This window comes from Psychrobacter vallis (genome assembly GCF_904846715.1).
GTDB classification, from domain to species: Bacteria; Pseudomonadota; Gammaproteobacteria; order Pseudomonadales; family Moraxellaceae; genus Psychrobacter; species Psychrobacter vallis.
In genome coordinates, this window is record NZ_CAJHBU010000014.1 from 1 (window position 1) to 57,671 (window position 57,671).

The 57,671-nt window shown below is 44.6% G+C and carries 40 protein-coding genes (1 of these 40 running past the window's edge); 16 read left to right on the forward strand and 24 right to left on the reverse strand.

Translation table 11 applies throughout. From position 1 onward, the window contains the following. Positions 1–253: 253 nt before the first annotated feature. A complete protein-coding gene (locus JMY02_RS09485) occupies positions 254–1,525 on the reverse strand; it encodes an NRAMP family divalent metal transporter (protein ID WP_201597537.1) in 1,272 nt (423 codons plus the stop codon). A 279-nt stretch (positions 1,526–1,804) separates the two neighbouring features. Beyond that, positions 1,805–2,818, reverse strand: a complete 1,014-nt coding sequence (locus tag JMY02_RS09490; protein ID WP_201597538.1) for a LysR family transcriptional regulator — start codon at positions 2,816–2,818, stop codon at positions 1,805–1,807. Positions 2,819–3,109: 291 nt separating this feature from the next. Between JMY02_RS09490 and JMY02_RS09495 the strand changes: the two genes are divergently transcribed. Continuing rightward, positions 3,110–4,051, forward strand: a complete 942-nt coding sequence (locus JMY02_RS09495) for a hypothetical protein (protein WP_201597539.1) — start codon at positions 3,110–3,112, stop codon at positions 4,049–4,051. Between the two features lie 20 nt (positions 4,052–4,071). Here the strand turns inward: JMY02_RS09495 and JMY02_RS09500 are convergent, their stop codons facing one another. Next, the gene (locus tag JMY02_RS09500) at positions 4,072–4,947 is read right to left on the reverse strand and encodes an NAD(P)/FAD-dependent oxidoreductase (protein WP_265087966.1); all 876 of its coding nucleotides are present in this window, start codon (positions 4,945–4,947) and stop codon (positions 4,072–4,074) included. After that, the gene (locus tag JMY02_RS13715) at positions 4,895–5,332 is read right to left on the reverse strand and encodes an NAD(P)/FAD-dependent oxidoreductase (RefSeq protein ID WP_265087967.1); all 438 of its coding nucleotides are present in this window, start codon (positions 5,330–5,332) and stop codon (positions 4,895–4,897) included. Before JMY02_RS13715 ends, JMY02_RS09500 begins: the two co-directional genes overlap by 53 nt. 416 nt (positions 5,333–5,748) lie before the next feature. Here JMY02_RS13715 and JMY02_RS09505 point away from each other — a divergent pair, with 416 nt between their 5' ends. Beyond that, positions 5,749–6,537 (forward strand): DUF2071 domain-containing protein, encoded by a 789-nt coding sequence (locus tag JMY02_RS09505; RefSeq protein WP_227678467.1) that lies wholly within the window; start codon positions 5,749–5,751, stop codon positions 6,535–6,537. 95 nt (positions 6,538–6,632) lie between these two features. Here the strand turns inward: JMY02_RS09505 and JMY02_RS09510 are convergent, their stop codons facing one another. After that, positions 6,633–7,760: a zinc-binding dehydrogenase gene (locus JMY02_RS09510; protein ID WP_201597540.1), complete on the reverse strand. Its 1,128-nt coding sequence runs from the start codon at positions 7,758–7,760 to the stop codon at positions 6,633–6,635. Positions 7,761–7,837: 77 nt separating this feature from the next. Further along, the gene (locus JMY02_RS09515; protein ID WP_201597541.1) at positions 7,838–8,515 is read right to left on the reverse strand and encodes a glutathione S-transferase family protein; all 678 of its coding nucleotides are present in this window, start codon (positions 8,513–8,515) and stop codon (positions 7,838–7,840) included. 201 nt (positions 8,516–8,716) lie between these two features. Here JMY02_RS09515 and JMY02_RS09520 point away from each other — a divergent pair, with 201 nt between their 5' ends. Continuing rightward, positions 8,717–9,628, forward strand: coding sequence for a LysR family transcriptional regulator (locus JMY02_RS09520; protein WP_201597543.1), 912 nt, complete (start codon positions 8,717–8,719; stop codon positions 9,626–9,628). Positions 9,629–9,722: 94 nt separating this feature from the next. Here the strand turns inward: JMY02_RS09520 and JMY02_RS09525 are convergent, their stop codons facing one another. After that, positions 9,723–10,211 carry a hypothetical protein gene (locus JMY02_RS09525; RefSeq protein WP_227678468.1) on the reverse strand — a complete coding sequence of 163 codons (489 nt, stop codon included), beginning with the start codon at positions 10,209–10,211 and terminating at the stop codon, positions 9,723–9,725. A 160-nt stretch (positions 10,212–10,371) separates the two neighbouring features. On the opposite strand from JMY02_RS09525, the gene JMY02_RS09530 reads away from it, so the two are divergent. Continuing rightward, on the forward strand, positions 10,372–11,037 hold the full coding sequence (locus tag JMY02_RS09530) for a hypothetical protein (RefSeq protein ID WP_201597545.1): 666 nt from the start codon (positions 10,372–10,374) through the stop codon (positions 11,035–11,037). A 65-nt stretch (positions 11,038–11,102) separates the two neighbouring features. Here the strand turns inward: JMY02_RS09530 and JMY02_RS09535 are convergent, their stop codons facing one another. Together JMY02_RS09535 and rhuM are read right to left on the reverse strand one after the other, a co-directional pair. Then, on the reverse strand, positions 11,103–11,858 hold the full coding sequence (locus JMY02_RS09535) for a M90 family metallopeptidase (protein ID WP_201597547.1): 756 nt from the start codon (positions 11,856–11,858) through the stop codon (positions 11,103–11,105). A gap of 42 nt (positions 11,859–11,900) precedes the next feature. After that, the gene (gene rhuM / locus JMY02_RS09540) at positions 11,901–12,893 is read right to left on the reverse strand and encodes a RhuM family protein (protein WP_201597548.1); all 993 of its coding nucleotides are present in this window, start codon (positions 12,891–12,893) and stop codon (positions 11,901–11,903) included. Between the two features lie 693 nt (positions 12,894–13,586). Here rhuM and JMY02_RS09545 point away from each other — a divergent pair. The 4 genes from JMY02_RS09545 to JMY02_RS09560 all read left to right on the forward strand — a co-directional run bounded on the left by JMY02_RS09545 (position 13,587) and on the right by JMY02_RS09560 (position 28,453). Continuing rightward, a complete protein-coding gene (locus JMY02_RS09545) occupies positions 13,587–17,000 on the forward strand; it encodes a BRCT domain-containing protein (RefSeq protein WP_201597549.1) in 3,414 nt (1,137 codons plus the stop codon). A gap of 70 nt (positions 17,001–17,070) precedes the next feature. After that, complete coding sequence (locus JMY02_RS09550) at positions 17,071–24,831, forward strand: HEAT repeat domain-containing protein (protein ID WP_201597550.1); 7,761 nt, start codon at positions 17,071–17,073, stop codon at positions 24,829–24,831. Beyond that, positions 24,821–27,007 carry a hypothetical protein gene (locus JMY02_RS09555; protein ID WP_201597551.1) on the forward strand — a complete coding sequence of 729 codons (2,187 nt, stop codon included), beginning with the start codon at positions 24,821–24,823 and terminating at the stop codon, positions 27,005–27,007. Before JMY02_RS09550 ends, JMY02_RS09555 begins: the two co-directional genes overlap by 11 nt. 3 nt (positions 27,008–27,010) lie before the next feature. Beyond that, on the forward strand, positions 27,011–28,453 hold the full coding sequence (locus tag JMY02_RS09560; protein WP_201597552.1) for a reverse transcriptase family protein: 1,443 nt from the start codon (positions 27,011–27,013) through the stop codon (positions 28,451–28,453). Between the two features lie 69 nt (positions 28,454–28,522). On the opposite strand, the gene JMY02_RS09565 is transcribed toward JMY02_RS09560, so the two are convergent. Continuing rightward, positions 28,523–29,161 carry a GDSL-type esterase/lipase family protein gene (locus JMY02_RS09565; RefSeq protein ID WP_201597553.1) on the reverse strand — a complete coding sequence of 213 codons (639 nt, stop codon included), beginning with the start codon at positions 29,159–29,161 and terminating at the stop codon, positions 28,523–28,525. 222 nt (positions 29,162–29,383) lie between these two features. Here JMY02_RS09565 and JMY02_RS13825 point away from each other — a divergent pair, with 222 nt between their 5' ends. The 3 genes from JMY02_RS13825 (at position 29,384) to JMY02_RS09580 (ending at position 33,494) form a co-directional block, all read left to right on the forward strand. After that, positions 29,384–31,759: a circularly permuted type 2 ATP-grasp protein gene (locus tag JMY02_RS13825; RefSeq protein ID WP_201597555.1), complete on the forward strand. Its 2,376-nt coding sequence runs from the start codon at positions 29,384–29,386 to the stop codon at positions 31,757–31,759. Positions 31,760–31,926: 167 nt separating this feature from the next. Beyond that, positions 31,927–32,712, forward strand: coding sequence for a transglutaminase family protein (locus JMY02_RS09575; RefSeq protein ID WP_201597557.1), 786 nt, complete (start codon positions 31,927–31,929; stop codon positions 32,710–32,712). 41 nt (positions 32,713–32,753) lie between these two features. Beyond that, positions 32,754–33,494 (forward strand): peptidase, encoded by a 741-nt coding sequence (locus JMY02_RS09580; protein WP_201597558.1) that lies wholly within the window; start codon positions 32,754–32,756, stop codon positions 33,492–33,494. 32 nt (positions 33,495–33,526) lie between these two features. Here JMY02_RS09580 and JMY02_RS09585 read toward each other — a convergent pair whose 3' ends face one another. Continuing rightward, a complete protein-coding gene (locus tag JMY02_RS09585; protein WP_201597559.1) occupies positions 33,527–36,094 on the reverse strand; it encodes an excinuclease ABC subunit UvrA in 2,568 nt (855 codons plus the stop codon). A 198-nt stretch (positions 36,095–36,292) separates the two neighbouring features. Between JMY02_RS09585 and JMY02_RS09590 the strand changes: the two genes are divergently transcribed. Beyond that, positions 36,293–38,689, forward strand: a complete 2,397-nt coding sequence (locus JMY02_RS09590) for a WG repeat-containing protein (RefSeq protein WP_201597561.1) — start codon at positions 36,293–36,295, stop codon at positions 38,687–38,689. A gap of 67 nt (positions 38,690–38,756) precedes the next feature. Here JMY02_RS09590 and JMY02_RS09595 read toward each other — a convergent pair whose 3' ends face one another. Next, a complete protein-coding gene (locus tag JMY02_RS09595) occupies positions 38,757–40,001 on the reverse strand; it encodes a DUF819 family protein (protein WP_201597562.1) in 1,245 nt (414 codons plus the stop codon). Here JMY02_RS09595 and JMY02_RS09600 point away from each other — a divergent pair. Next, a complete protein-coding gene (locus JMY02_RS09600; RefSeq protein WP_201597563.1) occupies positions 39,976–40,164 on the forward strand; it encodes a hypothetical protein in 189 nt (62 codons plus the stop codon). The two genes, JMY02_RS09595 and JMY02_RS09600, sit on opposite strands and share 26 nt — an antisense overlap. A gap of 49 nt (positions 40,165–40,213) precedes the next feature. Here JMY02_RS09600 and JMY02_RS09605 read toward each other — a convergent pair whose 3' ends face one another. From JMY02_RS09605 to yghU, 3 genes are all read right to left on the reverse strand, one after another. After that, entirely contained in the window at positions 40,214–41,884 is a 1,671-nt protein-coding gene (locus JMY02_RS09605) for a DEAD/DEAH box helicase (RefSeq protein WP_201597564.1), read from the reverse strand. Positions 41,885–42,467: 583 nt separating this feature from the next. Next, complete coding sequence (locus tag JMY02_RS09610) at positions 42,468–43,481, reverse strand: DUF1176 domain-containing protein (protein WP_227678469.1); 1,014 nt, start codon at positions 43,479–43,481, stop codon at positions 42,468–42,470. A 509-nt stretch (positions 43,482–43,990) separates the two neighbouring features. Continuing rightward, positions 43,991–44,845, reverse strand: a complete 855-nt coding sequence (gene yghU, locus JMY02_RS09615) for a glutathione-dependent disulfide-bond oxidoreductase (protein WP_201597566.1) — start codon at positions 44,843–44,845, stop codon at positions 43,991–43,993. A 304-nt stretch (positions 44,846–45,149) separates the two neighbouring features. On the opposite strand from yghU, the gene JMY02_RS09620 reads away from it, so the two are divergent. Further along, positions 45,150–46,526, forward strand: coding sequence for a DHA2 family efflux MFS transporter permease subunit (locus JMY02_RS09620; RefSeq protein WP_201597574.1), 1,377 nt, complete (start codon positions 45,150–45,152; stop codon positions 46,524–46,526). A gap of 91 nt (positions 46,527–46,617) precedes the next feature. On the opposite strand, the gene bfr (JMY02_RS09625) is transcribed toward JMY02_RS09620, so the two are convergent. The 3 genes from bfr (JMY02_RS09625) to JMY02_RS09635 all read right to left on the reverse strand — a co-directional run bounded on the left by bfr (JMY02_RS09625) (position 46,618) and on the right by JMY02_RS09635 (position 48,193). Continuing rightward, positions 46,618–47,100 (reverse strand): bacterioferritin, encoded by a 483-nt coding sequence (bfr, locus tag JMY02_RS09625; protein WP_021815358.1) that lies wholly within the window; start codon positions 47,098–47,100, stop codon positions 46,618–46,620. 68 nt (positions 47,101–47,168) lie between these two features. After that, the gene (bfr, locus tag JMY02_RS09630) at positions 47,169–47,657 is read right to left on the reverse strand and encodes a bacterioferritin (RefSeq protein ID WP_201597583.1); all 489 of its coding nucleotides are present in this window, start codon (positions 47,655–47,657) and stop codon (positions 47,169–47,171) included. Between the two features lie 344 nt (positions 47,658–48,001). Further along, positions 48,002–48,193 (reverse strand): (2Fe-2S)-binding protein, encoded by a 192-nt coding sequence (locus JMY02_RS09635; protein ID WP_201597586.1) that lies wholly within the window; start codon positions 48,191–48,193, stop codon positions 48,002–48,004. Positions 48,194–48,550: 357 nt separating this feature from the next. Here JMY02_RS09635 and JMY02_RS09640 point away from each other — a divergent pair, with 357 nt between their 5' ends. Beyond that, entirely contained in the window at positions 48,551–48,874 is a 324-nt protein-coding gene (locus JMY02_RS09640) for an ArsR/SmtB family transcription factor (RefSeq protein ID WP_201597588.1), read from the forward strand. Between the two features lie 114 nt (positions 48,875–48,988). Here the strand turns inward: JMY02_RS09640 and JMY02_RS09645 are convergent, their stop codons facing one another. The 6 genes from JMY02_RS09645 to sat form a co-directional block, all read right to left on the reverse strand. Beyond that, a complete protein-coding gene (locus tag JMY02_RS09645; RefSeq protein ID WP_201597590.1) occupies positions 48,989–49,711 on the reverse strand; it encodes a sulfate/molybdate ABC transporter ATP-binding protein in 723 nt (240 codons plus the stop codon). A gap of 117 nt (positions 49,712–49,828) precedes the next feature. Next, complete coding sequence (gene cysW, locus JMY02_RS09650) at positions 49,829–50,761, reverse strand: sulfate ABC transporter permease subunit CysW (protein WP_201597592.1); 933 nt, start codon at positions 50,759–50,761, stop codon at positions 49,829–49,831. 1 nt (position 50,762) lies between these two features. Beyond that, positions 50,763–51,647, reverse strand: a complete 885-nt coding sequence (gene cysT, locus JMY02_RS09655) for a sulfate ABC transporter permease subunit CysT (RefSeq protein ID WP_201597594.1) — start codon at positions 51,645–51,647, stop codon at positions 50,763–50,765. Between the two features lie 218 nt (positions 51,648–51,865). Then, positions 51,866–52,951 carry a sulfate ABC transporter substrate-binding protein gene (locus tag JMY02_RS09660; RefSeq protein ID WP_201597595.1) on the reverse strand — a complete coding sequence of 362 codons (1,086 nt, stop codon included), beginning with the start codon at positions 52,949–52,951 and terminating at the stop codon, positions 51,866–51,868. Between the two features lie 109 nt (positions 52,952–53,060). Then, entirely contained in the window at positions 53,061–54,191 is a 1,131-nt protein-coding gene (locus tag JMY02_RS09665) for a sulfate ABC transporter substrate-binding protein (RefSeq protein ID WP_406947754.1), read from the reverse strand. Positions 54,192–54,676: 485 nt separating this feature from the next. After that, positions 54,677–55,930, reverse strand: a complete 1,254-nt coding sequence (gene sat / locus JMY02_RS09670) for a sulfate adenylyltransferase (RefSeq protein WP_201597597.1) — start codon at positions 55,928–55,930, stop codon at positions 54,677–54,679. A gap of 318 nt (positions 55,931–56,248) precedes the next feature. On the opposite strand from sat, the gene JMY02_RS09675 reads away from it, so the two are divergent. Beyond that, positions 56,249–57,671 carry the 5' portion of a nitrite/sulfite reductase gene (locus tag JMY02_RS09675; RefSeq protein ID WP_201597598.1) on the forward strand. The gene runs 263 nt beyond the window's last position, so the window shows 1,423 of its 1,686 coding nt (coding positions 1–1,423); it begins with the start codon at positions 56,249–56,251; its stop codon lies off the right edge, out of view.

The window sequence follows — 57,671 nt, forward strand, 5'->3', positions numbered from 1 at the left end:
TTATAATAATATTCATTTATTAAATAGTATTATCCAATTTACAATGCTCCGTAAACACTGTTATTCAGATTGGTGAAAATATAATATTTTTTCACTGGTGATTTTTACATTTACTTACAAATATAGAGGGTAAGTAGTTGGCCATTGGTACTATTTTTTAGACAGAAAAAAACCCTCATAGCGAGGCTAAAAGGGCTTTTTTGTTTGAATGAGAAATATTTCACTCAGTCGCTTACCGTTAAAACAAACACATTTAACCAAATAAACCCGCCAGATTGGCTAGGAATAATAATGCAAAACCTGTCAAGAAGATTAAACCTGCGATAGACAATGCATTCATACCAACGGACAGTTTTTTATGGCTTTTGACCAATGTGTAGTTTAACCAACCAAAAATAGGGGCCGAGACGAACGCTGATATCATGGCAAACTTGAGCATAGCACCCAGTTGTCCGGTAAAGAAAGTGATAATGACCAAACCGCCGCCGATGGCATAGGTCGTCCAAAAGGCGATTTGTTTTTTGTTAATATCGCTTTCACCTTTGAGCAAACGCCAGCATTCCGCATTGGCGCGACCGTAACCGTCCGCACAGGTAATCGTGGTGCCAAACATACACATAAAGGCGACGAAGGCGACCAGCAATCTCGACCATTCACCGATGGTGGCGGTGTACATATTAATCAGCTGATTGATATAAGCGCCACCCACCAGTTCGATCTCTTGACCTGAGCCATACTGAACAAACACGCCTAATGACAAGAAGAACAATGCCAAAATCGCGGAGACCAAGTAACCCACGTTGAAGTCAAGTAAGCCCTGACGGTGCGTGGTGTGATCGGCTTTGACCTTGGCAGATGTCCACATAGAGGTAATTGCAGCAAACTCAAGTGGTGCTGGCATCCAGCCCATCAGTGCCACGATGAATCCTAACGTGGCAAGATTCCAAGGCGAGGCCGCAACAAAGTCCACCGCCATCACCGTTGGCTTACCAGCGGCAATAACCACTGCGGCCACCGTGGCTGCCGTCAGGGCGATCATAATCCACTTGGTCACGCCATCGAGCAGTTTATAATGTCCCGCAATCAGAAAAAACCACGACACAACCACGATGATTAAGGACAAAGTTATCGTCGATAGGGCAAGGGAGGCAGGTAACATAAAGCCCAATATCACCGCAGCAAGCAGCGATACGGCACCCGTACTGATGACGGCTGATAGTATAGACAGAATGAAGTATACCCACAGATAGACCTTTGAGCGTTTGGCATAGCCTGCAATCAAACTCTCGCCTGTATCGTAGACATAATCGGTGGCAAAACGAAAAAACGGATACTTAAAAACGTTGGCCAAAATAATCATAATGGCCAACTGCCAACCATATATGGCACCGGCCTGTGTGGATGAAATCAAGTGAGAGCCACCGATAGCAGCGGTGGCCATCAAAATACCTGGACCAAAGATGCGCCAACTAAAGCCTTCCTGGCTGGCAGCGCTATCAAGGTTCTGTGTTCGTTGTGTGGTCATAAATACCTCAAATTATATCAAGCGACAACCTATCACTGGTCAGTGATAGGTTGACTGCAACTAGAATAATAGGTTAAGAAATAAGAGAATAAAAAAACAAAACAGAAACGTTTAGCAGCGACTTTAGCACACCTATAATGAGACAAGATAATCATTATTTTGCGTACTTAAGCCAATAAATCATTATAAATCGAATTATTGTTTATGAATTATTAACAATTACTATCTATTAGCACTATTTATTTGATAATAGTTAGCAATATTTAGATATGCTAACTGTTAAGTAAATTGCTGACGCCGATAGGTAATCCCGCGCTGTTCATACACATGATAGATAGCAGTGAGCAGATCGGGTATTTTTGGATGGACAAAGTCTTTTAAGGTATGCAAATAAATAGGGGAGGTGACGTTTTCATGCACCAAGCGTTGATAGCTAATTTGTTCGGTACGCACGGTTTGGAGGCTGGCAGGGACCAGCGTAATCCCTTCGCCCGCTGCCACCAAGCCGAGCGCTACTTGTAAGTCACTTACGGTCGTGGTCATAAATGGTGAAATACCGTATTGTGCAAACAAATGCAATAAGGGTTCAGTGATAGGTGCGCTAAACGATACAGGCTCGTTGGTTACATGGCGGACATTTGTATGCGTGGCCAGTTTATCGCTTGTTGGTTGTGCTTGTGTCACAGCAGCCGATATAGGCAAATGGGTTTGGTGGTATAGAATCAAGCGATTGTTCGCCAAGTCTATCAAGCGCTGCTCACGTACGTGAGCCAGCGGATGTGCTTTTGGCAGTGCCACCACATAACGCTCATGGCGAAGCAATATTTGCTGAATCCATGGATCTTGGTGGGCGAAACGCCCGAACCCAATATCTATCTCACCAGATTTTAGCGCGTCCATTTGTTGATAGGAGCTGATGTCTTTGAGATTGACGTCTATATCAGGGCTGGCTTGCTTTAACATGGCAATAATTTCAGGCAGCAAGCCATAAAGCACTGACGGTACAAAGCCTATATTTAGCGCGCTGCTTGGCGCTGATAATCGCTGAGTCATGCTGGTGACGGTGTCAATCTCTGTCAATATAGTACTAATTTTGTCGTAAAAAAACGCGCCAGCCTCGGTCAGATGCAGCGGTCTGTGATAACGGTCAATCAATTCTACCCCCATCTCTGTCTCAAGCTGCTTAAGCAAACGACTCAGACTGGGCTGTGATAACCCTGTTTTTGTTGCAGCCGCGCTAAAACTGCGCAGATCTGCAATGGCAATAAACGCATTGAGCTGTTTTAAATCCATGTTTTTTGCCTATATTTTACAAATACTGATACGATAAAATAAATTGTGCTTGAAGATAATGAGACGAGCAATTATATTGTTTGCCAACAGCATGGTTACAATGGTTACATTTTAGCAAGAAATATCATCATACCATTGCCAAAATTTTGAGTCGTCAAAGAATCCTATACCAGTACTATTTTTGATAGGTTAAATGAATTTGACACTGCAAATCATATTTTTTGGGGTAGGTATCACGTCATTTTGGCAATCATTTAAGGCCAGTCCCACACACTGGTTTGGTATCATCCTATGAGCGACAAAAAAAACGACTTTGAAACGGATTTTGAGGAAAGATGGGCTGAAATTTCCAGTAAAAAATCACGCAATCGTACCAATAATAACATTTATGAACGCTTTATCAGCCGCGTTCAAAATGATGATGGTAGCGATAATAGTGAAACTGACGATGTCGAACCGTTAGAAGCTGCTGAACAGTCGTCTGCCTTAAATGCCTCTGCTTTTGAGCCTTTGAGTGTGAGTGAGCTTGGGCTTTTTTATGGCCATGATGAGAAAGCCGGGGTTGTAGCAACAGATGCGACCGTTGATTTTTTGGCTCAAGAAACACAAGTAAATACAGACTTATCAGATGCAAACCTATCATGGCAAGACAATTATTTAAATGAATCTTCACTTGATACTGAATCTAATGACAGTGATGCCGCTCCCACCAATACAGCCACTGGCCTAGCTGATACTAAAGAAACCTCTTCTCAAGAATCACCAATACCGACAGCCGTCAAAAAATCAACACCATCACAAGATAAGCTCGCGAGTAGCAAAAAACCGCTGATTATCGGTATGATTTTTGGCTCATTATTAATTGCTATTATCGTAGTAACGCTTATTTTTACGGATGTTTTATCAACTTCAACGAATAAAGCGGTTCCTGCGCCGCCTGAACCAGACAGTCCGGTAGTCACTAGTACAGCACCGCCAACGAGTACGATAGATAGTCCGAGTTCTACTGATGCCAGCGCTACCGATAATTTGGCAGTAGAGGCGCAACAGGCAAACATTAGCTCAACCAATCAGGCTCAAAATGCTGTCACTAACACTAATAACGTGGTAGTAGCAGAAATGCCTAAAACTACGCCTGCCAGCGCTGACGACTCGAATACAGAGACTGCGATCACTTATGAGGATTTTAGACAAGAGTCACAGAACACTTTGTACCGAGAAACCGATGACTAGGCAGGCAAGTTTCAGTCTGATTAAACCTCACCTTTTGCCATATGCTCTTCAAAAGAGAGTCGCATATGCGCGCCAACGCTACGCAGTGGATCGGGTGGTATCCAGCTTGGTGCTGCGTGTTTGAGGATAAAATCCAGCTCTGGACTTTGTTTACCGCAGATAAATTCCGCCATATAGTGACCCAGATAAGTGCCTTTTGCCACACCAACGCCATTCATGGCAGCAACCACGTACACACCAGAAGCATGCTCTTTAAAGACAGGTTCGTGATTCATCGTCACGCAAATCATACCGCCCCACGTATATTCAAATGGCACATCTGGCAGCTGTGGAAAACGCGCCAGATAAGATTTACGGTGTTTGACTTTTGCCTTATCGAGCACCGCCTTGCTACTGGACAGATTTGGCTGGTAATTCAGTGTATTACGAATAAAAATTCGATTATCCGATGTCAGGCGTACGGTGGTGCCGGCAGGATGGGCAGAAGTAAGCCCCCAAGGTTCTATTCCTTCAAAACATTTAATCTCACTATCATCAAGCTGGCGAGTCAAACTGGCATAGGTAAATATCGGTGTGATTCTGTTGGAGGATACGCCAAATTTTTCAGTAAAGGCGTTTGTTGCGAGTACGATAGTGTCGGCACTGAGCCGCGCTTTTGGGGTTTGAATCACCTTACTGGCTAAGTCTATTTCACGTATTGGGGTATTTTCTAGCAAAGTGACATTGCTAGGTAACGCACTCGCTACGGAGATCGCCAACGCTGCTGGATTTACCAGTATATTACCGGACGTATAAACAGCGCGCTTATAGTAATGAGTGCCCAGTCTCTTTGCTAACGCGTCATCACTCAATACCTCGTACGATTCTCCGATGGCCTCCAACGTATTCACACTCATGCCAAGATACATCAAGTCCTTGCTGCTCTTGAATACGTTTAAGACGCTGAATGGCAAAATTATTTAAATCTCGAACCTTGTTATTTACCGCTACGTCGGGTTTTGTTGGATCTAGATTGTGAGGCAAATCAATGATAAATCCTGCATTGCGACCAGAGGAGCCTTGACCAACTTCCATTGCATCAATAAGGGCAATGCGCGCTTCTGGACGCAGTTCAGCCAATCGACCAGCGGTGGCTAAACCTGAAAACCCTGCACCGATGATAATGATATCAAAATGCTCGTCTTTTTCCGCTTGTTGTACGGGCATGGGTCGCTGAAAAGCCACAGACTCAAACCAGCCAAGCTGACCATCTATGGCGGGCAATCTTTTGATCTGTTGCATGTAAAGCTCTCTATCATCTACAAGGATTTTTCGTTATTTGGCATATAAGGAAGGGATAATCTATCACAAAGTATTGATAAAGTAGGGCGCTGATTTCGACATTTTTTATTTAACTTTTGCTGGTAAGAGTCAAATACATGGCTATTTATAATCAATTGTTTACAAATTGGTTGTTTAGTGGAATTATGAGATGGCGTCATACATGGAATTTTAAGACGTTGTAGAAGACGAAAACGCGGCAGGATAATAGGTGAGACATTAAGAGGATTGATCAAAGGTTATCGGTTTTGAATATAGGTTTCTGTAGTACCACGTTTGAAATACCAAGGACAAACTGTCTTTATTATTTTTATTGATTATTTTATCTAAAAACTTAACTGCCTCTCAACGAAGCGTTAAAATTTTAAGGAGATATTGTGCAAGAAGCGCGTAAGTTAGAAAATCACATAACAGAGAGACCTAAGCCAAAAGGTATAGACGTTCTTTGCGGTCTGAAGCATTTTGCGATCATAACCTATGCCGTGCCAGCGGATAGATTCAAAGGAATATTTCCTACTCGATTCAAAATAGATGTCGTAGAAATAGACGGCCAAGAGATGGGGCTGATATCAGTAGTGCCTTTTCTTGATGTCGATTTTACATCAGCTGTTTTCCCTTTCCCAAAATTTACAATGGGGCAGACGAACTACCGTATTTATATAATCGATACGAAAACTGGTGAGCGCTGTGTATGGTTTCTTGGTACAACGCTCGATTCGTGGACGCTAGCAGTTCCTCGATATTTATGGAATTTGCCGTGGCATGATGGAGAAGTAAAATTCGATTGCGCATTCAACGAATCAACGGGACTGTATGAAAAGTACCATATGGAAACGTCATCCAGTTGGGCTAAAGCGTCTGTTGACATCGTGCAATCAGAATCCGACGAGATAGTGTTTTCTGGTTTTCCTGATGCTGAGTCAGCATTGGTGTATCTGACGCATCCTCTTGCTGGGTTTTATTACCGAAGGGATAATAAAGTCGGTACATATCGGGTCTGGCACAAGGAACTCAAAGTCAAGCCAGCAAAAATAAAATCAGCTAATTTTAAGCTTTTGTCTGATCTGGGCATCGTCAAGGAAGCTGAGCAACATACTCCTTATAGCGTGTTAGTAGAGCCAATAAATGAATTCACGATCTACTTACCGCCTACCATTGTAGAATAAGAGTCTAAAAAAATATTTCTATAACAAGCAAATAAAAAGCAGACATCATAATCGATATCTGCTTTTTTGTTTCAAAATGACTATTCAAGCAATCATTAGCCCTGAGGCGTGATTAAGTACTTCTCGCCAGTGGCCTGTTTGCCATAAGCAGCGATTGATTTTAATTGCAGCGCTTCCTCTAGTGTGACTTCATGTGTATAGCTGCTCGCAAAAGTGGTGGTGATTTCTTCTGCCACGCGCTTGCGCATTGACTTGACCGTTTCACTACCCAGCTTGCCAAGTGCATTGAATAATAAGAATCCGTTAACGCCCCACGCAAAACCAAAGTTGCGATTTAGCGTGATCGGGCCACGGTCTAAGGCACCATAAATATAGGCTTGTTTAAACGTGTCTGAGCCATAAACGCTATATTCTTCCACATCACGAGTGATGGCTGCTTCCATACAGTTCAGAATATCACTGGTCAATTGACCACCGCCAATAGGGTCGAATGAAATCGTTGCACCTGTTTCGATAATCGCTGCGGTTAAGTCCTTGGTAAAGGTCTCACTGCTTGAGTTCACCACGTATTTTGCGCCCATATCGCGCAGTAGCTTTTCTTGCGATTCTTTACGTACGATATTAATCAAATCAATCCCATCCGCCATACAGATGCGATTGAGCATTTGCCCGAGGCTAGATGCCGCTGCCGCATGAATAATAGCTTTGTGACCTTCAGCGCGCATGGTTTCTACCATGGCCAGTGAAGTGAGCGGATTGACAAAAGATGACGCCGCCTCTGTAGCTGTGGTGCCGTCTTTCATCTCTATACAGCTTCTCACATTGACACAGTGATAGTGACGGTACGTACCACCGCCAATCACCGCCACGACTTTACCCATGAGTGCTTGCGCGGCTTCTGATGAGCCTGCGGCGATGACTGTACCGGCGCCTTCATTACCGACAGGCGTGTCTTTATTCATCCGCGTTTTGAGCGCTGGCATGACTTTCTCGGGTACATCAGCGGTAATCACAGGGCTGTCATCCGTGCCTGACTGGGTGGCAGTTGACATGTCCGCAGCGCTAAACATCACACCAAAGTCAGACGGGTTCAATGGCATGGCCTCCATGCGCACGACAATTTCGTCAGCACCGGGCTGCGGCATCTCGATGTCTTTTAAAGACAGGGTTAATGTGTTGTCATCACTGATGGTGGATACCAGTTGTTTATTTTTATCGGTCATAATGTTTTCTCCTATGAATGATGCGCGGCATCACTCACTATTGTTATCGTATGGGTGTTATTTTATGCCAAAAGCCATTATTTAGGCTGTGCTGCTTGTATTTGAGCTTTTATATGGGTCATAAATTCAGGCATATTGGCGACGCGATCGGCCTCTATTTTTTGGGCAATGTCAGATTGACTCATGGTCTTGTTCCATTCTTTCATACCGGGTATTTCTGCTAGCACGTCCCAGTCAAGCTGGGTTGAGGCGCAGGCTTTGACGACGACATTTACATAGTGCATATAGATGTCAGCCATCGTAAGCTCTTTACCCGCAATCCAAGGTGAAAATTGGCACAACTGGTTTAAGGCAGTAATGCCGCGGGTTAATACTTGGCGTACTTCTTCTTTAACGGCATCAGGTGCGTTGGTACCTGAAAACACATAAGGAATCAGGCGGCGGCTTGGCAATTCAAAATAAAGCTCTGCTATTTTCATGATTTGACGGACAAGCGCACGCTCTGTCGCAGATTCAGGATATAGCGGTATAGCAGGGTAGGCCTCTTCAAGAAAGTCACAAATAACACTCGATTCTGAAAGATTGAAGCCTTCAGCCGTTGTGATAGCAGGTACTTTCCCCACTGGACTGACGCGCAGTAACTCATCGCTACCAGCGAAAATAAGCTTTTCTTGAAATGGCAGCTCTTTATACAAAAGAGCATGTTTGACCATGTTGTAATAGTTGCTCGCAGCAAAACCGTGCAAAGTAATCATAAGTTATTACTCCATTAGGGATGTAAGTATTGTTTTTAGTTGTCATGTTCAAGCTACACCCATTATTACTGTTTTTAATGAGGTGATATATAGGGCAAAACGCGAATCACTATTGCCTTTAAGACAATAATAAGGTCAAATTACGTAGTAATTGATACAGATATGTTGGAAAATTGACTGTTTATTGAATGGAGATAGGTTTTGGATCAGCTACGAGCGATACGATATTTTAGTAAAGTGGTCGAGACGGGCAGTTTTAGCAAAGCAGCTAAGGTGTTTGGTGTGCCTCCATCCTCATTATCAAGACGAGTTTCTGATTTAGAAAAGAGTTTGGGCGCGACACTACTAAAGCGTTCCACTCGGATTGTGAAGCTGACGGAGGTAGGGCAGGTTTATTATAATGATATGCAGCACATATTAAACCAGCTAGAGCAAAGCAAAGAAACGGTACGCAGTTATCAAACCACACCGATCGGACGTCTACGCATTAGCTCGATGGTGGGTTTTGGTGAAAAAATACTGCTGCCGTTATTGGATGAGTTTAGTGCGTTGTATCCGCAAATCGTGCTCGATGTCAGTTTGAGTGATGAGCTTTCAACACTAGGACGTGATGATGTCGATATTGCGATTCGTGGTGGCTACGCACCGAACGAGCGAGTGCTTGCAATAAGGCTTATGGATAATGAATTTATTCCAGTAGCGTCCCTCAGCTATTTGGAAAAACATGGCGTACCTGACCATGTCATGGCGTTAAAGGAACATCGGGGACTTTATTTTAAAGCGCCATCAGGGCGAACCCCTTGGTTATGTTATGTGGATGAGCAATGGCATGATGTCTCAGGGTCCGTGGTCGCGATCTCAAACAACGGGCCGTGGTTGGCACAAAGAGCCTGTGCGGGCGACGGTATTTTAATGTCTACGCGCTGGGCGTTGGCATCCTACCTTGCGTCAGGCGCGCTGCAAGAGCTGACGTTTGAGCATGAGTTGTCCGTCACTCAGCATGCGGATATGGCGATTTATCTGCTGTATCAAAAACAGCGTTACTTGGTACCTAAAGTAAAGGCAGCGGTGGATTTTTTGGTTGGAAAGATAAAAGTAGAAAGCACTCAGTGAATGTTAAATGATAAAGTTTCCAAATAGACTTCATTTAACATAATATACATTATGCGAAAACAAACCAACGGGTTTAGAGAGTGAGTCATATCTGCTAACGACACGTTTCTAGCAAATGCTTTCGTAAAGATCTGCCAGTCTCATCTAAAATTACATCTGCTATTTGGCAGTCAGCTTTGCCATCTGAGCCACCACACGATAATTCATAATAGATCTTGCTACCTTTTGCCAAGCTGACTTGAACCAATCCTTGCTTGGTTACTGCAAACTGTTTGTCTTGTGCGTAATCAGGATCTTGCGAGTTCCATAACACATCGTAACCCACATGACAGGACATTTGCGTTTTGTCAAAATAGTCTTGCTCAAGCTGTATGGCTGACTGTAGATCTTGATTGGCATATTGCTGCAATACGGTAGGATTATCCATACCTTCATTATCGACATCTTGCTGATACATTTTAGCAATGGTAGCGATTTTCATCGCAGTCAGTGTTTGTGACGGCTCTATACTATCCGCCATAACCGGATAATTAACGGTCAATCCCATTATTAATAGCAATGTCAGCGAATGATATATGGTCATGATGTTCTCTACTTGCTTGAATCATATGAAGATAATTGACTATTACATCATACCCATATGCTGACTCTGCTGTATTATCGTATCATTCAGGTTTATCAATTAAAAACCCTATATATTCACAATAACGACTATATCGCTAACCATTGTGATAAGGACACTTATGACAGCATTATCTAGATTTAAAACCCATTCCTTTAAATTGGCTACTGGCGGCATTTTGGCTTTTTCATTGGTGGTAACAGGTTGCCAATCTTTTGGTCAGTCTAATGCCATAGTAGCCAATCAAACAAAATCTGGCACATCAACGCCCGCAGTCCCTGATGTCAGTCAGCAAACCCTTAGACAACAAGCAATGCGTATTCAGCAGGCGCTTGCCAATAAAAACTACGCCAGTATCACCAATGACATTCATCCAACGCGTGGTGTTCGTCTGTCAATGTATGCTTATGTGCAGCCTGAAACAGACAAAGTCTTCAGTCGTGAGCAGTATGCACAGTACTTGCAACAGTCAAAAATCCGCTTCACGTGGGGCGAAAAAGACGGTACTGGCGATCTTTTAATCGAGCCATTACCTACCTATTTGGACACTTGGGTAAACGCTGAAAAGTTCAGTAACGCGAGTATTAATATCAATAAATTTAAAAACAATGGCAACTCTATCAATAACTTAAAGAAAATATACCAAAATTCAGAGGTGGTTGAATTTTATTATGCAGGAACTGAGCAATATTCGGGTATGGATTGGCGTGTACTGCGCTTGGTGTTTGATGAGTATCAAGGCAAGCGCTATCTAGTCGCCATTATCAATGACCAGTGGACAGTTTGATGGTACACCGCCCTTTTCTATTATTCTTTACTACCATATATTTAATAATTGATATGTTTTAAAGTTTACGATTTTGGCTCAAGGGGTTCTTGCCGAAAAAACTTGACCATAATGTCATAAATATCAGGATATGCGTCCACCAGTTTTTGCGGTGTCTCAAAAAACACCTCGCTGAGCACAGCAAAAAACTCTGCTGGATTGGTTGCACCATAACGATCGAGTCCTGACTTTCGATGGGTTTGGAAATCTTCAAAGTCGCGGCTCATTACCTCCGTCCACCGAGCGGGATCCATGTCAGGTTGTAGTGGCGGAAAACCATTGGCGCGACCATTAAGCATATCAAGTTTGTGCACAAACTCATGAATCACGACATTATGGCCATCGCGTTCACCTGAGTGCTTTGCGTCCTTCCATGACAGAATAACGGGACCGCGCTGCCACGCTTCACCGCTACGGTGTTGACTGCCTTCATGCACGATACCGAACTCATCGACGGTGGTGCTGTCGCTTTTATATGAACCGTTATAAATGATGACTGATGACCAGCCAGCATACCACTCAAGACTTAGATTTAAGATGGGCAGACAAGCTTGCAAGGCAATGGACTGCCTGACAGCGTCAGTAATCTCAAAACCTTGCGCCCCTGTGATGGATTTATCCGCCAAAAATAGCGTTGCTAGCTCAAATAAATGCGACATCTCATCAGCACTTAATCGATCTAATATCACAATACGCTCAGCCGCTTGCATCCAGTCTGCATTGGTAAATTCACTGTTGTCCAATATACGCTGTTCACGCCAGTCTTTTATGATGTTGAACATTTTTTGCCGCTCCTCTTATTATGGGTTCTCAAAGCTGATTTATTAGACTTCCAAAGATAGCATATTCATAATAAGTTTAATCAACGTCTCTTTTTGATTCGGGTCAGATTCAGCGACCAATAAGGTCAAAGCAGCAAGGCCTGTATTATTGATCACCATCTCACCCTGATCATTGAGTAAACGCCCATTGCGATGTAAAAAGTCCACAAACAAAAAAGCCCCACTGCGTTTATTACCATCAATGAAAGGGTGGTTTTTCACCATAAAGTACAATAAATGCGCCGCTTTGCTCTCAATAGTCGAATAAGCAGGTTCCCCAAACACTGTTTGCTCTAAATTACCAAGTACGCTACTCAAACCGTCCCCACGAGGCTTGGCAAATAGCGCGGTCGCCTCGCCTCTATCGATTAGCTGAGATTTTAAATCATTGAGCGCCGCCATCGCTTCAGTCGGACTCGGTAATACGCCTCCTTCTTGTCCTGCTGGGTCATCTAATAATCCTTCATCGTAGCGCTGTAGCCATAAAAACGTCTGTGTATAGCGACTGATGATTTCAACCAAACCGCGCCCTTCATCTGTGTTCAGCTCAGGGCTTTGTGCTGTCTTTTTAATTAAGTTTAACGCTTGCTGCAATTCGGCAGAGTTTTTATCAAAGCGCTGTTGGTTAAGCGTATATCCTTGCACCAAGTATTCACGTAAGCGTTGGGTTGCCCACCGTCTAAACTGTACACCTTGCGGTGATTTGATTCTATAACCCACTGAGATGACCACATCCAAGTCATAAAAAGTCACGGGTCGATCCGCATTTGCAATATGCATTTTTTGCATATTGCTTTTTTCGAAAACTTCTCCATCACTGAGCGCATTGGCAATATGACGCGAAATCACGGATTGATCACGACCGAATAGTTTAGTCATTTGTGCTTGTGACAGCCAAACCGTCTCTTGCTCAAAACGTACGTCGACTTGCGCCTTTCCATCCGCGTTTTCATATATCTCAATAGTCGAGATGTCATTTTTTTCAGTCGCTTTCATTTTGGTGGCCTTTACTCGTACATTAAATATATGAATCAATGATTACTAATAACATGAATCACTCAGCAATGGGTACTCAATGACATATGAATATTTCCCGTCTTTTAAGTACGTTCACAATAATCAAGGCAACAAAAAACCCAAGCCAGCACATACTCACTGACTTGGGTTTAATGTTTTTGAATGTCATCAGAACGATGTCTCATTCGGTGTTGTGTAATCTACCTCATAACCTGGTACATGGAAGACTCACTGGACTGCACCTAGATAACACCTCTAGTGCATTAGCTCAACCACGATTGCGTGGTTGCGCCAGCGAGCTAATGACACTAGAGGTGTTATCTAGGTATTAGCAGGACTGAAACAGTCTTCCTTGGGTAAAATGTAATGGCTTAACTCGTGGACGACGCAGCATCGTCCTTCACCAATAATGGTGAAACGCTAAATCTCACAACGTCCCTATTCTGCCTGAATTTCGATTATGCTGTCAATCAATCTTTGTTTAATAGTTACAGTTTTTGATACGTATGCGTCATTTGGTGTCGCACGGTTGTGTTTGTTTACTTGCACGTCATTCAGTGTCGTGTTTCTATTTTTTGATTGACAAAAGTTCTTGATATTTATTCTCAAATAGGCTTTTATATGCTTACAAAACATCATTCGCTGACCACATTATTATTAAGGCAAACCACTATGAGTCTGTCGTTCGAACAAATTCAGCATGCTTGGCAGGTACAAGACCCAAGCTTGGTCGAAAAGCTTTGTTTACTCGCTCAGCAACCTGATCCGTTGCCTACGTCGCCGATACCCGATGACGAGCTGACATTTGAGCGATTTTTAAATAAGGTAATGAGTTATTCGTTCCGTGAGCAGCACCCTGAGGTACAGTTTGCAGAGCGCGTGGCGATGATTGCAACTTTAGAGGCAAATGAAGGCACATACCCTCTACCTGATCGTTATAAGATTTACTTAATCTTAATCGCGCTTTGGGAAGACAAAAGCGCCTATTCACGGGCTATTTTAAAGCAGTCTATTAATGATCTGCCTTTGAGTTACGGCGTTTGGAAAGGGTTAAAGTATATTTATAAAGCAGCAGAGCATGAGCAAGATTATGAGATTTTTGCGTCTATTACTGCCAAAATCGACTTACATCGTTTTGATCAAAGCGTACGAGACCCTGTCAGTCTTGCCACCAAAACCTATATGAGCCTCAGAGCATGGCGCTATCTACGTAAAATTGGGCAGCAAATGCCTACGGGCTATATTGATGCAGCCGTCTCTGTCCTCGCCAGCTATGATGAAGCTATGACAGTCGGCCAGCCGCCGCAGCTCAACAGCTGGGTTCTTAATCATATTTGTTTTCACAATTCGGTTGATTATGGCGTCAATCGCTTTCATAACCACGCACCACGCAAATTATTTGATAGCAAGGGCCGCGCTTTTAAAGAAGCGTGGCAACGTGATACTGCACCACTTATCAGACTACTGGCCACGGCCAAAAATGAGGCCATACGGCAATTTGCGACGGACAGCTTAAAGCATGATTTTAAAATTCAGCTGCGTGATGTCAGCTGCCAAACCATTCAATACCTATCTGCAGGCTATGCACACAGTCAGGCACGCGATGAGACGATTGTATGGCTGATTGAGCAATCCCCGAATTTTGAGAAATCTAAATTTATGACACTTGGATTACATGAAGTGGTGCTCAAGTTATTACATTCGAAATATCCTGCCGCCTATCAGTATGCTATCGATTATGCTAAAAGCTATGCCCAAGCACTGCCATTATCTGAGCTGATGCTACTGGCAATCTCAGATTGCGAGCCGGTTCGTGGTTTTGCAATCAGCGTTATTTTAAGTCGCAATCCTGTCACTGATGTTGGGGTGTCAGGTTGGGGTCAACTACTAGATACGGTTTATCACCATCGTATTGCTGCCGAGCAACTCAGTAAGCACTTCACACGTCGTGATCTAACTGCCGAATGGTTTTTTGCGCGGCTGACCAGCAATCAGCGCTACAGCACACGCTTTGCCGTACGCAGAATGCCTGAGTTATATAGCGCGCATGAGCTTGGCAGTGACTATTTTATCCGTCTGGCCATACAACTGGATATTTCTGACAATAATGACAGTGCGTTGCTGTGCATGGAATTTTTGCTGCAAGAACTCAAACGCCTTGATTTAAGCCATATCGATAGCAACGTTTGGCAGTATTTATTGCTGCATCCACTGGCGCAAGAGACAATTATTGATTGGATTGATGAAGATATTTTATCAGCAGCTAAGATGGACATGGGTTATTGGCATGCCCTCGCCTATGAGCCTGATTGGCATAGCAGTAGTGATATTGTGCAGCTAAAAACCTCTCCTTATCTCATAAATTATAGTCACGATCATGATGACATAAATCATCATTTGAACGCAGATACGGTCAAACAGTGGCAAAAAAACTTAGCCTTTGATGACTATTTAGCAGATACCGTCCGCTGCTGGCTGGCTGATGTGCGAAGATTTGCGCCCACCCAATTGACATTTGATTGGCTAATGACACTTGCCCGCAGCGAGCAGGCAATTTACCGAGAGTTTGCGATTGAGCGTATTAATAAAGGCTTCTTGCCAGCAGATTTTGCGACCAATCAAAACACGCCTACAGCAGAAAATACACAAAAAGAAGCTGACATTGCTGTTGCTGAGACTACAGTTGATTTGGCTGGTCAACGTTATTTATTCACTGGCAAAATGCAAAGCATGAGCCGTGGCGATGCCGAAAAGCTGGTCAAAGCGGCAAATGGCGCTATCAGTAGTGCCGTTAATAATAAACTGGACTATCTAGTAATCGGCGATGATGGCTCGCCTCTATATGGCGCTGGTCGCAAAGGCAGTAAGCAGCTCAAGGCCGAAGGGTTAATCGCCGCAGGAGCAACGCTCAAGATCATCTCCGAAACCGCGTTTTTGCAGATGCTTACCGGACAATCACGCGCCGTATCCGAAGATGATACGATGGCAGGTGCGGAAGTACTATGGTCAATGGTGGTTGATGATCCTACCGCTCCTATCAGTGAGCTTGCCATCAGTTATCTGAGTCATCATCACGAGCAGATCTGTATGGCATTAACGGACCGACCTGTCGATCCTGACGCCATTATTCCTGCTTCTTTTTTTAGTGCCGAACGTGTCATACCTTTGTTGCAAAACAGTCAGCAAGCGCTACGCAACTTTGGGCTGTTACTCACAAAGTATGAGCTAGCCAAATGGTCACCAACACCTGCACAGTGGTTGATAATGGCAGAATCTCCTTATCTTGAGGTCACGCAGTTATTGCAGCAGGCATTATTGTCAGCGCCATCTGTCAGCAATCGAAATTACCATGTGCCTGTAGAGCAACTCAATGAGACCATGCTCAACACATTAATTGGCAGCAAAAAACGACTGGCGCGACAACTGGGTATGACATTATTACAGCGTCATCGTCAGTTTCAGGATCCACAGGCGCTTTATATACTCAGTCAAAGCGCTGATCGTGAAGTACGCTATGCAGCGGTGACCATGCTTTGGCAACATTATAAGACGCGCCATGTCTCACCGCAATGGCAGCCAGCCGATCAATACCATAAATCTCAAGCTGATGACGTTGACACAAAAAACACAAGCCACGCCCAGCCAAGTGATTGGTCCACCAATCCTCCTGCCGATTTAAATCAGTTATTAATGCTCCTAAAACGTGGACTGTTTGAGTTACCACCAGGACGATTGAGCAACTCACAAGGCGATAATCGCGTAAGCACGCAAAAGAACGAATCAAGCCGTTACTCAAAGTACTCGCAGCGTATTGATAAGACGCAAGTAGCGGCAGATCAAGAGCAACTCATCTCGCGCAAACCCATACCTGCCAGCCAAGCAAAACTGGCCTTGATTGAGACGTTCCGTGATGTGGGATTGGCCGATGAAAATTTTGCCGCACTGATTATGCCTTCCTTATTCACCTTTACCCATTCAGCAGGCAAGATGGAACGTCATGCATGTTTGGTCGCGCTCACACGCTTATTGCACCGCTACCCCAAGCTGTCCATGCATTTGCAGCCTATAGCCGCCAGCTCAAGTTGACGAATAAGTAGCATTGATGTGTAGAAATACGACCAAACCCATACGCCGCCATTTCAACTGAGATCAGATCATGAACACAACCACATTGCCCTATTGGGGTCATATCATAGGCTTAGTTAGCAGACCGCCTACAACTGGAAACACGCCGCAAAAAACTGCAAAATCAGCAGCGCGAACAGGATCGCATGGCCGTAGTTTGTTTATCACCCGCCAGCCATTAGGCACTGACGGTAATAAGGTTATTAATAATGCAGTCTTGTATCGACTCGATACTATGGGTGAACAAGTAAGCTTATCAACAACAGCTTTACCTTGTGCGATGGATGCCATTATTACTACTGCCAATGACAGTATCATCATGCTCGGCTGTAACGGTCATTTATATCAGACTGACTGGCAGGCAGAGGTTATCGATCAAATCAGTACTGAGTCGTTATTCACGGCTATTACTGATACGGCAAATAATACCAAAGACGCAGCGTCTGCATATTTGCCAGCAGATAGAGCCCCACAAGCCATTGCTATGCGCACGCTGCATCAGGCTATCGTCGTGCTATATCCTCACCATATTGTCATTTGTCCTTTTTTTAGCGATTCCTCTTCGACATTGTCAGCGCAAGTAGGAGCGACAGGCGCAGAGGTTCTTGTACAGACTTATTCTGACAATCAGCGCCAACGCGCCACCGCCCTTGCTACCTCAAGTGATGGTAAATGGTTGGTGGTAGGAGATGATCTGGGTATCGTCAGCAGTTATCAATGGATAAATAGCGATGACAATACGAATACCAACGCTCAGTTGATACAAAGTAGCAGTAAGCCCTTACACCAAGGCCGCGTCAATGCCTTATGCTTTGAGCCTATCGGTCATTATTTCTTTTCGGCAGGTACAGACAAGCATCTTTATCGCACCCATGTACAAGGGGAGCTACAGGCGATAGATAGAGCCAAGTCCAGCCATCATGGTCAAATGATCACCGCGCTTTGTGTTTCAGATACACGCTTATTTAGTAGTGCAGATGATGGCAGTATTAAGTCATGGGCATTTGAGAAAGGTCAGCCAAGCACTTGCAAGGAAGACATTGGTAAAACGCAGCGACTGGCATATACAAGCTATGCAGAAAAACCTGCGCTACTTGCCGTTGGCACTGACCAAAGTTTGCGTTTTTTACCCATTGATGAAGAGCAAAACGGTAAGCTGCTGACGGTCGCCCATGTCATTAAAGACGGTTATCATCGCATTCAGCAGCTACTAACCGACAGCAGCAATAATAGTGAAGCGGCATTTTTAGACGGTATCGCACTGCTTGAATCACAAGTCGATCATCAGACCCTCAAGCTGATTGAACGCATTTTGGCCGATCGCGGCAATGGCTTGAGCGCCAGCCGTGCATTACAGCTGGTGCAATGGCTGGCAGGTACAGAACTTGCGGCGCGTTTACCGATACTTGAGGAACAACTCGGTTCAGCACGCAGCAGCAGTGTCCGTCTTGCTGCATTTGATGGGTTAGCAGCGGCTACCGCTGATACCAGTAACTTGCACGCCTTGCCAGCCTATTTAGAGTATGCCCTTAGTCGCACTAATGAAGATGTCATTAGTGCAGCGCTACAAGGCTATCTAAAAATTGCCATTAGTGACGTGGACAGACAGCGCCGTGTTTTACCGATTTTGCAGGGTGCGTTGTCGCACTCTATGCTGCCCATTCGCCGCCAAGCCTTAGCAGCACTTGAGTATTTACTACCAGACGCCAGCCCAAAAGCGGATTTTATGGCTTTGGACAGCCGTTATCCTGATACCATTCAGACAGGACTGATTCGGCTATATCAGCGTGGCTTATTAGACCACCCAGAAGTGGCTCGCCAGTTGATGTTGTTACAAGGTCATCATCAAGCTGACGTTAGACAAACTGCCTTTTATGCCGCTTTACTGGCGCAGCCTGAGCTTATTACTGCCTTAAAGCACCAAGCTAATGCCCAAAATGATACACAACTGCTGCGCACCCTAACTGACTTTGATGATTTTCGCTTATTGCGTGGTACGGTCTTTGATAACTTAAAAATTGATAAGCGTACGACAGATCATCATGAGCTATTAAATACCAAGATAGGTACACGTCTTGAGCATCGAAACAACACCCAAAATACGGATAATATCAACGTCACTGAAAGCATCACTGAAAATGCACTTAATAGCCAAGCTGTTAGCCTTGCTCTAAGTACGCAAGATTTTGTCACGCAAACAGAGCAAACACCTGCGAAAAAAGGAAAAGGAGCATCAAAAAATACACCTAACGCGGCCGTATTGACACGTCCCATACTCAGCAACTCCTACCTTGAGCCACTGTTACAAAATCTGAGCAACCGCCACGACGACATCAGTTTTCGCGCCGCCTATGCACTCGCCTGTTTACAGGATCAACGCGCATTTGGCACCTTAATACGTTTTATGCATCATGATAATGATGCGTTCATTCGTACAGGGGTCGCGGCAGCGCTCGGCCATCTACAGATCGCCGACGGTCAAGCCATTTTGCCTACCTTGCTTGATGATAAAGATGCTGGCGTACGTCAAGTAGCCATGAGTGCCTTGGGCAAGTTGGTGAATGATGACTTATCTTGGGTGGCGTTTGGTTTTGCTTCAGCCCATCAAGACATTCATGAGCGCGCGCTTGCGATATTGCTAACGCAAGTACTCAATAACGAAAAGACGGCCGTTGACTCACCTAGCATGAGCGCGATATTAGAGCAGGCACTGAATAATCCCTTTACCAGCATTCGTCTCGAGGTGGTTAAAGTACTGCTGAATCGCGCACTTGAACGCGCCTCCAAAACCGCCATCATCAGTATAATTGAACAGCTACAGCACAGTCTGTTTGAGGACGTGCATCAAGTAGCACTAGAAGAATGGCAACGGTTGCTATTACAAAATCCATCAAAAACGGGTGAGAATCCAAATGATGTAGACATTAATCAATCCGTACTAACCTTACTGCTTGCAGATACCTTTGCCAATATTCGTAAGCAAGCCTTTGATACCGCGCTTAAAAACAGCAAGCGATTGGGATTCACCAACCTGCTACTGACCGCGCTTGCCAGCCCTCATCTCGATACCAAACGCTTGGCGCTCAATCATTTACAAGCCAAAGCCAGTAAACAGCAGCTACGTGCGCTAATGCCTGCCTTAATGGCGTTATTGGCAGACGATAGTATAGATTTGCGCCAACAGGCATTAGAGGTCGCTTTAACCCTAACCGACAGCGGTGTATTATCCAATCACAGCCCAGATGATGCTGCAAATGACAATAATATCAGTTTGGTCGATTATGAGGCGTTACTTAACGCAGGATTAAACAGCCCCTACCCTGATATTCAGCTGACCGTTGCCAAATTGCTGGCAAGTCAAGCCAGTAGCTACCCCGAGCCCATAAAAGCACAGTACGAAGCAAAAGCTTATGACGTGTTTACACAATATCTAAATAAAGAGATGCCTATATCCACGGGCAAACATAAAAACAATGACGATTACCAGCAGTGGCATCAGCATATCACCGATGCATTGACTGGACTGGCTGCACTTTCTAACCCAAAAAACCATAATGCCTTAGACTGGTATGCGCGCTACCTGCACCATCCGGATGCCGATTTTAGCTCACTTGCGCCCAAGCTTATGTACATTACCACGGCACAAGATGCCGAGTTACTGGCCACATGGCAAAAAGATGAACGTCCCCTCGTACGTCAATCTGCCAGTTTGGCCTTGGCGGTTTGGGGCGATGGTCGCGGGCAGCACTTTTTTAGTAATGCCTCTAGCAATGGTGCGCGTACCAATGACAGTCATAATGATAGTCTACGCTATCTTGTCGAGCCGATGAGTCCTATTCAGTGGTTGCAAGCACGCTCGGGTTTGGGTATTACTCAAGCTCAGCAATTGCGTGTATTATTTGACAACCAGTCTTACGCGCCCGCCGCCAGATTATTGCTGATATTTGATGCCCTAGCAGCGCCGCTTACCCGACCCGAGCGCTTAATTGAAGCGCTTAGCTTTGCAGATAATGATACCGCCGTTGTGTATGCGCATATCTTGGCGCGCTTTGGTCTACCTTTGATGTCCAATTGGCAATATCTCAGTGAGCACCTTACTTTAAAGATTGGCCATATTTTATCTACGCACCCAACCGTTTTGACGATGCTATCAGAGACCAGCGGTACAAACGTGCATAACACTATTGACGCGCGTGCCAGCATACTCAGTACTGTGGATATCAAACAATTACAGCACTTTGCATATTTGACTCAGCACGAGCAACCTTTGATACGCGCGCAAGCGGTGCAGGTGTTATGCCATTTATCGCATCTATTGACGCTGCGACCTTATGACCACGAGGCACAGGTGCTTACCTCCTTACAAACGTGGCAGCGCAGCATTAATGCCTTACTCCAGCGTCATCACTGCCCAAAGCATATCGATGATCTTGACCAAATGAGTGCGAGCAACACGGCTACTGGCTATGATTATCAGACACTGGCTTTTGGTGCATGGCTTGGTGTCATTCGTGAAAGCGAGGATAATCACAGCAGCACAGAGCAAGCCATTCGCGGGCTAATGTGGCTTACTACGCAGCCTTTAGTATCAAATACCGTATCAGCCAGCATATCAGTTAATGACTATCAAGCTACAGCGATGGATTGGGCAGACAGTATCAGTCGTGTGCTGTTGCCGCTATTGCACCGCCCTCATATCGAGACACGCGAGCTGGTTTGGAACTGCTTGTCTCAGCTGCCCATATCCGCATCAAGACTGGCAGAACATGCGATGAGCGCGCCTTATCGCGATATGGTCAAGCGCGGTTTGCACTGTCTGATTGGGAGCTTAGAGACTGAATCGACCGTGACAGACAGTAAAGATGACGCCAGCAATCAACAACTGAGCAATTTGCTAACCACCAATCATCAGCTATTGGCAGAAGAAACTTACCAGCTACTAAAAGATCGTCTAGGTCACTTGCCAGCCAGTTTAATGGCGCTGCAGACCGAGAGCCTACCACTGTTGCGGCAACTGGTCAGTGAATGGCGACAGGTCACAACACGCACCACTAACAACGCTGCAATAGCAGCCAACGCCTCTGAGCAAATATTATCAGAGCAAGCACTGCGCCAAGACAAGCTGACCTTTTTATTACAAGCGCGCCATTGTCATGATTGGCAAACACGCTATCAAACCTTTGTGCAGCTCATCGATTTTGATGAGGTATTGTTTGCCGATACAAGGTTTAGCGATACTCTGCTGATTGACGATTTATTTGTCTTTTTGGTGGACAGTACGAGCAAGCATGAGCAAGCTCAAGTACTCTCTCTCATCACTCAAGCATTGCAATCTTATCAGCGCATTCGAGCGGCGCAGATTGAAGGTTTTGATAAAGATGCTATCGAGCAAGTCGCTCAGACCGCTTACCATCAGCTGCTTGCTTTACTGGACAACTCATCAATCAGGCTACCAAACGCAGATATATACAGGCATATTGCCGCGCTTCGCGATACGAATTTGGCCGCGCCACTACGACAACGCTTGCAACAGTTGTTTGAGCATCCAGAGCGCGACGCATCTCAAGAGCGCCAGCAGTTATTTGACACATTAGTGATGATAAGCGGCTACGATCAATCCATTGACGATTATCTGGGTGAGCATAAAGACGTACGCTGGCTGCAACACCAACACCCACGAGACCTTGAGGCGCTACTATCTTTATTTATTCTATTGCTTCGCTATGCCGACTACGCACATGCCGCCCAGCTGTTCAGATCATTGGCTTGGATGCCTGCCGTGTGCACGGCAGATGATGCGGCAGATAGGAATAATATCGCAGCGCGTATTGATAATGCTTTGGCACTATCTTATGACCAGCTACCCGCTAAATATATTAAAAATCTGATCAAAGCCGTGTCTTACCGTGCTAAAAAACGGGGAAATGACGCAAGTATACTGAAAAACATACTCAAAAAAGCGCTGTCACACATCGATGCGCAAGTACCGTTTTTGGCGGCAGAAGGCTTGGCACACTGCGGCAATAGCGAAGGTTTGAGCACCTTAATGGCCAGTATTGACTACCATACCGATGGTAGTGTTCGCCGCCGTAGCGTACTTGCCATTGGCGAGATGATGCGCGTTAAGCCGGTAGACATGCCAGCACAGTCGCCTTTAAGCCAAACGACTGAGACGACAGCTGCGCTATATAAGGCTTATAATAAGTTGATCAAATTGGCAGAAGAGGATGAGCACTATTTGCAAGATGTGGCTTGTGAAGCCTTGGGGCATATCGCTCATGGTGGCCACTTTGAATACAGTGTGCAGATTTTTGCATTATTACAATCGCAGCTATCAGACCCTGAATTGCAGCCTTATAATCCTGCGATCAATCATTGGCTAAATGGGCTACGTTGGCTAAATACAGCCGCCGCTTGGGCAGAGATTCGTCGCTATATACAGCGTCAGTTGTCTGAGCAATTCCCGTTTGCACCGCAGCAACATGCCATCTCGCTACTAGCGCATCACGGCAGTGAGGCTAATAAGGCGTTACTGATAGATATTCTTAGCCAACACACCAATCATGAAGCGATACTGGAAGCGGCTTATACGGCCGCACAAAATCTGTGGGGTGACCGTACTGATCACATTTATCCATACGATTGGGCTGCAATACAAAACATCCATGAAGATTTTTCTGCCAGCTTAGCAACGCTTAGTGTAAAGCGTATTGTTATGTATAGCAGCATTGATACGCTTGCACCATTTATCACTCAGTATAGCCACCAACTGCCCACGCAGACGTGTATCACCCTACAAAATGCCTTACTGGCGAAACCTGAGATGAGTCCGTCACAATTGGGCAGTTTGATTGATAGCGCTGATGCGCAGATACAGCATTTGGGACTGCGCTATTTAACACAGTACCCTAGCCAGTATTTCGATACGCAGATGCAAGCCGCCTGCAAACGCTATCTGACAGCCGCACAGCACAAATGGCAATCCTTACTTGATACCGTCACCGCCCAATCAGCGATGATGAGTCATGATGCATGGCTAAATGATGTGCAGCAGGTGATGAACACTATCACCACGCTGTTATGGCTCATTTGCCGCTACACCGCACCCAGTGATTCAGTGTTTGAGTGGTTAGCGTCGCAGCTATCATCACCTGTCATCAGTAGCGTAACCACGCTTGCCACTGCGGTCAATCAGTATTGGCAGCAAGCCTTATTGGGGCTACTGGCACGGCAGGAGAAAGAAGATCATCTGCTGACTGAGCTGACGCCAATCCTGACGACCATAGCAAATGCCCAGATAGTTCAGCTGGCAGCAGACAATAGAGCCCTACTGTCTACCTTGCTTGAGCGCCTCAGTTTGCAAGGCGATCAATCGGTCAAAGCAAATGAAGCAAAAATGCTAGCTACCGGCACGCCTCAAACAAACCTAAATCAGCAGTTACTGGTATGGATAAAAGCAAAAGACGCCGCCGCGCTATATCACTGCGTGCAGGACAGCAATATTGAGACTTCTATACGCGTGCGCGCGATCGAAGCACTCGGACAGCTACACGATCCCAATATTGGCACGTGGCTTGAGTCTCTAATAACTTCACCTGCTAGTGCTGACCACCATACTGACGTTGAGCTGCAAAAATTGGCTTATAAAGTGTTGCGGCGCTGGCAACGGAGTATGGAACGTGCGCAACAAAAACGCCCGCAAACGCCTAATATAAAAATGCTAACGGCCGCTCATACAAAGCCGACAGCCAAGCAACAGAATCAGGTCGAAGGACATCATTATGACCAATAATCCCGTAGAAAACACAATCGCGCAAGATGCCTCAGCTATCAGTCAAGACGCCACGCCAGCAGACCATGTTAATAGTGCTAATAATGCTAATGGCATGATGATGCAGCTACAGTATGCCGCGCCCAGCCATGTGAGCTTATCTACCAATCAGCAATCTGACCACACCCAACATGTGGCGCTATTTACACAGATGCGCCGCGATGCGGTCAGCTTTCATGGCAGAGTCAAAGAGCCGCTTGTGTTTCGAGACAGCTTGCTTGCTTTATTTGACGTGGTCAGTAGCGATTACCGCTATGTACCAAAAGATCGCGCCGCTTATACGGTTTTTAGGCAAATGCGCCCTGCCAGTCGCAACAAAAATTTATTTTCTGCCCAGCGTGATTACTTTACATGGTTGTTTAATAACGATCCTCTCGCCTTCTGTATCCTTGACCCTATCATTCAAGTGCATCAAGAGGGTGTCAGCTTTGAGGTGTTTAGCCGTGATGAAGGCTGCTATGCGCAGTTGACCTTGCAGCGTGATTTGTTTGAAATGGACGCTGATACGGTGCTAGGTACCACCAGTATCGATTACAGCAGCGCTTTGTTTGATGGTATAGAGCAGATTCATGACCATCAGCAAACCACGTTAGACATTGGTCAAGAAGCGGTGCGTTTGCAACGCTCCGAACGCTCAGAGAAAGATGACATTGAGCCTGGAAACAAAGATGAAGTCATCGAAAAGCGCATCAATGTGCCCAAAAGCTGGGTACGGGCATTATTACAAGTGCAGTCGGCAGGTCAGCTGGCCAAAGAGCGTATTGATCTTGATCCTATTGCCTTGTACAACGTGTTGTTTGAACTGCGCATGCATGCCGATATCAAGGGCAAGCGCCGTGGCTTATTGATCGAGCTGATACCACAGCAACTGCCCGTGATGATTTTAGAGCCATTTGACATCGCTGTCACCAGCCAAGTGAGTCGCCAGCAAACCCCGTATCAAGGGCAAAAAGCCAAGCTCATTCGCTTGTGGGGTCGCCGGCGTTTGAGTTTGTTAAAGCGCTTGTTACCGCATACTGATACGGTCAGTGTGTCGTTGCTTGGACAAGGCATGCCAAGCTATTGGACGCTCACAGGTAAAGGGTTTCATTTTACCTTTGCCATGACAGGCTTTAGCCAAGCCAACTGGTCGCAGTCACTAAATTTTGATTTACTATTGCCCAAGCGCCCGCAACACAATGTACTTGATGGTGATTATAAAGAAAACAATGACGTATTACCGTTGATGCAAGCACTGGCCGAACAGCCAAGCGGTATTGATGCTTTGAGCGAGCGTTTAGGTACGCAAGACAACCCTATTACAGCCAGTCGCGTGCGCCAGCAGCTATTGTCAGGCGCGCAGCAAGGTTTGATTCGTTATGATATTGCCAATCAATCTTATTACTATCGTCCGCTGACGCAAACTCCGCTAGAGATGGCACAGTTTGCACATCATAACGAGGCAGAAAAACAGGCCTTTGACTTAGTGAGCCGCGAAGATAGCGTACAAAATCTAAGTGTGCAAACAGTGGTGACACAAGGCGTATCCATTAGCGCGGATATTCAGGTTAAAGAAGATCGCCGTACGTATCGCAGCCAGTTGCAACTGGGTGAAGATGGCTTGGTCAGTCGTGCCGAGTGCAGCTGTCCGCAGTACTTGCAGCATCGCCTCAGCCAAGGCGTATGCGCGCATCTGATTGCTTTACGCCTAAGTTATCATCAGTACGACCACACGCAAACAAACAGCTGGCATGACACGCGCACCCTCAGCAAACGTGTTCCCAAGCATCATCAAAAATCACAGAAAGCAGCACCATACCCAGCGCAAAACGTATTTAAGACGAAACAGCAATCAGCCAACAATGCTGCTCGATCAACACTGTCCGCCAATGACATATTGGATTTATCGGCTCTCGCGCAAGGCCTACCGTCAAATGACGCTCACGCAAAAAAAACGACGCACAATGATACCGTGACCACGATCAGCTATGTGCATCTGACTTGCAACCACAAAAAAGTGCTGATCGAGTATATTATGGATGATGACAGTACACGCCAGCAGTTCGTATTTAACCAACCTGCCCAAGCACACGCCGCGTTTTTACAACACATTGCCAGATTTGAAGCTCAAGGCTTTATCGAAAATAAAGGGGTATGATTTATGACCACAGTAAACAGTCAGCAAACCGACTATATCAGCCCCGCGCAGACGATGACGCCTGCTGAGCGCCAATGGCAACAACTTTGGCAAGATATTGAGGAAGCTGGCGGACGCTATCAATATATCCAGCAGCAAATGCTGCAACACGGGTTTATGGTCGAGCGTAAACCCATTGATAATATGACGGCAAAAGAGCGCGAACGTTATAAAAAGTCCCTCAAAAAAGAAGCCGCTGAAGAAAAAAATCTCAAAAAACAGGCATGGCAAGCTTACAAAGCGCAGCACATCGTTTATCTGGGTCGCCATATCTATTGGTCAGATGATACCAGCATGGACAAATGGGATGTCAAAGACGCTAGCAATCGACTCATTGAAAACAAACTGCCCCTCATCAATAAACATACTCAATTGGCAGAAGCCGTCAATCTGACTGTACCGCAGCTAAAAGGGCTTTGCTATCAAAGAGACGTGGCTACCAATATTCCCTACACGCATTTTACGATTAACAAACGTAACGGCACACCTCGGCATATATGGTCGCCTATTCCTCGTCTAAAATTTGTTCAGCGCTGGATTCTAGAATACATCTTAAATAACTTAATGACGCACGGCGCAGCTCACGGTTTTGTCCGCGGTAAATCCATTGTTACCAACGCAGCCGTGCACAGCAATAGTGCCCTATTAATCAAGCTTGATGTAAAAGATTTCTTCCCTAGTGTACATTGGCGACGCGTCAAAGGCGTGTTTCGTCACGCAGGCTACCCTGAGAAAATAGCCATTTTACTGGCTTTATTATGTACGGAATCACCAAGGCAGGTCGTTCAGCAAAATGGCACAACTTATTATGTCGCTCTTAGTGATAGAGCGTTACCGCAAGGCGCCCCTACCAGTCCGGCATTGACAAATATTGTGTGTTTGAACCTTGATCGTCGCCTAACAGGACTGGCAGATAAAGTTGGTCTGCGCTACAGTCGCTATGCAGATGATTTAACGTTTAGCTTACCTGCCAGCTCGACCAGCATTGAAAACAATGTTCAGGCTAATGTCCAGCCTGCTGATCACAACCAGTTGATTGGACAGCTACTGGGTTCCGTACAGAAGATTTTGCGTGAAGAAGGATTTACTTTAAACAATGATAAGACGCGTGTCATTCGTACTGGTAATCAGCACAATGTCACGGGCATGGTGGTCAATGGCGAAGGCGTACCAAGAGTACCGCGTCACATAAAGCGGATGCTACGTGCAGCGCTTCATAACCTAGCTTCAGGGCAGCCTTTACGTGATGGCGAAACGCTTGAAACTTTATCAGGATATGCTGCTTGGATCGCCTCAGCAGAGCAGGAACTGGGTCAAAACTACTTAGCGAAAATTGACACGCTGCGCGAGCAAGCCAAGGTAGTAGAGACTAAGAGCAGCACAGAAAGCACATCTTTGCTGAATTAATAATTTTATGGGCTGGTAATATCGGGCAGATAAAATGCTGTTTTACCTGCTCATATCTTTACTAAAACCTTATTGTGCCACGCCTTCATCTTGTAAATATTCATACAGACCTTCGGCAAACTGGCGATAGCCTGCCTGATTGGCATGAATTCGATCGGATTTTAGCGTGTCATCTGATAGCACCGCTGACCAACCGCCCGAGTATAAAGGCACATCTTGAGCACTGGCAATATCTTTGTACAATGGATTGTCACTTGCCTTACCGAACAAGGCACTGGTACTAAAGTATGGCTCTGCAATGAGGACAACGTCGATATTCGCAGACTTTAAAGTATCAATAGTGGCAGTAATATTGGCACGCGTCGTATCAGGCGGGAGACGCTGCAACACATCATTACCTCCAACGCCAAGCAGTACCAAATCAGGCGCTTTTTTTACAATCTCATCCACTCGAGCAAGCACATCTGCGGATGTGTCACCATTGACCCCTGCATTGATGACTCTCCATTTACTCAGTTCAGCCAGTACCATAGGATAAGCCGTTTCTAAGCTTGTACCATAACCATAAGTCAAGGAGTCCCCGAGTGCAACGACTATACTATCCTCTGGCAAAACCGCTTGTTGTGGCTCGCTACTACAGCCAGTCATACTGATAGTAGCTGCTAGTCCCACACTGGCCAGCGCTAAAAACCTCTCACCGAATTTCATGTTTACTCTTCTCCTATCACTTACATCAATTCAATTTATTGCATTTAAGTTAAGATTACCCAACAACCATTACTTAACTGTTGTTGTATGTTGTTTAGTATGCGTTGTATAGTTAATACAAGATATGGACTACCTGTTGATCGTAATACAAGTGCTAGCCTACTGAGCATAGACAGTGTGTTTGTCATAAATGATAACTTAACAAGGATATGTGAGGTATTTATGAATCAAAAGTCATCTCAAAGTCAATCACAGACTCAAAGCAAAGATGAAGGAAACACTAAAAACCAAAATCAGAGCCAGAGTCAACAACAAAGTCAATCCGTAAAAGAGCATGATGCTGATAGCAACAGCTCTACGGTAACGACTGCCAAAGAACCTTTGCCAAAGTCTGAAAAAAAGGCGAAAAGTTTCGATGAGCTGCAAATGGCTAAAGGTCAGTATCGGCCAGTTGCACAAGTGGTTGGTAACTGGCTTGATAATATCAACATGGACGCTCTGAACTACCTAAACGAACAAGCAGAAAACATTTTTTACCGCAAAGGCGTTACCTTTACGGTTTATAGCGATGCCAAAAATATCGAGCGTATGATCCCGTTTGATATCATCCCCCGCATTATCGCCGCAAGCGAATGGAAGCACATAGAAGCGGGTTGTAAACAGCGTATCACCGCCCTCAACGCTTTTTTGCATGACATCTATCATGATCAAGCCATCATGAAGGCCGATATCGTGCCTGCCAGCTACGTCTATGCCAGCGGCTGCTACGAGCCGTGGATGATGGGTATTGAGCTTGACAAGCCAATCTACTCGCATATCAGCGGTATCGATTTGATTCGAGATGAGACGGGCAAGTTTTGTGTTTTAGAAGACAATTTACGTACCCCATCAGGCGTCTCATACATGCTTGAGAGCCGTAATATATCAGAGACGCTATTGTCTGATATATTCGCTGACACGCCTATCATGGGCATTAGTGATTATCCCAACCGTCTCAAAGCCTGTCTTGCCAGCTCAACTTCCAAGTATGATCCGCAAGTCGTCATCTTGACCCCCGGACGCTTTAATAGCGCCTATTATGAGCATGCCTTTTTGGCGCATGAGATGAATGTGCCGCTGGTGCATGGTTATGACTTGGTCGTTGAAGACAGCAAAGTCTACATGCAAGGCATTCGCGGCAAAGTACAGGTCGATGTCATCTACCGCCGTATTGATGACCCTTATATTGACCCGCTGGCCTTTCAATCTGATTCGATATTGGGCGTGTCAGGACTCATGAGTGCCTACCGTGCAGGTAATGTGGTTATCGTTAATGCACCCGGCACTGGCGTCGCTGACGATAAGAGCCTATATCCTTTTGTGCCAGATATGATTAAGTTTTACTTAAATGAAGAGCCTATTTTACCCAATATCGAAACCTATCAATGCCGTAAGCCTGATGAGCTAAAATACGTACTTGATAATTTAGACAAACTGGTGGTGAAAGAGACCCAAGGTTCAGGCGGCTATGGAATGCTCATTGGCCCAACGTCGACCAAAAAAGAGATCGAAGAGTATCGCCTGCGCCTGCTTGAAAATCCAGCCGGTTTTATTGCCCAGCCGACCATTTCTCTATCCACCAACCCCACTGCCGTAAGCGACGGTATCGCACCAAGGCACATCGATTTGCGTCCTTTTATTCTTAGTCATGGCGATGGCTCAGTAGACATTGTACCCGGTGGTCTGACACGTGTAGCAATGGTTGAAGGTTCTTTGGTCGTCAACTCATCACAAGGTGGTGGTATTAAAGACACGTGGGTCGTCGATGACAGCCATTTACCGTCCTCTACCAAAAAACCCAATGGTAATGGTCATGCCGACAAGTGTACGCCTGCCTCATTAGAGTCCAATAGCTCAGCTCATACCAACTATTATAATCGTGTACAGCCTCTAGAAGCTGGCTATGAAATGCTAGATGATGCGCCAATGATACTGCTACTCTCCACCGCCAGTCACCTCATATGGCTAGGTCGATATAGCGAGCGCTTGTATTACTATGACGATGTCATGAAAAAACTCATCAAAGACGATCTCAAAAAATCACAAGTGAAGCATTTAATCAGCCACTTAGGTTTTGAGGTAGATGAAAATGAGTCGCTTAGAACCATGAAAACGCAAATGCTGTCTGATTTGGAAAAAAACATCATCCCAAACATCGTACAGTCGATTGATGACAATGTGCAGGAGGCCAAAGGCGTCATTGGCAAAGATACCGCTGAGTTATATAACTTGATCAAGCGGCTCTCAAGCGCAGGCACGTATCGGGCAGCGACTTTGCAGCTACATGCTTGTAATGCTGCTATGAAACAAGAACATCCGACGGTGACTGGGTTTTGGCAATTAGGTCGTCATTTTGAGCAGCTAGAGCGTGCGGTTTTGTTAGAAGAGGACTCAATAGAAATCAGTCTTGAATTTAAGTACTGGATCAATGAGTTACCGGAGAACACGCGCTGGCGTGAGCTGACGCGTCTGGCCAATCAGATGATCAGATCGAAGAAATTTAGTGATTTTGAGCTGATTAGTAAAGAGTTCAATATCATATTGCGTCAAGGTGTCTAGCCGCCAGCCAATAATATAGTCAATCCACTATAAAAGTATTACAGCGTTAACCTCGCTTGAAGTATTCAATATACATCTACACTCGGTTGCCTTGGCATACTTTCAAATTGAATTGACTATAGACGCTAATGAGACATACGAAATAAACAGCAAAATGGGAAGATATTATGAAACTTCAAATCAGCCATCAAACCAACTATTATTATGGCGAGCTTGCACAGCGTAGTGTCCAATACATACGCATGACGCCCATGCAGATGCCGCACCAAATCATTCATAAATGGGAAGTGATGCTCCCCAAAGTAGCCACCAATCAAAAGGACGGTTTTGGTAATGACTGGCTCACTCTCAGTCGTAACGAGGCTCATAACAATTTGCAAATGCAAGCGTCAGGCATCGTCGAGATCGATACAGAGACCACATGTGTAGAGGATATGCCTCATGTCCCCTATCTACTGTTTACCGTACAAACACCACTGACCAAGTGCTCACAAGAGATGCGTGAATTTGCTGCGCCTTATCTAAAAACCCCGAACCATGACAGCCTAAAAGCATTGGCCAATGCCCTCATCATGAAGATGCCTTTTGTAAAAAATGTGACGCATGTCGGTACAACCGCTGCAGAGTCTTTTGCGACAAGCGCAGGCGTGTGTCAAGACCATACGCATGTGTTTTTGAGTCTCTTACGAGATCAACAAATCCCAGCCCGTTATGTATCAGGCTATCTGTATGACGACACCGAAAATCACATGGCAAGTCACGCATGGGCGGAGGTATGGCTAGAGGGTTACTGGTATACTTTTGATATCTCAAATCAGCTGTTTCAACCAAACTCGCATGTCTACGTCGCTGTTGGTCGAGACTACTTAGATACCGCTCCTGTGCGCGGCGTCAGAATGGGCGGCGGCTACGAAAATCTTTACAGTCAAGTACTGGTCACAAGACTATCATAGCATCCACTAATTTTATTACGTTTATTCACTAAAGAGATTTTATGACTTATTGTGCTGCTATTCGTCTAAAAGACGGTATGGTCTTTGCTAGCGATACCCGTACCAATGCAGGTGTTGATCACATATCGACATTCAGAAAACTGTATCAATATGGCATTGAAGGCGAGCGGTTTATGGTGCTACAGACAGCTGGTAGCTTAGCGACATCGCAAGCGGTATTCAACAAACTACAAAACGACATTGATCAGCGCCTTGAGAGTAATCTCAATACGGTAACGACGTTATTTGACGCCGCGCAGATGGTTGGTGAATGTATGCGCGAAAAAATGAACCATGCAAAAAAAGTCGCTAATGCTAGTATCGATGGCGCATTTACCAGCTCATTTATGCTCGGCGGTCAAATTAAAGGCCAGCCACCTGAGCTATATAGGATCTATCCTGAAGGCAACTGTATCAAAGCCACTGAAGATACGCCATTTTTTCAATTAGGTGAGAGCAAATACGGCAAGCCTATTTTGGATCGTTCTGTCAGCTATGACACGGATGTGAGACACGCCGCTCGTGCGTTAATGCTATCCTTTGACTCAACGATTCACTCAAACTTATCAGTAGGAATGCCGATAGATTTTGTGCTTTATAACAATGATAGTCTAACCCTGCCCAAAGGCCGCCGTATCGATGAGCATGATGCGTACTTTAATACCATTCGTCATCAGTGGTCAGAGGCACTACGTCGCACTTTAATTGAGTTACCTAAGTGCCCTGACGACTACTGGGAATAACCGCCTTTTGTAATATAAAGCTTTGGGTGTGCCTAGTCTGAAAGCGGTCGTGACGCCAATAGAAATGGTGCAGTACGACTGTCTTTTGATTGGGCGACGATATCGGGTGTACCTTGAGCGACAATCAAGCCGCCCGCATCCCCTGCTCCTGGCCCAATATCGATAATCCAATCGCTGTTACTGGCCACTTGCATATCGTGCTCAACCATAATGACGGTGTTGCCAGCATCGACCAATCCATTTAATTGTGCCATCAGCATGGTGACATCGGCAGGATGTAGACCCGTGGTTGGCTCATCCAATATATAAAGCGTGTCGCCGCGTTGTATACGTTGTAGCTCAGTTGCCAGCTTGATACGCTGCGCTTCACCGCCTGAAAGCTCGGTGGCGGGCTGACCCAAACGTAAATAACCCAGCCCAACTTGTAGCAAAGCCTCTAAGGCGCGCAAAATCGGCGCTTCATCAATAAAGAACGCATGAGCCGCTTCGACCGTCAAATCCAGCACTTCGGCAATGTTTTTGTCTCGATAAGTAATGGCCAATGTTTCCTCATCATAGCGCTGACCATGACAAACCTGACAGGGCGCATAGACACTCGGCAAAAACAACAACTCAACACTCACAAACCCCAAGCCTTCACAATTTGGGCAACGTCCCTTTGGCGTATTAAATGAAAACCGACCCGCATCAAAACCCTGTTCTTTTGCTTGTTTGGTTGCCGCAAACCGCTTACGCACCTCATCAAACAATCCTGTATACGTTGCCAGATTGGATCGCGGCGTCCGCCCGATTGCTTTTTGATTGATATTAATAAGGCGGCGTACGTGTTCCATACCAGCAATGATTTCACCGTTCGTTACGGATTCAAGCTCTTGTTCAAGCAGATCCGCCTCACCTACGGGCACGTCCGCAATCGTTTGCTTCCCTAAGGTCTCATTGATAAGCTCTACCAACGCCTGACTGACGAGACTCGATTTTCCTGAACCTGAGACACCAGTGACACTCGTCATAACCCCAAGCGGAAACGCCACGTCTAGGCCTGTTATATTGTTTCGCTCAATATTGGCAAGCTTAAGCCATGCGCTTGGCTGTCTTATGATGGGTTTTTCTTGAGAGTTAGCAGTAGTATCGGCAAAGAGATATTTGCCCGTATGCGACTGCGCGACATCACGCAACCCCTCCACAGGTCCACTATAGACAATCTCACCGCCATGCGTGCCAGCCTGTGGCCCAACATCTACCACCCAATCAGCATGCCTAATCACGCTAACGTCATGCTCAACCACAAACACGGAGTTACCAGCCGCGATTAACTCATCCAAAGCACCTAGTAGGGCTTGAGTGTCTGCCGGATGCAGACCTGCCGATGGTTCGTCAAGGACATAAACCACGCCAAAAAGCTGCGAGCGAATCTGGGTTGCTAGCCGCAGACGCTGTAGCTCACCTGGCGACAACGTCGGTGTCGTCCGCTCAAGTGACAGATAACCCAAGCCAAGCCTAGTCAACGCGTCCACACGGGAGAGAATATCACTGGCAATACGCTGAGCAACGATCGCTTTTTCACGGTTTGGTATGTCATCGGTTAGCTTGGTATGAGCAGTTTTCTCAAGTTTGAGCGCCAGCTCCGTGAGGGTCAGCTGTGACAGCTCGCCGATATCCAAGCCGGAAAATTTGACCGACAGTGATTCTCTTTTTAACTTCTTACCATGGCACTCTGGACACTCAGATATCTGCATAAACTGTGAGACGCGTTTTTTGGTGCGCGGGCTTTGGGTAGTGGCAAAAGAATGCAAAATGAAGTTTTTGGCACTGGTAAACGTGCCCATATAGTTCGGCTTCTCGTCTTTCTCGATTGCCTCGCGCGTTTGCTCAATATTGTATTGAGGATAGACTGGCACCGTGGGTGTCTCATCAGTGAACAAAATCCAGTCGCGGGTTTTCTTCGGTAGTGTGTGCCAAGGCTTGTCAATATCATGGCCCAGCGTGGTTAATATACGGCTAAGATTTTGACCTTGCCACGCAGGCGGCCATGCGGCAATCGCACGCTCACGAATGCTTTTGGTGTTGTCTGGCACCAGCAACGCTTCTGTCACCTCAAACACGCGGCCAATGCCCGAGCACCTCGGACAAGCGCCATCGGGCGTATTGGGCGAAAACGCATCAGCATACAACATTTCTTGATCTGCTGGATACTCTCCTGCTCGTGAGTACAACATCCGTAAACCATTGGATATCGTAGTCACACTGCCCACCGATGAGCGTACTGAGGGTGTACCCCGCTGCTGCTGTAAAGCAACTGCTGGCGGCAATCCTTCTATCGTATCGACGTCTGGCTCGTCGACCTGATCAATCAGTCTTCTTGCATAAGGTGACACGGAGTCAAGATAGCGGCGTTGTGATTCGGCAAACAACGTCCCAAATGCCAATGAGGATTTGCCTGAACCTGATATACCTGTGAAGACCACTAACGCATTGCGCGGTAAATCAACATCAATGTTCTTTAGGTTATGAACGCGCGCGCCCCTAACCTGAATATTGTTGTTATTGTTAAGATAGCTTTTACGCTTATTCGGAGTGTTTTTATTATTTGTATTAGCCATAAAGTTATGAGTCCTTTTAAATCACTGTTTAAAGGGTAACACGTACTCATCAAAGGCTAAGGCTAGGCTTACGTATTAGTAGTACAGAGAGACAAAAAGATAACTTTATTAAATCTCCATAAATCAATTATAGCGCTTGCCAAACGGTCTGTTTATAAGGTAAATTCCGCTCTTCAAAGTCAACTAAATTTGGTTAATATGTCAATCATCCTTGTTAGAGCAAACACAGTAAAATTACTCATGCTTAAAGTATGCAAACTGAGTTTATCTATATCCATAGCACTAACAGCCCTCTCCGCTGTCTCTATCACTACGATACACAGCGCCCATGCGAGCACATGCAGCTGTAATCAAGGCAAACTGTATTCTATCGACATTGATGAGCTAAACGGTATCCATCCGCACCAATTGACGTTGAAATCCAATGAGGCTTACTATCAGCTTGTCGATGCGAAAGGTCAGGTTATACAAGACAAACTATACGATATTAGTGCTTATGAAGACGGCCGTATTGTCGCTAAGCGCAATGGTCACTTTGGCGCTATTGATACAACTGGTAAAGTTGCTGTAGATTTTAAATACGATGCGATTGACGTATTGAACAATGGGTTTTACCACTTAACGCAGTATTTCGGCAGCAAAAAAGCCACAGCCATTGCAACCAGCACAGGCAGCTGGCTGTATCCTGCCAACAATACATTTGAAAAAAACACTCAAGTGGATTACTTATATGCTGATGACGTCAATCAGATAACTTATTTCACGGTTCTAAAAAATGGCAAGCATGGCCTCATTAATGATAAAAACCAAACTTTGATTGCGCCTATATACGATGAATTAGCATTATTAGATACGTGCCCAAATGAACGTTTGTTTATGAAGGCTGTTTCAGGTGATAAAGTAGGTTTGATTGACCAATATCAAAAAGTCGTGGTGCCTTTTGCTAAAAATATAAACATCGAAAATTTTAATGAAGACAAGCAAATATTCAGTGTGAAGTCTTATGTTCTTAGGAACAATGAGAATTCTATTCATACAAATAATGAGACCATTAGTTCAGAAACATTAATAAACGGAAAAGGCGTTTCTATAATAAAAGCTGACGCCAGTATTAAACCTTTAAATAGCAATTTATATGAGTATAAAAAGTCCAATAAGTACGGCATTATTAATAGTAACGGCGTCATAGTATTACCAGCGAACTTTGACTACTTATATAGCCAGAATGACGCCTCGATTTTGGCCGCCCAAAACCAAAAGATAGGTATCGTTACCAAGGAAAGTAATAATAGACTTGCAGTTAACAAGTTCTACGATAGTCTTGAGCCAACTTACGATAGTACCTACACTTTAAGTGAGATAGAAAATCAATCGTTGAAACATGAGGAATATGATGATGAGCAGGTCAGCGATAGCGATGATAAAACTATTGATGAATCTACGAGTGCTGTAGAAGTAGAAATCATGGAGGAAACTGATAATACGCTTGAAGCGATAACATACAACCCACCTACTACCTCATATATTGCTCAAATAAATCACAAGCTTGGATTAGTCGATAGCAATAACAAAGTAGTAATACCAATTATTTATGATGAAATGGGTTCCTTTGAACACTTTATTAGAGTAAAAAAAGATAATAAATATGGTTTAATCACTGAAAAAAATGACATCATAAAACCACTGATATACGACGATATTATGTCACTAAACGGTTTACATGGTGACAGTATTGGTATGGTCTTTACCAAGGATCACCAGCAACACCTAGCCAATAAATTTGGTAGTACCCTGACTAAATTTTCTGACTATCGTTTTATAAATGATAAGCTTTATGGCTTAGACAATATGACTGTCATTGAAAAAGACGGCAAATATGGTCTGTTTAATATCACAGGTAAAAAAGTCATCATCCCACCTATATACGAAGATATGTCTGAAAGTATTTACAACAATAGTATACTGGCGCAGTTGGATGGCAAAAAACTATTGATAGACACCTCAGGTAAGATGCTGATTAACAATTTGTCTCAATATACTGAAATCAACCGCTCATCCGATAGCGATCAAATAACCGTTAAAACAAAAGACGATAAATATGGCGTGATTGACTATAAAGGTAAAACTATTATACCAGCAGACTATGACTCCCTAGAATTACAATCACTAACAAATAACTATGGTGACGTATGGGATGAAAGTGATAGCAAACTCGCTGTAACGCTCTATATCGTGGAGAAAAATGGAAAGTACGGTGCTTTTAATAGGGATGGAGGTGTTGTAGCACCGCTAGAATATACTCATATACAGTCTATTGCTTATCCAGCCTACTTGCTCGTTACTAAAGATAAGATCACTGAAGATAATATTGACACTACTGGGGTCGTCAATTTCGGCTTAATGAGCCCAGCAGGAAAGCTGGTACTGGAAATGAAATATGATGCAATAGTGTCCAATTATTATGATCCTGAAGGCAAAATATACGCCATCCATACCGAGAGAGACACGGTTGAAATTTATGATAAAACCTTAAAATTTTTAGAAACTCAGAACTTAACATCGTTTGCAGCCAATAATGAGTGGTATGACCAATAAAACAGATAAAACGGCGGTCAATATCAATCATCATTGACCGCCTTATTGCCACGTTTTAAAACAGGATTTACCCCACCACCAACCGCATCAGTTGGGTACTGATATAACCGCCAAACGTCCCCACCGCATAACCCAAAATTCCCAAAAATACGCCTACTGGCGCAAGCGACGGATGAAATGCCGTCGCAACAATTGGGGCTGATGATGCGCCGCCCGTATTGGCATTAGAGCCAACTGCCAAAAAGAAAAATGGCGCACGGATGAGTCTAGCGACAGCAAAAATGATGATGACATGGATACTCATCCATAAGAAGCCGATTAGCAATAATCGCCACTGTGAGACAATACCAGCCAAATTGATCTGCATACCGATGGCCGCAATCAATACAAATATAAACACCGTACCAATTTTAGAAGCGCCCGCATGATCGAGCCTGCGGACTTTGGTAAATGAGAACCCAACACCAATTAAGGTGATAATGACCACCATCCAAAAAAACGCACTGGCAAAGCTGTATTGTACTGCCCATTTATACGGTGCAAAAAATCCTGCAATTTGCTCGCCTAGAAAGTGTGCAACACCTACCATGGCAAAGCACAACCCAAACATCACCATCAAATCATTTAAGGTGGCAGGACGAGCATGGTCACGCTCATAACTCTCGACCGCTTTAACAACTTTATCGATGCTACTGGTATCTGCCTTTAGGAAGCGGTCTATTTTATCGCTGTGTTTGGCCATAACCAAGATTGCTAGTAACCACAGTGAGGCGTTGGTGGTATCCACCAAAATCATCATTCCAAATAAGTCATCGCTGACCCCGAACAACTCCTTCATTGCTGCTTGGTTGGCCGCGCCGCCGATCCAACTCCCCGCCACCGCCGAAAACCCGCGCCATAACGTATCATCGGTAAACATCGAAGGCGACACCCACTTAGCGATTCCCAAGCTTATTGGACCGCTGATGATAATGGCGATACTTGCCGCAAAAAACATGGCAATCGCTTTCCAGCCTAAGCCCAGTATCTTAGGAACATCCATCGATAAAGTCATCAATAGCAAACTTGCTGGCAATAAATAGGTTGCGGTAAAGCCATAAATTTGTGAGCCAACGCCATCGGCGAACACCCCTAAACTATTGAGCGTCGCTGGTATAAAGCAGCACAGCACAATACCCGGTAATACTGCATAAAATCGTTGCCAGAACTTACTGGGCAACCCTTGGGTATAAAAAACCAAACCGATGATGGCCATAATAATACCAAACGCTAATGGTAGACTATCAATGGCTAAATGTGAGGCAACAGGCATCAAGGCGCTCCAAGAGATACAACTGGCAAAAGTGGATCAGTATAGACAAGGCGAAAAAGACGTGCAAGCCACTATCTTGTACTCGCCACTCAAGACAGCCATGCATATAAAGCAAGCAAACGCAAAAAAGCCAGATAACAAGTATCTGGCTTTTTTGTACTAGGTTATATAGTTAGATCAAAAACTTCAATCAACCATTAACAATAGTGTTATTACGAATTATTACCACGGTTGCCGCCGTTCGGACGACCTTGACCACGGCTGTCAGAACGACTTGCCGGACGACCTTGGCTGCCACTTGGACGACCACGACCAGTTGCTGCACGCTCACCACGTGGAACGCCAGTGCTATCGCCACGGCTTGGGCCGCCAGTACGCTTGCCTTGATACGGCTTGCCACCTGAACGCTCATTTGGTTTGCCTGACGCGTCACGTGGCTTACCTTGATAACCGCTGTCATTGCTGGCGCGTTGACCAGTAGGTGCGCTGTCGCTTGAACGACCACGAGCATTAGCGGGATTACCTTGATAGCCACCGCTTGAGCGACCACGGCCTTGACCATTGCCGCCGCCACTTGAGCGACCACGACCACGGCCACGACCATTACCTTTGTTTTCGCTAGGTACATAAGTCTTCTTAGGCTCCATGCCTTCGATGATACATACTTCCATTTTGCGATCTAAATAACGGTTGATAGCGTTTAGCTGTGGACGATCATCCATGCTACATAAGCTGATAGCGATACCAGTACGACCAGCACGACCACAACGACCGATACGATGGACGTAATCTTCTGTTTGACGCGGTAAGTCATAGTTAATGACGTGCGAGATGGCTGGTATGTCTAAACCACGAGCGGCAACATCCGTTGCTACTAGGATTTTAACTTTGCCATTACGCAAGTCCTGAACGATGCGGTTACGCTTGCTTTGTGGCAAATCACCATGTAGGAAGCTGGCTTTATGACCGGCTTCTTGTAGCTGTTTGGCCAGTTTTTCAGTACTGCGTTTGGTAGCAGCAAAGATAATGATCTGTTCCATATCTTGCTGGCAAACGATTTTGTCAAGCAATCTGTTTTTGTGATCAAAATCATCACAGTAATACACTTTTTCTTCGATGTGTGCAGATTCTACTTTGATCGATACACGCTCAGGGTTCTTGGTGAAGCTAGCAGCGATTTTACCTACTGGACCATCCCAAGTTGCTGAACACATAATCGTTTGACGATCAGTCGGTGCTGCGCGTAGGATGTCGCTGATATCGTCAGCAAAACCCATGTCTAGCATACGGTCAGCTTCATCAAGTACCAACACTTCTAGGTTTGATAGGTCAACACGGCCTGCATTGATATGGTCAAGTAGACGACCAGGCGTTGCAACAATCACTTGAACGCCTTTTTTCAAAGCAGTGATCTGACCATTGTATGGCGCGCCGCCCACTAATGGCACACAAAATAGACCACGCATGTCTTTAGAGTAAGTACGGACACTGTCATGTACTTGCTGAGCAAGCTCACGCGTTGGCGTTAGGATAAGGGCTTTGGTTAGTTTATCAAAGCTAGTTGCACGGCTTAAGCGATCAAGTACTGGGATGACGAATGCCGCCGTTTTACCACTACCCGTTTGCGCTGACAATAAAAGGTCACGACCGGCTAGAGCAAAAGGAATGGCTTGTTCTTGAATAGGTGTTGGATTGGTATAGCCACTGCGATCAAGCGCAGTAAGAATTGGCTTAGCAATACCAAGATCAGTAAAGGTGACTTTGTTTTCTTCAGTGGCGTCAGTAGTAGCCGCTTGAGTGTCAGTGCTTGGAGTAGCGTTTGGTGTGTTGGTGCTTTCGATGATGCCGTTTTCAGCGGCGATTGCAGATAAGATGTCAGTCATAAGAATCCTTGGTAAGTATAAGCTGCTGTAAATTCAGCAAGCTTGATGCATACCACTGATAACCGTTCACCACGCTGCCTTTATTAAAGAACTATCGGACCACATAAAAGTGTCGATAATCAGAAGCCAAGCCAATTAAGCTTAGAGCCTCTACAATAAATGCGTTCGTGCTGTCTGACGTATTTTGGTGGTAGTGCCGAGTGTCTCATCCTTGATCGATATAAGCGCATTATTGATGCTTTGTCCAAAGCAAATAACCGCAAACAACAACCAATTTAGTCCAAATTTATAGACTAACAGATAAGATATGAGTCAAAAATAACTGATATATTTATAAGGCGTTATTTAAGTACACAAAATCATCGGCAACAATTACTTATGGTCATCCTAGACCCAAAATCGCAGGCGATGTTATCAATCTCATAATTCACGAAAGCATAAGCTAACGTGGCGACGCAGTATAACACATTAAAAAATTATCTGTACCTATTTTTTAAATTATTGTAGAAATTCGTTCGATATTATCAATCATGACCCGCTTAAATCAGTCATGCAACAAGTAATTCGTTGATTGCGTTAGCCGCTATGACATTATTTTAACGTCAGTGACATAAGTGGGTAGCTGCCATGCCCCGCCTGCTTCAATCAGTCGACACAGTCCAGTGGTGCTTTCGTGACTTTTTTCAAAGCCGCTACCAGTCCATACCCAATCGACCTTACTTAAACAGTCACCAATACCGCGCCCTTTGAGAACTGAGGTTATTTTACCTTTATCGTAGCCAGTAGCATCAGTTGTGACCAGCTTCGGCTTATAAGGCTTGCTATCATTAATGACCCACATACCTATGCCTGTGTTGTAAGCGCCTGTCCAACAATCATGCTGTACTAGCAGCTGCGAGCTATTTAGGCGGCTGACACGCCATGGCGATTTATCTGACAGATTTGGGCAGTCAATATCGACCTCTTTTATCGTATCTTTCATTAGTGTTGCCAACTGTGAGGCTCGCATACCAAACTTCTTGTTGGTATTGGAAACGGCTTTCGGGTTAGGCGCTACAAAGCGCAGGGTTGGCATAGATTTAGGCGACAGTACTCTACTATTAGGCTTGGTCGCGGCATCATTATGAATAAAGGCGCTTGATGTTCCTACTCGGCCTTGAGCATCGTCGGCCTTGAGCATAACGGCACTCGCGCCTTTGTCAGAAAGCTGCCAGCGCGAGTTACGCAGTACCAGTTCGATCTTGCTGGATTTAGTCAGAGCTTCTAATAGAGCGCTTACTTGCGTAGCGGTCAAATCAGCACTCCCCGCTGCGGCTGAAAAAGGTTTGATCTCGCCATAATTTCTATCGTTAATAAACAAAGAGATACGGTGACGATTGCCCAGTTGCATTAAAGCCTTGGATGAACTTTCTTTGGCACCGCCAAGCTTTACTTTGCCATCGACAACAGCGTTTACGCCAGCGCGACGTACCAGCAATACCGATATAGGAAATTCGCTATTGTTTTCTGCTTGGTAGCCAGCTAGCCGGCAAGTACGAGTATTGTCACAGACGACCTGCCAGTCTTGACTGGTAAATTCAATCCCCGTGCTTGCCATACTTGCTGTGCTAAAGAAAGCGGTGCTTATAACCGCACATATGGATATAGGTAGTAGTATTTTATTTTTTATCATTAATAATAGCGTCTTTTTTATTTTTTTAATATTGATGTTTGAATACGTGCTGTAATACGATTCTGAGTAACTAGAAACATCTCTGCATTGACGCTCCTGACTGGTACTAACAGCAGGGTTAGAAAAATTTAGGTCGCCAGCGCTTGCCCTTAGTGCTAGGGTCATCAGCTTACTACTATCATTCTTCATAATCGTTACTCATCAATAGAAGAAGTATAAACACCAGTCCATTAGGAGTAGTGCACCGCTATCTTAACGTACCAATGTTTCTATCTGTTATACTAATGTATTTTTATGTAAAAAAATCAAAGTATGTTGCTATTAGGTATAATCATATATGAGTATATACAAACAATAAAGTCAATAAAAAAGCTGATAAACGAATCGCTTATCAGCCTTATTGCTACTATAAATGCCTGTTATCCATTGAAAAATTAGCCCATTGGTTGTAACGACAAGTCTACAGCACGTTTAATGGCAGGACGTTCGGCAATTTTCTGCGCCCAACGTTTTACATGTTTATAGTCCTCTACTTGTAGAAACTCTGCGGCATCGTAGAGCTTGCCAAGTACCAGCTGCCCGTACCACGCCCAAATAATCATGTCAGCAATATTATAATCTTCTTCCTTATCGCCACACATGTACTCACTGTTTTTGAGATGAGTATCCAGCACATCAAGCTGTCGTTTGGTTTCCATTGTATAGCGGTTGATTGGATACTCAAGTGGTTCAGGTGCATACGCGTAAAAATGTCCAAAACCGCCGCCTAAAAAGGGCGCGCTGCCCATTTGCCACATGACCCAAGACAGACAGTCGGCCCGAGCTTTGCCAGCCTCTAAAGGAATGAATTTACCAAACTTTTCTGCTAAATACATCAAGATTGCACCGGATTCAAAGACAGCAATAGGCTCGCCCCCTTCTTTATTAGAATGATCGACCAACGCTGGAATCTTTGAGTTAGGATTGATAGCCACAAACCCCGAACCAAACTGATCGCCTGCCGAGATATCGATTTTGTAAGCATCGTATTCAGCGCCTTTGATAACAAGCTCTGCCAATTCTTCTAGCAGCATATTGACCTTGACACCATTTGGTGTATTGAGCGAATACAGCTGTAGCGGAGCATCTCCTACTGATAGTGTTTTATCATGACGCGCACCAGCTGTCGGGCGATTAATGCTAGCAAACTTACCACCGTTGTCTTTGTCCTGCACCCAAACCTTTGGTGGTACATATTTATCATTTTGGCCATCGGCATGGTTGCTAGATTTAGTATTGTCCTGACTCATAACATATCCTCAGTTGGTGTTTTTGGTGTTATTAATACTTCTGCTAACGTTATTTACCTATGTTTTTTTCTTAAGCCGTTAGCGAAAGTCCACTATAGCGAGAACCAACCCCTACATTAAAGTCCTCTCTTGTAATCAGTGTGATTGTCTATTTGCTTGTGGTTTTATAACATTGTTCCAGAGTTGTTACCTTGCGTCACTTTTATTATGATTCAGTCTTTCTTATACTAGTCCGCTTATATAACGATTGGATCGTAAATGTACTATTTATTTTATTTACGATGCCATATCTAATGAGATTGAGATGGTAACGCTAACCCCAACACAAGAAAAATACCTGCCCTATGTCCTAGCGGTAGCGCTATTCATGCAGATCCTAGATGCCACCATTTTAAATACGTCATTACCGCAAATGGCACAAGCGCTGGGTGAGTCGCCCTTAAAGATGCAGTGGGCGGTGATCAGTTATGCGTTGACCTTGGCTATTTTTATTCCTATTAGTGGGTTTTTAGCCGATAAATATGGCACTCGTCGAGTGTTTTTATCAGCAATCATCATCTTCTGTATTGGCTCGCTACTATGCGCCGCCTCCCCTACGTTAGATTTTTTGATTGGTTCGCGCATCATTCAAGGTATTGGCGGTGCCATGATGACCCCCGTTGCCCGTTTAATATTGGTCAAGTCTTATCCACGCAATAAGCTATTGACGGTGATGAATTTTGCGGTTATTCCCGCATTGGTTGCACCGCTGGTAGGGCCTGTTTTGGGTGGTTACATCGTACAATACACCAGCTGGCATTGGATATTTTTGATTAATATACCAATGGGGTTGGTCGGCTTTATCTTGGGCAAAAAGCTCGTACCCGCTTTATTTGAGGATACCAGACGTCTCGATTGGATGGGTTTTTTGTTGTTTGCGGCAGCGGCTTGTGGATTTACTATGGCCGTTGAATTTGGGTCGCAGACAGGTCGTGGATTTTATGGGTTATTGCTGGGTTTGGGCGCGAGTATATTGATTGGTGCTTACGTCTGGCATGCCAAGCGGCGAGCTATGCCGTTATTTCCCCTGAGTTTGTTTGATATTCGCACCTTTCGTGTTGGTATTACTGGCAATCTATTCACGCGCCTCGGTATCAGCGCCGTGCCATTTTTATTGCCGCTATTATTACAAGTGGTATTTGAGTATTCACCTTCGCAAGCTGGCTGGCTACTTGCGCCCATTGCGGTGGGCGCCATTGGGGTTAAGCCATTTGTCAGTAAAATCATTCAACGCTTTAGCTACCGCAAAGTTCTGGTCTACAATACCTTATTTATGGGATCGCTTATCCTTGTCTTGACGCAGTTCAATGATGCCTCACAATGGCTTTGGTTTATACCTATTCTGACGGTGATGGGCGCCTGTAACTCCATGCAGTTTAGTGCAATGAACACAATTACTATCGGTGATTTAGAAGGCGCGCAGACCAGTAGCGGCAACAGCTTGATGGCAGTCAATCAACAGCTGGCTATTAGCTTTGGTATCGCTTTTGGTGCAGCGGTACTCAATATCTTACGTGAGCAGTTTGAAATGGACACCTTAATGGCATTCCATATCACTTATTGGATAATGGGGGTTTTAACCATTCTTTCAGGATTGTACTTTTTGCGCCTAAAGCCTGAAGATGGCCGTGGTTTATATTAGACACAAAAAAGCCAGCGGGTAATTGATATTTATCAAACACACGCTGGCAAGTTTGAACGGCTGAGCTGCTCATTCCGTACGCAGAAATGACTTAAGGCGTATCGTCGTCATTAATTTTCGATTGGATATATCGTTCCACTCCAATACTTTCAATCAAGTCTTCCTGCGTCTCTAACCAATCTTGATACTCTTCATTGCCGTCTTTTAAAGTAACCAGTAGTTGACGAGAGACATAGTCAGCCTGCGTCTCACATAAGGTGATAGCGTCCGTAATAATAGCAAATTTTTGTTTTTCTAATCGCAAATTACAGTCAATCATTTCTGGTACGTCTTCACCTACCAGCACTTTACCCAATTCTTGTAAGTTTGGCAGACCACCCAATAACAAGATACGCGCAATCAGCTCATCTGACCACTTCATCTCGGCGATAGACTGTTTGTACAACGAGTCATTAAGCGCTTCTAATCCCCAATGACGGGCAATACGCGCATGTAAAAAATACTGATTAATGGCAATTAGTGACTGTCCAAGCACTTTATTTAAAGCGCGAATGACCTCTTTATTTCCTTTCATTGTCTCTCTCCTTTTCTGTTTGCTATTCAAAATAAATATTGTCGTCGATCTTAATATCTACAAGGATATTAAACAAGATTGGGAGTGACTTCAGCCATTTGACTTTGTAAATAATTGGGCAAGCCTATCATGTTAATAAGGCGTAACTGTTGTTCGAGCCAATGTGCGTGATCTTCTTCGGTGTCTTTGAGCTGTTCAACCAGCATCTCACGTGTGACGTAATCGCGTTCTGCTTCACAAAGCGCAATACCGTCTTTTAGATGCTGCTGTACTTGATACTCTAAATCCAAATCAAGTTGCAGCATTTCAGGAACAGTGCTGCCAATATTAATGGCATCGACAGTCATTTTTGGCGTGCCACTCAGCATGAGAATACGGCGGATAATCGCTTGGGCGTGCAAGGTCTCATCTGCCATCTCATGATGAATACGCTCATACAACTTGCCATAATGCCACTCAGCATACATTTCTGAGTGAATAAAATACTGGTCACGAGCCGCAAGCTCACCACCTAACAAGAAATTCAAATAATCAATGACTTTTTGGCTACCTATCATAACCCATACTCCCCTATTTATATTTTACGGATATTAGGGCGTGTTCTCATTCTTGTTCAGATTGAGGACATGCCCAAGTATATTCACAATAATTTATATAATAAAAGCATTATTGGTGAACTGATCCGTAAAAATCAGAATCAACAAAACGTCCTATAACGTTACAAAGATATAGTAACATATGGGTTCTGTAGAGCTTGTAATATTATGAACTAAGAATAAGATGCTAATTGAGAATCATAATTAGCTCGCATGGCCGTCAGCGATTTTATAAAGCAGTTATACGCAGATAGATGCGTAATTATTTGAGTCATTAAAGATAGAGAGTACCTTAGCCCATTATGCTAAACGGCATAGGCCAAGATATCTAAGTTGGCGTAATGCTCATCTAAATAATCATTGACCATGGGTTCACAGCAGCCACAGCAAGTCGCAACGTCGAGAGTATCTTTTAGACCGTCAAGGGTATCAATGCCTGCAGCAATGGCGGCCTTGATTTGCTTTTCTTTTACGTCGTTACAGATACATACGTACATGGACTGCTCCTCTAAATACCACTATTTTTTCTGCTTATGAATATAAAGTGTCGATAAGGCAAGTCTTAGATGAACGGCTTGCTTTGCCTCATGACGCAACATCATGTTAATTACTTTGTGTATAATAACGATAACTATTATCATTTGCAATAGTATTTGCCGATTAATTTTGTATAAAATATCGTTATATTACACGCACTTAATTAATGTAAGTAAATATAAGCATCCATGTAACCGGATTATATCAAAGGTAGTAAATTCACGACGAACTGTAAATTAGCTCATTTTTTAATCGATTTTGTCTATTACTGCTGGTATATTGAACGCCTATTAATGAAGCCCCATTGGAATTATTCTATGTCTGATAATAATTTTACGATACAACCTATCGAGTTATTTAAAGTTTTATCCGATCCGACACGCTTAAAAATATTTCAAATTCTGTTCAAAAAAGAAGCGCGCTGTGTGGGTGAGCTGGTAGAGATACTCGATCAACCACAACCAACCATATCGCGTCATTTGAATCATTTAAAGAAACTGGGTATCTTACGCTGTGTTCGTGATGGCACGTGGATGTGGTACGAAGTTGCTGATAACCTGCCAGAATGGTGCCAAGAGATTTTAGATATCACTTATAAGCAAGTACTCACCAAAGATATTAATATGCCAAAGCCTGCTTAAGTATTTCAACATCTAAATGTTATTGGTGTCGAAATATGCCTAGACGCACAAAAAAGACCTATCGTTAATAGGTCTTTTTTGTACTTGCTCATATGGCTACTGTACTAACAATCATTATACCAAATCTAAGAAATCGCTGATAAACGCATTAGCGGGCTGGTGTATCAACTCCTCTGACGTTCCTACCTGCTCTACTCGTCCTTGGTTCATGACCACAATCTCATCAGACACCGCACGGGCTTCTTCTTGATCATGCGTCACCATAATACTGGTAATGCCCAGCTCATGATGAATGTTTTTTAGCCAAGTACGTAGCTCTTTACGCACTTTGGCATCCAATGCCCCAAACGGCTCATCGAGTAACAATAATTTTGGCTTCACCGCTAAGGCTCGAGCCAACGCAATGCGCTGACGTTGACCACCCGATAACTGATGCGGATAAGCATTGGCAATGTGCGGTAACTGTACTAAATCTAATAGCTCAGCAACGCGTTTATTGATATCGGCCTTGCTTGGACGCTCATTTTTTGGCAATAAGGTCAAGCCAAACGCGACATTGTCAGCGATGTTTTTATGACGAAACAGGGCGTAGTGCTGAAACATAAAGCCAATATGGCGTTTTTGTACAGGCGTATTGGTTACGTCCAACTCATCGAATAATATTTGCCCAGAGTCAGCATATTCTAAACCCGCGATAATACGCAGCAACGTGGTTTTACCGCAGCCTGATGGCCCCAACAACGTAGTCAATTTGCCAGTCGGCACGGTGATGTTGATATCATCTAAGGCGGTGAATTGACCAAATTTTTTATTAACGTTGCGAATCTCGATGCTCATAATGGGTTCTCTTATTATATCTTTTGACGTGTCGTGGCGATTGTCCAAGCAACGACTCATTTATAAAATATTCGGCTATCTATGGCTTACGTAAGACCACGCATCCAAAAGTATGGTTTAAGGATTATCTTGACTTTTTGGAACAGTCGCGTTGGCGCTCACTGGCAGCTCAGGCGCACTTACCAGCCGCTCAGACTTGGCAAACTTACGCTCTTGTAGCTTGGTCATGACTTGCTGAATAAGCAGTGTCACCAGTGCCAGCGCCGCGAGCAAGCTCGATAAGGCAAAAGCGGCGGTAAAGTTATAATCGTTATAAGCAATCTCAACCAATAGTGGCATGGTATTGGTCTCCCCGCGAATGTGACCTGACACCACACTGACAGCACCAAACTCACCCATCGCTCGTGCATTGGTCAAAATCAAACCATAAAGCAGCGCCCATTTGATATTTGGCAATGTCACATGCCAAAAAGTCTGCCAACCGGTAGCGCCCAAAGTCAATGCCGCTTGCTCCTCAGAGTCGCCTTGAGTCTGCATCAGCGGTATCAGCTCACGTGCCACAAATGGGAAAGTGACAAATAATGTTGCCAAAATAATACCCGGTACTGCGTAAATAACTTGGAAGCCCATGCTCTCAAGCCAGCCACCAATGGTAGAATTGAGGCCGAATAACAATACAAACATCAAACCTGCCACAACGGGCGACACCGAAAAGGGTAAATCAAGCAACGTAGTGACCAACTGTTTGCCTTTGAACTGATAACGCGTGACCAACCATGCAATCGCAACACCCATTACCATGTTGATGGGCAAAACAATGGCCGCTGTAATTAAGGTAAGTCTGATCGCTTGTAGCGCTTCAGGATCAACCAGCGATGCGATATACAGCTGCCAGCCACCTTTGAATGCTTCATAAAACACGGCCAGCAATGGAACGACCAACATGATAACCATAAATAGCACAGCGATAACGATAAAAGTGCGGCGTATCCATGGCGTGTCTTTGGTTGCTGGATTGCTTTGGTAGTCGTAGCTATTGGAGATTTGCATATTAGCGAGCTCCTACACGGCGCGACAGCTTCCACTGTACGATATTGATGGTCAATAAAATGACAAATGAGATCAGTAGCATAAATAAGGCCACAGCAGACGCACCTTGCACATCGAATTGCTCAAGCTTACTGATGATAATCAGCGGTAAAATCTCAGACTGCATCGGAATATTGCCCGCAATAAAAATCACCGAACCGTACTCGCCTGTGGCACGTGCAAACATCATCCCCGCGCCCATCAATAAAGCCGGTAGCAGCTCTGGCAGGATAACCTTGCGAAACGTCGTTAAGCGATTGGCGCCCAGTACTGCTGAGGCTTCTTCAAACTCAACCGATAGCTCCGCTAAAACAGGCTGGACAGCACGAACAATAAAAGGAAAGCTCACCACAACCAAGGCCAACCAAATACCTATCGGCGTAAAAGCGACCTGAATATCAAACTTGGCGAACCATTGCCCAATGAGACCGTTAGGGGCATAAAGAGTGGCAAGCGAGATACCAGTGACTGCCGTTGGCAAAGCAAATGGCAGATCAACTAAAGCATTGATCAACGACTTGCCCCAAAACTCATAACGTACGAGCACCCATGCCACCAGCGTACCGAATACCATATTGGTGAGCATTGCTAAAAATGACATCCATAAACTGAGCTTGATCGCAGCGGTGACCTGTGGCTGAGTAATGGTTTCCCAAAACCCAGTCCAGCCCATTTGCGTGGTGGTATAAGCCATCATGGCAAACGGTAATACCACCAATAACGATAAACTAAAGACAGTAATGCCCATGCTCAGACCGAACCCCGGTAACACATTGCGTTGACGCAAACGTGTCAGCCACCCTTTTTTAGCAAGGGGTTTGCTGGCAGAAGAAGAAGATGCACTCATAGTAATGTCCTATTGCCTATCTCATGGTACTAATCGTAAGACCATGTTGTATCAAGTTTATGATTGGTCCGTCTATTGTATAAAGGACTGATTTACAAACGGTTATGTCATAAAGGACATAGCGTAGAACGCCATGTCCTTTATGGGTTTTTTTATGACTTAATGCCTATACTAACTGCCGGGCGTTTATTAGTGCGGTCACTGCGCTTTCATAATTATTATTGCGGCGCATTAATAGCCAGCTGATCGAACACTCCGCCATCGCTGAAATAAGTACTCATGATTTCATCCCATGTCCCAAAAACATCATTCGGGCGGAAGGTGTCAAGTGGTGGCAATTTGTCACTGTTTTTGTCCAGCACGGTTTTTACGCTAGGGCGCAAGTACAAATCAGCTGCCAATTGCTGAGCAGGCTCACTCCACAAGTAATCAAGATAGGCTGTTGCGGCCTCGGTGGTGCCTTTTTTGTCAGTCACTGATTTCACAACCGCCACTGGGCTTTCTGACTTGATAGAATATTTTGGATAAACGATGTCTACTTTACCGGCACCAAAATCATTGACTGCCAAATTGGCTTCGTTTTCAAAAGTCACTAAAACATCACCGATACCGCGCTGCACGAAAGTTGTCGTGGCGGCACGTCCGCCATTCTCATAAACCTTGACGTTTTTAAGCATATCTCTGACATAGTTTTTTGTAGCGGCTTCTTCATTGTTAAAAGCGTTTAAACCATAACCGTAAGCACCCAAGAAGGCATAACGACCATTACCCGTGACTTTTGGATTGGCCATGACAATTTCCACGCCTTCTTTGGTCAGATCTTGCCAATCATTGATGCCTTTTGGATTGCCCTTACGCACCAAAAATACGATAGTACTGGTAAATGGCACGGCATTATCAGGGAATTTGTTTGCCCAATCGGACTCAACCAAGCCTTTTTTCTCAAGCAGCTCAATGTCAGAGCCTTGGTTCATGGTCGCAACATCTGCTTGCAGACCACTAGCAATCGATAGTGCTTGCTTACTTGAGCCGCCATGTGACTGCTTGATAAGAATCTCGCTGTCTGGATTTTCAGCTTTGTAGTGCTCAACAAATAGCGGATTGTAGTCTTTATAAAAGTCACGGGATACATCATAAGAAACGTTTAGTAGCTCAATATTCTGACCTGCTGCCGTACTATCTGCACCCGCCTCTGCCTGTTCATTGTTGCTACAGCCAGCAAGTCCCAAGGTCAATGCAACGCCAGCAATGCTCAAGACGTTAAGTGTTTTGCTTTTTTGTTGATAACGCGTGGCGTATGTCATGAGTCCCTCGAAGGTATCTGTTGAGTAATGTAAGTATGCTAACAGCGTCATCTTATTATGTTTAATGATGAATATGCGTATGTTATTGCCAAAATGGAATAACCAGTAGCTACTCTACTCGTGCCAGCTGATCAAAACGTCCACCATCGACAAAGAATGTCTCCATAATCTGCGCCCAAGCACCAAAGACTGTCACAGGCTCAAAGGTATTGATGGCAGGAAAGGTATCTTGGTGGGCAGCGAGAATTTGCTCATTACTAGGGCGCATATACATCTGCGCCAGTAATTCTTGTGCAGGTGCCTCCCATAAGCCTTGTAAATAAGCCGTTGCGGCTGCCGTTTTGCCGCTTTTATCAGTGACTGCCGTCACGACCGCAACGGGATTATCAATCAAAATAGAATAGCTCGGATAAACGATATCGACTTGCCCTTTGGCAAATTTCTTCGCGACCAAGTGCGCTTCGTTTTCGGTAGTAATCAGCACGTCACCTAGGCCGCGTTGGGTAAAGCTGGTCGTCGCTGCCCGCGCGCCATTGTCGTAAGTCACGACATTGGCCAGCAGTTTTTGGATAAAGGCATTGGTTTGGACGGGGTTTTGATTGCTGTCTTCTTTAAAACGGTGCAGCCCTGAACCATAAGCACCCAAAAATGCATAGCGCGCTGTGCCACTGGTTTTAGGGTTTGGCATGACCACCTTGATGTCATTACGTGCTAAGTCTGACCAATCTTTGATATTTTTTGGATTGCCATCTCGCACCAATAGCACCATAGTACTGGTATAAGGCACAGCATTATTTGGCAGTGCTTGTCGCCAGTTATCAGCCACCAACCCTTTTTCAACCAGCAAATCCATATCACTTTCTTGGTTGAAAGTCACCACATCTGCTTGCAAACCACTGGCAACAGACAGCGCTTGTTTGCTTGAGCCACCGTGTGATTGATTGATATTTATTTTGCTATCTGGATTTGCTTTTTGATAGCCATCACTAAACAGAACGTTGTATTCTTTATAAAAGTCACGTGACACATCATAAGAGACATTTAATAGGTCGATATTTTGCTGCTCGCCTGCTGCCGTTGATGCATCCTCATTGGAGCTACAGCCAGTCGTAAACAAAGCAACGGCGAATATACTGCCCATGCTGAGCATGCGCGTTTGTCTGCCTTTATTGCCATCCATAATTTGGCCACTCGCTTCATTGACCTGATGAGATAGAGATTTTTTGCCTGTTTTTGTCATTTTTCTGCTCATGAGTTGCATAGGTGTTCTCAATAAAGTAAATAGAACCATTTTTTCAACATATCGATAAAAATATAAAACCGATAACGCCTTGGGTGCGGCTCTATGGATGATGAGAACCATGCTAGCAGTTTGTGTGACAAAGTCTTAATGATGAATCCGCTTATCGAGTGTTTAACTTGGCATAAGTCAGTGTGTTATATATAGTCGGTGAAAAGTAGTATCGATATCACACGTACTGCTAGTGTAAATTTTTTGCAGCCTCTGTCTGCGAAGGCACAGCAAGCAAGAAAAATTTACACCAGCAGTAATGTAGCGACTTTAAAGTATTTCAACTATAGGCTTACATTGAGGCGCGTTCTCAATTCTGAATTTTTCACAAAAAAAGGGATCAGACGATAAGCCTAATCCCTTTTTTCTAATTATTTTTTTACTGCTCAATGTTCTTAATGCTTAGCTATTATACTTAGCTACTTGGCAGGCTCTTATACAGCAGAAGCACCCGTTAGTTTGACCTCAGCACGCTCATCAAAAGCGATACCAGCATAATAGGCACGTAAAATCTCTAACACTTCTGGACGGCTAAAGTTCTCTGGTACGTCTTCATCTTCTGATAGCGCTTTACGCAGTTTCGTACCAGAAACCTTGACGTGTTCAGAGGCATCATGCGGACAGGTTTTATCAGAGGCCATGGCATTACAAGCATTACACCAAAACGTCCAGCCAATTTTTAAAGGTTGGGTAATCAGATCATCTTTGCCGACCTGTTCAAAAATGGTCTGCGCGTCAAATGCGCCATAATAATCGCCAACACCTGCATGGTCACGACCAACAATCAAATGGCTACAGCCATAGTTTTGGCGAAAGACTGCATGCAATAATGCTTCGCGTGGTCCAGCGTAACGCATATCTAATGGGTAACCCGCTTGAATCACTGTGTCTTTTCTAAAGTAGTTATCAATCAGGGTTTTGATCGCTTCTTGGCGTACTTCTGCTGGAATATCGCCCGGCTTTAATGCGCCTAGTAATGAATGTATCAATACGCCATCACAAATCTCGATGGCAATCTTGGCCAAATATTCGTGCGAGCGATGCATCGGGTTACGAGTTTGAAAGGCCGCGACCGTTTTCCAGCCTTTGGCATCCAAAATCTCGCGCGTTTCGGCGGGCGTTTTGTAGATTTCTGGATATAGCGCTGGGAACTCGCCTTCACTCAATACTTCAACACTACCAGCGACATTGACCGCTTCTTGATTCAGTACTTGCTGAACGCCCGGATGCTCTGGATCGGTCGTGGTAAATACTTGTTGGCACTCATGTGCTTTATCAATCGTATACGTCTCTTCTACCGTTAAGATGCCCATGATTTCGCCATCTTGTGCGACCAAGGCCACTTTGTCACCTTGAGTCAAACTGTCGGCAGTGGCTTTGGGCGCTGACAAGGTAATAGGAATTGGCCAAAACAAGCCAGCATTTTCACCACTTTGCAAGCGCATGTTATCTACCACGCCTTGCCAGTCGGCTTGATTCATAAAACCATTCAACGGCGTAAAACCGCCAATACCAAACATGATCAAATCACCACGCTCACGAGAGCTTAGAGTAATGGTCGGCAATGTGCTGGCAAGTGTCAATGCTTGATCACGAGCCTCACCATTTAACAACAGAGGCTTAAGCGTTGAGCTACCGTGCGGAGGTACGAGTTTTGATGATGCTTGATTATTAGTGGTAGATGTCATATTGATTTTAAAACCTCAAAGGATGATGATAAGAAAAAAAATTGATGAATAACTGGTAAATGAATGATTAAATAGCGTCAGAACAATTTTTTGAATTTATGGATTACATTCGATAAGCATAGGCTACCTAACTTTCGTTATGAAAATTTATGCTGTGTTTGGATATGGATATGTCTGAAAGGAATTTATGTTTCAAGCGCCAAGCTTATATGATGGTAAACTGAATTATTCATAATGCGATTGGCAATAAAACCTATTACACACGCAAATCATTTTCGTCGCTGCCTTTAAGCCAAAAAACAAAATTGAGATTACGTCATGTATCAATATAATTACGCTGACCAAACCTTGGTAGAGGAACGAGTTGCGCAATTTCGCGACCAAACCGAACGGTTTTTGGCAGGTGAATTGCCAGAAGAACAGTTTTTACCGCTACGCCTGCAAAACGGTCTTTATATTCAACGTTATGCGCCAATGTTGCGCATTGCTATTCCTTATGGGTTACTTGCCAGTTACCAATTGCGCAAGTTGGCAGAAATTACCCGCAAATATGACAAAGGCTACGGGCACTTTACCACGCGTACCAACATTCAGCTGAATTGGCCAAAACTCGAAGAAGTGCCAGATATTTTAGCGGAGCTGGCCACCGTACAGATGCATGCGATTCAGACGTCAGGCAACTGTATTCGTAATACTACGACCGATCCTTATGCGGGTATTCATCAAGAAGAAATTGCCGATCCACGCCCCTATTGCGAGATTATTCGCCAGTGGTCAACCTTCCATCCTGAATTTGCTTTTTTGCCACGTAAATTTAAGATTGCTGTCGTTGGTACTGCCAATGACCGCGCTGCGACACAAGTACATGATGTCGGACTGCACGTAAAAACCAATGACGAAGGCGAGCTTGGTTTTGAAGTGTTGGTTGGTGGCGGACTGGGTCGTACACCAGTGATTGGTAAGGTGATTAATGAGTTCTTGCCGCGTCAGCATCTGCTAAGCTATTTGGATGCGATTCTACGCGTTTATAATCTACACGGTCGCCGCGATAATAAATATAAAGCCCGTATCAAGATATTGGTCGAAAGCATGGGTGGCCCCGCCTTTGCTAAATTGGTCGATGCCGAATGGCAAGCGCATACCAAAGACGGCGCGCTTACCTTAACCGATGCCAATTTTGCGACTGCCAGTAGCTTTTTCACTGAACCTGATTATGTAGCCTTTGACGCACTACAAACGCAGTCTGAATTGCAACAGCAACTCAATGCAGATAAAGACTTTGCCAATTGGTATAACCAAAACACTGTGGCGCATAAAATCGCTGGCTATCGTGCGGTGGTGATTTCCTTAAAAGCGGGCTTGGTGGATGGTCGCTACGTGCCTTCAGGTGATGTTAGCGAATCACAAATGGATGCCTTAGCTGATCTTGCTGATAAATACAGTTTTGGAGAGCTTCGCGGTACTTATCAGCAGAACTTGGTATTTGCTGACGTGCAAGCTAATCATTTGTACGAGTTGTGGCAACAGCTGTCTGATCTACACTTGGCCCGCGCCAACATCAATACGCTAACAGACATGATTGTTTGCCCAGGTTGGGACTATTGCTCACTGGCCAATGCCACCACTCATAATATCGCTGAGCAAATCGAAAAACAGTTTGATGATCTCGACTATCTTTATGACTTGGGTGAGATTCGCCTCAATATGTCAGGCTGCATGAACGCCTGTGCGCATCACCATA

Excerpts from the sequence above, each read along its gene's own strand:
- JMY02_RS09660 (WP_201597595.1), bottom strand. The coding sequence starts at position 52,951 with ATGACATACGCCACGCGTTATCAACAAAAAAGCAAAACACTTAACGTC.
- JMY02_RS13715 (WP_265087967.1), bottom strand. The coding sequence starts at position 5,332 with ATGCAACAGATCAAAAGATTGCCCGCCATAGATGGTCAGCTTGGCTGG.
- JMY02_RS09535 (WP_201597547.1), bottom strand. The coding sequence starts at position 11,858 with ATGTTCAACATCATAAAAGACTGGCGTGAACAGCGTATATTGGACAAC.
- JMY02_RS09500 (WP_265087966.1), bottom strand. The coding sequence starts at position 4,947 with ATGAGTGTGAATACGTTGGAGGCCATCGGAGAATCGTACGAGGTATTG.
- JMY02_RS13825 (WP_201597555.1), top strand. The coding sequence starts at position 29,384 with ATGAATCAAAAGTCATCTCAAAGTCAATCACAGACTCAAAGCAAAGAT.
- JMY02_RS09525 (WP_227678468.1), bottom strand. The coding sequence starts at position 10,211 with ATGACCATATATCATTCGCTGACATTGCTATTAATAATGGGATTGACC.
- bfr (WP_201597583.1), bottom strand. The coding sequence starts at position 47,657 with ATGATAGGTAGCCAAAAAGTCATTGATTATTTGAATTTCTTGTTAGGT.
- rhuM (WP_201597548.1), bottom strand. The coding sequence starts at position 12,893 with ATGAAAGCGACTGAAAAAAATGACATCTCGACTATTGAGATATATGAA.
- JMY02_RS09495 (WP_201597539.1), top strand. The coding sequence starts at position 3,110 with ATGAGCGACAAAAAAAACGACTTTGAAACGGATTTTGAGGAAAGATGG.
- JMY02_RS09490 (WP_201597538.1), bottom strand. The coding sequence starts at position 2,818 with ATGGATTTAAAACAGCTCAATGCGTTTATTGCCATTGCAGATCTGCGC.
- JMY02_RS09590 (WP_201597561.1), top strand. The coding sequence starts at position 36,293 with ATGTCAATCATCCTTGTTAGAGCAAACACAGTAAAATTACTCATGCTT.
- yghU (WP_201597566.1), bottom strand. The coding sequence starts at position 44,845 with ATGAGTCAGGACAATACTAAATCTAGCAACCATGCCGATGGCCAAAAT.
- JMY02_RS09665 (WP_406947754.1), bottom strand. The coding sequence starts at position 54,191 with ATGACAAAAACAGGCAAAAAATCTCTATCTCATCAGGTCAATGAAGCG.
- JMY02_RS09510 (WP_201597540.1), bottom strand. The coding sequence starts at position 7,760 with ATGACCGATAAAAATAAACAACTGGTATCCACCATCAGTGATGACAAC.
- bfr (WP_021815358.1), bottom strand. The coding sequence starts at position 47,100 with ATGAAAGGAAATAAAGAGGTCATTCGCGCTTTAAATAAAGTGCTTGGA.
- JMY02_RS09515 (WP_201597541.1), bottom strand. The coding sequence starts at position 8,515 with ATGATTACTTTGCACGGTTTTGCTGCGAGCAACTATTACAACATGGTC.
- JMY02_RS09550 (WP_201597550.1), top strand. The coding sequence starts at position 17,071 with ATGAACACAACCACATTGCCCTATTGGGGTCATATCATAGGCTTAGTT.
- JMY02_RS09635 (WP_201597586.1), bottom strand. The coding sequence starts at position 48,193 with ATGTACGTATGTATCTGTAACGACGTAAAAGAAAAGCAAATCAAGGCC.
- JMY02_RS09600 (WP_201597563.1), top strand. The coding sequence starts at position 39,976 with ATGGCTAAATGTGAGGCAACAGGCATCAAGGCGCTCCAAGAGATACAA.
- cysT (WP_201597594.1), bottom strand. The coding sequence starts at position 51,647 with ATGAGTGCATCTTCTTCTTCTGCCAGCAAACCCCTTGCTAAAAAAGGG.
- JMY02_RS09605 (WP_201597564.1), bottom strand. The coding sequence starts at position 41,884 with ATGACTGACATCTTATCTGCAATCGCCGCTGAAAACGGCATCATCGAA.
- JMY02_RS09620 (WP_201597574.1), top strand. The coding sequence starts at position 45,150 with ATGGTAACGCTAACCCCAACACAAGAAAAATACCTGCCCTATGTCCTA.
- JMY02_RS09545 (WP_201597549.1), top strand. The coding sequence starts at position 13,587 with ATGAGTCTGTCGTTCGAACAAATTCAGCATGCTTGGCAGGTACAAGAC.
- JMY02_RS09585 (WP_201597559.1), bottom strand. The coding sequence starts at position 36,094 with ATGGCTAATACAAATAATAAAAACACTCCGAATAAGCGTAAAAGCTAT.
- JMY02_RS09575 (WP_201597557.1), top strand. The coding sequence starts at position 31,927 with ATGAAACTTCAAATCAGCCATCAAACCAACTATTATTATGGCGAGCTT.
- JMY02_RS09565 (WP_201597553.1), bottom strand. The coding sequence starts at position 29,161 with ATGAAATTCGGTGAGAGGTTTTTAGCGCTGGCCAGTGTGGGACTAGCA.
- JMY02_RS09485 (WP_201597537.1), bottom strand. The coding sequence starts at position 1,525 with ATGACCACACAACGAACACAGAACCTTGATAGCGCTGCCAGCCAGGAA.
- JMY02_RS09560 (WP_201597552.1), top strand. The coding sequence starts at position 27,011 with ATGACCACAGTAAACAGTCAGCAAACCGACTATATCAGCCCCGCGCAG.
- JMY02_RS09645 (WP_201597590.1), bottom strand. The coding sequence starts at position 49,711 with ATGAGCATCGAGATTCGCAACGTTAATAAAAAATTTGGTCAATTCACC.
- JMY02_RS09595 (WP_201597562.1), bottom strand. The coding sequence starts at position 40,001 with ATGCCTGTTGCCTCACATTTAGCCATTGATAGTCTACCATTAGCGTTT.
- JMY02_RS09580 (WP_201597558.1), top strand. The coding sequence starts at position 32,754 with ATGACTTATTGTGCTGCTATTCGTCTAAAAGACGGTATGGTCTTTGCT.
- JMY02_RS09530 (WP_201597545.1), top strand. The coding sequence starts at position 10,372 with ATGACAGCATTATCTAGATTTAAAACCCATTCCTTTAAATTGGCTACT.
- sat (WP_201597597.1), bottom strand. The coding sequence starts at position 55,930 with ATGACATCTACCACTAATAATCAAGCATCATCAAAACTCGTACCTCCG.
- JMY02_RS09555 (WP_201597551.1), top strand. The coding sequence starts at position 24,821 with ATGACCAATAATCCCGTAGAAAACACAATCGCGCAAGATGCCTCAGCT.
- cysW (WP_201597592.1), bottom strand. The coding sequence starts at position 50,761 with ATGCAAATCTCCAATAGCTACGACTACCAAAGCAATCCAGCAACCAAA.
- JMY02_RS09610 (WP_227678469.1), bottom strand. The coding sequence starts at position 43,481 with ATGGCAAGCACGGGGATTGAATTTACCAGTCAAGACTGGCAGGTCGTC.
- JMY02_RS09640 (WP_201597588.1), top strand. The coding sequence starts at position 48,551 with ATGTCTGATAATAATTTTACGATACAACCTATCGAGTTATTTAAAGTT.